Raw genomic sequence first — 55537 nt, forward strand, 5'->3', positions numbered from 1 at the left:
GCTGATCATCACGCCGCTCACGTTCCTCGGCGGCAGCTTCTATTCGGTCGACATGCTGCCGCCCGCGTGGCGCATCGTCACGCTGTTCAACCCGATCGTCTACCTGATCAGCGGCTTCCGCTGGTCGTTCTACGGGTTGGCCGACGTGCATGTGTGGATCAGCCTCGCGGCGACCATGCTGTTCCTCGCGCTCCTGCTCGCGATCGTCGCGTGGATGTTCCGCACCGGCTACAAGCTGAAAAACTGACGCGGCGCGCACCGCGCGCGGCGAGACCACTGGATTGCCCCGGTTCGCGGATCCGGGGCAGCGCTGCTAGACTGGACCGGAAGATCGACTGCCGCCGCCTGTCGCACCGCAACCCGCGGCGCGCGGGCGACGCGGCGCCCGCCCCATTCCCTGCGCGAGGATCCCCGATGAGCGCCTCCCGAATCGATGCCATCCGCGACGGCCTGTTTCGCGCCACGTCCTACGTCGACACGCTGAACCTGTGTTTCAGCCAGTTCTTCGTCCGATCGCCGCACGGCGACGTGCTGTGCGTCGAAACGGGTACGCGTTCCAATTTCACGCAACTGAGCGCGGCGCTCGACACCGTCGGCATCGCACCGTCGATGGTCAGCAACGTGATCGTTCCGCACTTCGAAGCCGACGAAATGGGCGCGCTGCCCGACTTCCTCGCGGCCAATTCCGCGCTCGTCGCGTACGGACATCCGATGTGTACGTGGGGGCTCGCCGACGTGTTCGGCGTGCGCGCGATTCCGCTGAAGGACGGCGAGCCGGTGACGTTGTCAGGCATCGACGTCGTGCCGGTCTTCACGAAACACGTACATCAATGGGACGCGCTCGTCGTGTATCTGCCGGCATACAAGGCCTTGCTGTCGTCGGACATCCTGATGCGCTTCGGCCGGGAGGATGCCGACGATCCGCTGCCCGCGATCCTGGATGCGATCACGCGCTCGGACTACCTGCCGTCGCTCGCGCACCTGGCGGGCGCGCTGCGCCGCATCCAGGCGCTCGATCTCGACATCATCCTGCCGATGCACGGCCCGGCGATCACGCACGACATTCCGCGCGTGATCGCCGGTGTCATCGCGCATTGCGAGGCGGCCGCGGCGTAGGGCCGGTTCCCGCCGGTGCGGCCGCGCAGCCGGCGATACCGGTCAGGCGCCGGCGACGACGAACTCTTCGGCCGCCTTGTTCTGGATCGCGGCCATCACCGCGAGTTCGCGCTTGCTGCGCGGCTCGCCGGATACCACGCCCGTCGCATGCTTGGCCTTCGCGCCGAGCGGAAAGAACACGAACGACGCGCCGGCCGGTGCATCCGGCTCGGCTCGCAGGCGTTTGTTCAGGATCTTCAGGTACTTTTTCTTCGAGACTTCCTTCGTTGCCATGGCGCCCTCCACATGAACGTAGTGCTGGTCAGCATACCAGCTTTGATCGGCGGCCCCGGACCGCCGCCGCGCGCTCGATCCGCACTACGGCGCCGCGGCTGCCCGGAAAACGTCGACGGTGCGGCGATGGCCCCCGGCTGCCGCCTGCCGCGCCACCGCGCATCATCATTTTTCGCGCGCGATGTCGATTCGCATGATCGTCGCGCGTCGTAGTGTCGTAACCGATCGATTTGCCGTCCGCACGGACAGCCGACAGCGGAACGCCCCTTTCCCGTTCAAGGAGTAGCGACAATGCGCGTCATGGTGATCGTCAAGGCAACCGCCTTTTCCGAGTCGGGCACGATGCCCGATACCGAACTGCTGGCCGCGATGGGCCAGTACAACGAAGCACTCGTGAAGGCCGGCGTGATGCTCGGCGGCGAAGGGCTGCATCCGAGTTCGCGCGGCAAGCGCGTGCACTTCTCAGGCAAGGACCGGACCGTCATCGACGGCCCGTTCGCCGAGACCAAGGAACTGATCGCCGGCTACTGGCTGTGGCAGGTGAATTCCATGGAAGAAGCGATCGAATGGGTCAAGCGCTGCCCGAACCCGATGCCGACCGAATCGGACATCGAGATCCGCCAGATCTTCTCGCCCGAGGACTTCGGTGAAGCGTTCACGCCGGAGCTGCAGGAGCAGGAAGCGCGGCTGCGCGCGGAGATGGACGCCAAGCGGGGCACGTGAGCCGGTCGGGGCTGGCGCCGCCACTGCATCGCTGCCGGTCACCCGCCCAATCCTCAGATCAAACGGATTGACGGCGCATCGCCGGCTAACGTCTCACCTCGATACATGAGTCGGTGACACCGTTCCGTCATGCATGCCCGTTTCGACCGCTTTCGCGCCGCAGCTCGATGCAGCCGAGCGCACAGCCGCGGCACGCTACGCCGCCGGCACCGGATGACGCATCACCGGCGCGCCCCACGATTGCAGGCGATCGCGGCTCGGCGGGCATCCGAACCGCGACTTGTACACGCGGGAAAAATGCTCGATCGATTCGAAGCCGGTCGCCGCGGCGACCTGCGACACGCTCAGCTCCGTCTGCTGCAGCAACTGGTGCGCGGTGGCAACCCGCAGGCTCAGGTAGTACTGCAGCGGCGCGGTGGCCGTATACCGCTTGAACAGCCGCTCGAGCTGGCGCTTGGACAGCCCGACCGCCTGCGCGAGCGATTCGCACGACATCGGCTCCGCCGTCGACTCGCGCATCAGCCGGATCGCCTTCGCGACCGAGGCGCTTGTCGCCTCCGGCTCCGCTGCGCGGTCCGACAACTGCACCTCGTCCGCGCCGCGCGGCCGCGCATGCAGCAGATGCCGCGCGATCTCCCGCGCAAGTTCGGCGCCGTGTTCGCGGCCGATCCAGTCGAGCATCATGTCGATGATCGCGGTGCCGCCCGCGCACGTGATCAGGCGCGGCTCGATCGTGTAGAGCCGCGTGGTCGCGCCGACCTTCGGATACGCCTCCTGAAAACCCTCGACGTTGTCCCAGTGCACGGCCGACGGCCGTCCGTGCAGCAGGCCGGCCGCCGCGAGCAGCTCGGTACCCGTTTCGACGCCGCCGATCTGCGTGCCGAACGCCATCTGGTTCTGCAGCCACGTCTTCACGCCACGGTGCTTCCCGTGCTGCTGGGCCTCGAAGCTCGCGACCACGAAGATCGTCGCGAATGCGCCGCGCTGGTCGCCGATCGGCCGGGTCGGCGTCGACATGCCGTTGGTCGCGTGCACCGGTTCGCCGTCGACCGACAGCACGGTCCACTCGTACAGCGTGCGCTGCCCGAGCCAGTTCGCGAGCGACATCGCCTCGACCAGCAGCGCGAGCCCCAGGTGGGAGAACTGCGGCATGACGAGCAATCCGACCTGGCGCGGTGTGTGCGTGGCCACCGACGTGGCCGGCAAGGGCAGTTTCCGTAAAGTCATCGCGGTTTCGATCCGGCCGGATACAGCGGCCGCTTGGCGAGAAATCGTAGGCGGCGCGTATCGGACGCGCCATCCGTTCAACCCCGACTGTGCCGCCCGCCGCCTTTCGATACTTGATGAAAAGCGACATCGCGATGTCGCTTTCCGCATGGCCGCGATGCCGGCCGCGCAGGCCCCGCGTTGTCACCGCCGTGCGTCACACGCCGTCGCAATCGATCAAGTGCGGGCCGCGCACGCCCCTTATAGTCGGCTCGCGTTCCGCCCGAATGCGGGCGATGCACGCGTATCCACTGACTTCCGGGAACCTGCTCCATGCACATCAAACAGCTCTATATCGACGGCGCGTGGCAACCCGCCGCGGCTGGCGGACAGCGTGCCATCGTCGATCCCGGCACCGGCGAAACGATTGCGCGCGTGTCGTACGGCACGACGGCCGATGCCGAACACGCGATTCGCGCGGCGCGCGCCGCATTCGACCACGGCGAGTGGCCGCATCGGTCCGCCAGCGAGCGCGCGGCCTGCGTGCGCGCGCTGGCCGAAGCCCTGCGCAACGAAGCGAGCGCGCTCGCGCGCATCGAGACCGCGAACACCGGCAAGACGCTGGCCGAATCGGCGTCCGACGTGCACGACGCCGCCGCTGCCTTCGACTATTTCGCGAGCCTCGCGGTCACCGAATCGGGCAGCGTGAATGCGACGCAACCGCACGCGCTCAGCGTCACGCTGCGCGAGCCGGTCGGCGTGTGCGGGCTGATCACGCCATGGAACTACCCGTTGCTGCAAGCCGCGTGGAAGCTCGCGCCGGCGCTCGTGGCCGGCAACACGGTCGTCATCAAGCCCGCATCGCTGACGCCGCTGTCCACGCATCGCGTGGCCGAGCTTGCGCACGTCGCGGGCCTGCCGCGCGGCGTACTCAATCTCGTGACGGGCGGCGCCGACGTGGGCGACACGCTCGCGTCGAGCGCCGATGTCGACCTGATCTCGCTGACCGGCAGCAACGCAGCCGGCGCCAGCGTGATGCGCGCGGCCACGACGAACTTCAAGCGCGTGTCGCTCGAGCTCGGCGGCAAGAATCCGAACATCGTGTTCGCCGACGCCGATTTCGACACGGCGCTCGACTACGCACTGAACGCCGCATTCTTCAACGCCGGGCAGATGTGCTCGGCCGGCTCGCGCCTGCTGGTCGAACGCGCGCTGCACGACCGCTTCGTCGATGCGCTCGCCGCGCGCATCGCGGCGATCCGGCTCGGCCACGGGGCCGACGCGGCCACGCGGATGGGCCCGGTGATTTCCGCCCAGCAGCGCGATCGCGTGCTGGCGCTGATCGCCGACGCCGCGCGCGAAGGCGCGCGCATCGTATGCGGCGGCCGCGCTCCGACGGGCGACGCGTTCGCGACCGGCTTCTGGATCGAACCGACGCTGATCGCCGACGTCCGCACGACGATGGCGATCGCGCGCGACGAGGTGTTCGGCCCGGTGCTGACCGTCGAGGCGTTCGACGGCGAGGACGCTGCGCTCGCGCTGGCCAACGACACGCCGTTCGGCCTCGCCGGCGCCGTGTGGACACGCGACTTCGCGCGCGCCAACCGCGTGATGCGCCGGTTGCGGGCGGCGACCGTGTGGGTCAACGACTACAACGTGACGCTGCCGGGTGCGCCGTGGGGCGGCTACAAGGCCAGCGGCATCGGCCGCGAGTTGTCGCGCAGCGGCCTCGACGAATACACCGAACTGAAGCACGCGTACGTCAACTTCGAAGCCAGTCCGCAACGCTGGTTCTGATCTCCACCGACACGGGAACCCGACATGCTCACTGCCACGCAACCCGACCAGACGCACCGCGCGACCCGCGCGGATCTCGCGTGCGCGTTCCGCTGGACCGCGCGCCTCGGCATGCACGAATCGATCGCCAACCACTTCAGCGCCGCCGTATCCGACGACAACCGGCAATTCCTGATCAACCCGCGCGGGCGTCATTTCTCGCGGATGCGCGCGAGTGAACTGCTGCTCGTCGATGCCGACGACGCCGACACGATCCGCCGCGACGACGCGCCCGACATCACCGCGTGGGCGCTCCATTCGGAAATCCACAAGCGTCATCGGCATGCACGCTGCGTGCTGCACGTGCATTCGAAATACGCGACGGTGCTGTCGTGCCTCGCGCAGCCCGCGCTGCCGCCGCTCGACCAGAACTGCATGCGCTTCTTCGAACGGGTCGCCGTCGATACCGGATTCGACGGAATGGGGCTCGGCGACGAAGCGTGCCGCGTCGCCGACGCGCTCGGCGACAAGCCCGTGCTGCTGATGGGCCAGCACGGCGTGATCGTCGCCGCGGCGTCGGTCGCGCAAGCGTTCGACGACCTGTACTACTTCGAGCGCGCATGCGAGACCTACGTGAGCGCGCTGCAAACCGGCCAGCCGTTGAAGATCGCGACCGAACAGGTCGCGCGCAAGACGATGATCCAGTGGCGCGACGACTATGCGGGATTCGCGGAGCAACATCTGGCGGAACTCCGCGCGATTCTCGACGACGAGTCGCCGTCGTATGCGTGGTAGCGACGGTCGGCGCGCGGGACGACATGCTCGCGCGCCCGAACGACCGCATGGACGATTCACGCGACGTGGCGCGAATCGTCCGTGGACGCACGTTACCTGGCAGTCAACCCGCCATCGACGAGAACCGACGTGCCGGTGACGAAACTGCTTTCGTCGGACGCGAGAAACAGCGCGACGTCGGCGACCTGCTCCGGCGTGCCCATCCCGAGCGGCTGAACCTGGTCGAGCAACGCATCCATCCGCTGCCGACCGCCGAGCGCGTCGATGAACGGCGTATTCATCGGCGTGTCGATCCAGCCCGGGCACACCGCATTGGCGCGGATGCGGTCCTTCGCATGCTCGATCGCCACGCAACGGGTCAGCATCAGCACGCCGCCTTTCGATGCACAGTAGGCCGCATGCAGCGGCTCACCGACGAAACTGCTCGTCGAGCCGAGATTGACGATCGAGCCGCCGCCGCTGCGGATCATCGCCGGAATCGCGTATTTGCAGCCGAGGAACACGCCCTTGAGGTTCACGTCCATCACCGCATCCCAGTCTGCCTCGGCCGTGTCGACGAGCATCGCTTCGCGGATCACGCCCGCGTTGTTGCACAGGATGTCGAGCCGGCCGAACTCCCGCTCCACGAAGTCGACCAGCTCGCCGACCTGCTCCGTCGACGTTGCATCGGCCTGCCTGCCGACGATCGCGCCGTCAGACGCCATCGCGCACGTCGCGTCGAGCTGCGCGACATTGCGGCTCGTCGTCGCGATCACGCGTGCGCCCTCGCGCGCGAATCGCAGCGCGATGCGCCTGCCGATTCCGCTCGCCGCACCCGTCACCACGGCGACCTTGCCGGCCAGACGGCCGGCCCGGTGCTCGTTCATTGTCCTTTGCTCCGATGGGTTACCGTTCGTCATCGTTGGCTCCGGCACACGCCACGACGCACCGGACGCACGTCGCATGCTCAGTGAAGATTCAGCGCGACGTCGAGCGCCGCGCGCGGATCGCGTCCGTCGGCCGTGGTGACGCCCGCCAGCCAGTCCTTCAGCACGCCCGGATGCTGCTGCAGCCATTCCTTCGCCGCGACCTCCGGCTGCTTGCCGGAGGCAATCGCCTTCATCACCTGGTTCTCCATGTCGGTGGTGAACTGCAGGTTCGCGACCAGCTTCGCCGCGTTCGGGCAGCGTGTCGCATAGTCGGGCGCCGTCATCGTATAGACCTTCGCCTCGCCGTAGTTCGGGCCGAACAGCGCGTCGCCGCCGCCGAGATAGCGCATGTTGAAGTCGAGGTTCATCGGATGCGGCTCCCAGCCGAGAAAGACAATCCACGCATGATCGCGAATCGCGCGCTTGACCTCGACCAGCATGCCGGCCTCGCTCGATTCGATCAGCTTGAACTTGCCGAGCCCGTACTGGTTGCCCTGGATCGCCTTGCGGATCAGCTCGTTGCCGTCGTTCCCCGGCTCGATCCCGTAGATGCGGCCCTGCAGCTTGTCCGCGAACTTCGCGATATCGCCGAACGAACGCAGACCGGCGTCGTACGCATACGCCGGTACTGCGAGCGTGTATTTCGCGCCGACGAGGTTCGGGCGGTCCAGCACCTTCACGGCGCCGCTCTTCACGAACGGCCCGCTCGTCGCATCCATCGACGGCCGCCAGTCGCCGAGGTACACGTCGATCTGACGCGCCTTGAGCCCCGCCAGCGCGATCGGAATCGATGCCATCGTCCTGGTCGGCTGATAGCCGAGACTCGACAGCACGGTCGACGCGAGCGCGGTCGTCGCGGCGATATCGGTCCAGCCGATCTCCGCGAACCGCACGGCGCGGCAGGTTGCCGGTTCCCGTGCGACCGCGTGACCCGCGCAGACGCCCGCCAGCGCGACACACCCGAGGTATTTCATGACGACGTTCATCGTGATTTCTCCAGACAGGTTGAAGGACAACTAAAGATCCAGCACGAGCCGTGACGACTTCGCGCGCGACACGCAGATATAGATGAGTTGGTTCGCGCGCTTCTCCTCCTCCGTCTGGAGACAGTCGCGATGGTCGGCCTCGCCGTCGAGCAGCCTGACGGCGCAGGTGCCGCAGATGCCTTCTCCGCACACCGAATCGACCGCGATCCGCTCGTCGCGCAACACGTCGAGAATCGACCGCTCCGCGGGGATCGCGAGGCGACGGCCGGTTCTGGCAAGCTCGACCTCGAACGCCCGCGCGTCATCCCGTGGCGCGCATGGCACCGCGTGAGCCGCGAAGCGCTCGAAGCGGATCGCGCCGGCCGGCCAGTCGCGCGCCGCGTCGAGCACGCTGTCGATCAGCCGCGCCGGACCGCAGACATACACCTGCGTGCCCGCGCGCGGTGTGCCCAGCAGCGCGCGCAGATCGGCCTCGCCGTCCCGCTCGCTGAAATGCAGCCGGGTTTTCAGTCGCAGCGCGCCGCCTTCGATCGTGTCGAGCAACGCCATCCGCTCGCGCGATCGCGCCAGGTAGCACAGCCTGAACGGCTTGCCGAGCGCCTCGAGCCGGCGCGCCATCGGCAGGATCGGCGTGATGCCGATGCCGCCCGCGATCAGCACGTAGTCGCTCGCCTGCTCGTCGAGCACGAAATGATTCCGCGGCGCGCTCAGGCTGACCGCGTCGCCCGGCGCCAGCCGCTCGACGACATAGGCGGACCCGCCGCGCGAGCGCGGCTCGCGCAGCACCGCGATCCGGTAGGTCGATCCGTCGGCCGCGCGTTCGACGATCGAGTACTGGCGCACGATGCCGCCCGGCAGGCGCAGCTCGACATGCGCGCCGGGCGCGGCAGGCGGCAGCGCCGTGCCGTCGGCCGACGCGAACACGACACTGCGGATCTCCGGCGTGAGCATCGTCGCATCGACGACACGCGCACCGATGTGCGAAACGGTCGGAATCGAGAGGATCGGCTCCATCGTGCTCACCGTTGACGCGTGCGCCATTCAGGCTGTGCCCAGACGGGCGCCGACGAAGGCGGCAACGGCGTGCGCCCGAGCACGAGGTCGCTGCCCTTTTCGCCGATCATCACGGTCGGCGCATTCGTGTTGCCGCTGACGATCGTCGGCATCACCGACGCGTCGATCACGCGCAACCGCTCGAGGCCATGCACGCGCAGGTCGGGGGCGACCACCGCTTCGGGATCGGACGCCGGGCCCATCTTGCAGGTGCCCGCCGCGTGGTAGCCCGTCTCGGTGATGTCGCGCGCCCACGCGTCGAGCGACGCGTCGTCGGTCTTGCCCGCGCCCGGTGAAAGCTCGTCGCCGCACAGATCGCGGAACGACGGCTGCGCGAGGATCTCCCGCACGAGACGCACGCCGGCGCGCATGTCGGCCCGGTCGCGTTCCGTCTTCAGATAATTGAACAGGATCCTCGGCGGCTGGCGCGGATCGCCGGACGTCAGCGTCACCGCGCCGAGGCTCGTCGGGCGCATCAGGTCGATATGCACCTGGAACGCATGCGCGGGCACGCTTTCCACGCTGCCCGGCTGCACCGCGAGCGGCATGAACGTCAGTTGCAGATCCGGGTGCTCGACGCCCGCGCGCGAACGGATGAACGCACCCGCCTCGAAATGGTTGGTCGCAGCCAGCCCTTCGCGCTGCGCGAACCATCTCGCGCCGGTCCACCATTTGCGCGGCGCGACCGTCCACGGATAGATTGACACGGGCTTCCTGCACAGGTACTGCACCACGGTATCCGGGTGATCGGACAGCCTGCGGCCGACGCCCGGCAGATCGTGCCGCGCACGCACGCCGGCGCGTTCCAGTTCGCCGGCCGGCCCGACGCCCGACAACATCAGCAGTTGTGGCGTATTGATCGCGCCGCCGCACAGCAGCACTTCGGCATTCGCCGTCACCGCGTGCGTGGCGCCGTCGCACGCGTACTCGATGCCGGTCGCGCGCGTGCCGTCGAACAGCACGCGCAGCACGAGCGCACCGGTCAGCACGGTGACGTTGCCGCGGTCGAGCGCATGCGCAAGATAGCCTCGCGCGGTGCTCCAGCGCGCGCCGTTCCACGTCGTGCGATCGACGCGGCCGAAGCCTTCCTGCCGATAGCCGTTCACGTCGTCGGTATGCGCGTAGCCCGCATCGACGCCCGATGCGATGAACGCACGCGTGAGCGGCGTGTCGGTGCGGCCGGCCGTCACGCGCAGATGGCCGCTGTCGCCGTGATAGGCATCGGCGCCCAGTTCATGCCGTTCCGAGCGGATGAAATACGGCAGCACCTCACGGTAGCTCCATCCGGTGCAGCCCTGCTCGGCCCAGCCGTCGTAGTCACGCGCGTGGCCGCGGATATAGACCATCCCGTTGATCGACGACGAGCCGCCGAGCACGCGCCCGCGCGGCGTCGCGATGCGGCGACGGTTCAGGAACGGTTCCGGTTCCGACCGGTACTGCCAGTTGAAGCGGTCGCCGCCCACCACGATGCCCATCGCGGACGGCATGTCGATCGACCAGTGCCGGTTCGCGGGGCCGGCCTCGAGCAACAGGACCCGCACGTTCGGGTCCTGCCCGAGCCGGTTGGCCAGCACGCAGCCGGCCGATCCCGCACCGACGATCACATAGTCGTAGTCGCGACGCACGGCGTCGATTGCCTCTGGTTTCTTCATCGCTTGCATGCAGTTGATCGTGATCATGAAGGTCGAACGGGCGGATCGACGCCGTCGACCTCGCCGGAGACGCGACAGGGAGCGGCGCTCCCCGCCGCTCACGCGCCGTGAATGCCGTCGTGCACGAGCGTGTGGAAGTGATGCACGAGGTGTTCGCTCTCGTTGCTGCGCACGGCGTCGATCACGTAGCGGCCCTGGTTGTAGCCGACCGAATGCAGCCCCTTCTGTACCGAGATGTTCAGGCGGATGTCTTCCGGGCCGAGATCGGTGTTCATCCAGTCCATGCACGCCTTCGTGACCGCCGGGATCTCGTCGTGCGTCGAGTAGTAGCCGAAGCGCAGCAGCGTCTTCTCCGGTTCGAGCGGAATGATCAGGAACGTCGCGAGGAATTCCGAGTACGGGAACGTATAGAACGTGTTGTGCGGCCAGACCCCGATGTTGAAGAAGCACTCGTCCGGGTTCTTGTCGCCGAGCGGCACGCCGTACGCGGCGGTCGCGCCGAGATTGGCCGGCGCCGTGTAGGTCCACCATTTGTCGTGCTGCGTGAGCCGGTATCCGTCGAAGTCGATCAGCCCGGCCAGCTCGACGTGATGAGGGCCGGACAGCGAGAAGTGATAGCCCTCGATCGAGTTGTCCATGATGACCTTCCAGTTCGCCGGCACGATCACGTCCTTCTCCTCCATCAGCCGGTACGCGTCCAGTTTCGGGAACACGCGCTTCATCTCCGCATCGGCGCCGGGGAACTGGTCGCGCATCGACGGCGCGTTCGGGTCGAGATTGAAGTAGTAGAACCCGCCGAGCTCCTCGACGCGCACCTTCGGAATGTTGTAGTCCGAAATATCGAATCCTTCGATTCGATCGGTTCGCGGCGCGCCGCGCAGGCTGCCGTCGGCGCCATAGCACCACGAGTGGTACGCGCAGCGGAACAGGCCCTTCTGCACGCCGCGCCGCGCTTCGACGAGGCGATTGCCGCGATGCTGGCAAACGTTGTGGAATGCGTGGACCTGGCCGTCGCGGCCGCATGCGGCGATCACGCTCTGGTCGAACACGTCGGTCATCACGAACTGCCCGGGCGTGCTCAGTTCCGACTTGTGGCCGATCACATGCCATGCCGACATGAAGATGCGGTCGCGCTCGGCCGCGAACACCGCATCGTCATAGAAATAGCGCGACGGCAACGTCAGCGCGTTTTCGGGCCGTTGCTGCATCCAGCGGTCGGCAGCGACGATGTCTTGCTTCTTCACAACGGAGATCGGTTGCATGGGCGTTTTCCTGGTTCTGTCGTTCGTCGAAACGGCGGCGGTCCGATCGATCCGGCCATCCGCCATGAAGCGAACTTTATGGGCGCCCGCCGGCCCGCACTTGATGGATCGCGACATCGCGATGTCGCCGCGCGCGACCGATGACACGCGGCGATTCGGCGGCGATTTTTCGGGGTTCGCGGTGGCGCCCCGGAACGCGCAAGCGACCGGGAGCACGATGCGCGTGCGGTGATCGCACCCGCGACGACCAACCAGCGAACCGAGCCAGAGACCGGTGCCGCCGGCCGCATCCGCCGGACAAACCGGTTGACTTATCGCGCTTTCATAATCGCCTTCCGCGAGACGCTCGTGCGCGGTCTCGGCTGACCGCGGACGGCCGTCCGGTTGCGCGCCCGCCACCTGACAACCCGTAGGTTTCGCCGAAATATGGTTGAAAGGCGCGGTTGCTAGAGTCGCCGAACAGGGTTTTCCCGATGCGAGGCTCTATGAACCTGGTACGTGCGTTCTGGCTGCTCCTGCTGCTCGCCGTCGCGGGCCCGGCCCTCGCCTTTCAGACGCGGGTCGTCGCGATTCCGAGCGCCGCGATGAGCGAAACGCTGAAGGCGACCGTCGTGCTGCCCGACGACTACGCACGCCTGCACCATGGTCCCGAACGCAGCGTCGAGCGCTTTCCGGTCGTGTACCTGCTGCACGGCTCCGGCGGCGACCACACCGACTGGACCGCGAACACGCAGATCGCCACGCTCGCCGATCGCTACGGCGTGATCCTCGTGATGCCCGACGGCGGACACGAAAGCTGGTACATCGACAGCCCGTTCGACTCCGGTAGCCGCTATGAAACCTTCGTCGGCGACGAAGTCGTGTCATACGTCGACATGCACTTCAGAACGATCGCGACCAAGGGTGCACGCGCGATCACCGGGCTCAGCATGGGCGGCTTCGGCGCACTGCGCATCGCGCTCGACCGGTCCGACACGTTCGGCGCGGTCGGCAGCATCAGCGGCGCGGTCGATCCGCGCTGTTGCGAGGACGAGCCGGGCATCGCCCACGTATTCGGCGACCCCGGCCGCCATCCGTCGTTCTGGAACCGCAACGCGATCATCGAGAGCGCGCGTGCATTCGTGCGCGCGCATCTCGACCTGACGATCGACTGCGGTCGCGACGACTCGTTCGTCGGCTCGAACCGCACGCTGCACGAGCGGCTCGTCGCGCTCGGCGTGCCGCACGACTATGCGGAGCGTCCAGGCGGCCACACGTGGGACTACTGGGCGCATGCGATCCGCTACCAGATGCAGTTCTTCGCGACGTCGTTCCAGCGCGGCGGCTATGCGTATCGCACCCCTGTCGAGAGCCGTCCGGCCGACATGACGCGGGCAGGCTGACGCGCGCGGCACGACGTCGGTCACGTTCGCGTTCGCGTGGGTGATGAAGAACCTGCTCGTCAGCTCGACGATCGCCGGGCCGCGCACCGAAGCGCACTGGGATAGCTACGTCGATGCGCTGTCGCTCGAACTCGGCCCCGACGACGAGCACTTCGTCGATTCGCTGGTGCCGCCGGGGCACGCGTCGACGCACGGCTGCCCGGCCTCATGCGGCGGGTTCGATGGCGGACAAGCGGAGGAGAACGGCTGACGTGCGGGACGCGATCGTCCTGCACGTTGGCGATTGGCGATTGGCCGGCCGAGCATCACGGCGAACAAACGAAAACGAAAAACAGCAGACGATAGCGGCGCCAGGCGGCCGCGAAAACCGCGAACTCAGTTGCCGTGCGCGACGTCGGCGCTCACCACGCGATCGAAGCATTCCTGCGCACGCGCCAGCTCGTCGAGCGCGCGATCGAGGCGCGACATCGCGTGCGCATAGTCGGCCGACGAGATGTCGTCGTCGCTTTCGCCGCGCACCGCGCGAAACGCCTGATCGACGTTGCGCGTGGCTTCGACGAAGCGTTGTGCGGCCCGGGCCTCCCGCGAACAGATGTGGGTCGACATCGACACGTCTCCTTCAGGGTTGCGGGGTGAAGCAAGCCGACGCCCAGTGTGCGTGGTGCGCATGTCGGCCGCGTGAACGACGGCGCGCAGCCGGTCGATGCACGCGCCACCGTGCGACGCGCTTCGTGGCGATTGTCGCTCCACATGCGCCACGCCGCTACGGCGAGATTGCAACAAATTCTTGCGCGTAGCGGGATGGCGACCACCGCGATATATGTGCGACACGCGCATTCCTCCGCGCTGCTTCGCATCACGCGCCGCGCATGCGCGGCGCAAACGTCATGCGCGCCCGATGCGCGGATGCGCGAGACCGCCGAACGCGACCGCTTCACCGGGCGACAGATCGAACAGATCGCCGGTGGGCTCGTGCGGATGCTCGGCCGCGGGCCGGTTGCGCAGCCGCGCGACATGCGCGGGCGCGACATAGGCGGCCGCCGTTTCGATCGGCGGCACGTCGAACAGATCGCGCGTGACACCGCGCACGGCATCCGTCGGCGACTTGCCGCGCAAGCGCGCGACCAGCTCGACGAAGCGATCGAAATCGCCGGCGCGCGTGGCCTTGTTCACCTCGGCGAGATCGCGCGCCTTCAGCACGCACGGCTGCGCCAGCCGCACGAAATACGGCGCTTCGAGTTCGACCGACAGCGCGAGCGGATAGCTCTTGCCGGTTTGTTCCTTCGCACGCCCGATGCAATCGACCACGGCCGCGCCCTGCGCGACGCCGAGCGGCTTGCCGGTGCTCACGCTGCGCAGGTGATCGGGAAACACGCGCAGTTGCGTGCCGACCGTCAGCGCGGTGGACGATGCGCAGACGAGCGCGTAGTGCTGCTCGCGACGCCGGCCCGACGGCAGCGTCGAACGGCTCGCGATGAACGTGTGCGGCGGCAGCGGCCGCACCTGGCCGCTGGCGTCGACCCACGCATTCCACAGCAATGCGTCCTCGCGCCTGCGCTCACCCGGGCGGGCGCGCGACGCGACCGGCGAAAACAGCGCGAGCAGCGAGCCCGTGCGATGCGCGGCGACTTGCGCGCTGCTGCCGAGCGGCTGGTTGATGCCCCACAGAAAACGCCCGCCCCCGAGCCGGCGCTCCCATTCCTTGCGGAGCACGACGGTCGGCAGTTCCTCGCCGGACTCGGTACCGATCTTCGTCCAGCAGAACGTGGGAGGGAGGTGTTTCAGTGTCATCAACTTTCTCGGGATACAGCCTCGCTGGTGACAGCAAGCCCATTCAACAACCGTAACTGTATAGGTATAATGTATCGCATGGAAGCCCCGGAACACGATTTTCCTGTACAAGACCTGTTGCGCCGTCTGATGGCGGACACGCGCTCGTCCAGCGAAATCGCGCGACTTTCCGGGGTCAGCCAGCCGACCGTGTCGCGCCTTCGGCTGTCGAACGGGCATCGGCTCAGGCGCAGCGCGCCATTCAACAAGCTATGCAGTTTCTACGGCGTCGATACCGGCACGGCACGCCGCCGCTACAACGATCTGCTGCGCGACGCGATCGTCGACGCGTGGGACGGCTCCGACGAGCACGGGCGCGCGCTGCTGGTCGTGATTCAGGGGCTGAAGGATCTGCAGGCGAAGGCGGATGACGGGTGACGGCACGAAATGACCGTGCCGATGCCCGTCACCGGGGCTATGATGGTTCGGTCAGCAGCCCCGGGGCGAACCGTGGATCGAGACGAAGACTTCATCGTGCGCACCATGTCGGCGGACGACGTCGCCATGTCGGTCGCATGGGCGGCGGCGGAAGGGTGGAACCCCGGCCTGCATGACCCGCCCTGTTTCAGGGAAGCGGATCCGGCCGGCTTCTTCGTCGGCGTCTGGCGCGGCGAGCCGGTCGCGTGCATCGCCACCGTCGCGTACGACGAACACTTTGGCTTCCTCGGTCTTTACATCATCAAACCCGGGTATCGCGGCAAAGGCTTGGGCATGCGAATCTGGCAGCACGGCATGCGCTACCTTGGAGACCGCAACATCGGGCTCGACGGCGTCGTTGCCCAGCAGGCGAACTACAGGAAGTCCGGTTTCCGGCTCGCGTACCGCAACATTCGCTATCAGGGGCACGTAAGCGGCATTGGATGCGCACAGGTGGCGGCAGCGGCCGACGTGCCGCTCGAGCAATTGCTTGCGTACGATCGCCAGTGTTTCCCCGCCGCGCGCAAGCGCTTCGTCTCCGCCTGGATCGCACAGCCCGACGCCGTCGCGCTCGCGGCGGTCGACGCCGGCCGCGTCACCGGGTACGGTGTCGTGCGCCGCTGCAACACGGGCTGCAAGATCGGCCCGCTCTTCGCCGACGATGCAGACGTCGCGATCGGGCTGTTTCGTGCACTGGCGGCGCGCATGCCCGGCGAGGTCATCGTGCTCGACGTACCGGAAACGAACCCCGCGGCCATCGCGCTGGCGGAACGGCACGGCATGACGAGCGTGTTCGAAACCGCGCGGATGTACACGCAACAGGCGCCCGCGATTGCGATCGAGCGCGTGTTCGGCGTGACGTCGTTCGAGTTGGGATGACGGCGCGGACGAGCCGACCCGATCGTCCGCAAACGGCATCCAGCCCGTGCTGCCGGGGATGCCGCATGACCTGAAGCTGACGTTCATGCCGCGCGACTACACGCTGGATTTTCTCGTCTTGCCGGTGCCAGTTGCGGATAAACGCGTGCCGGTTCAGCCGGGTGCCGCGGCTTTCATACCTTGCGCCGCGTCACACCGTCGTCCGTCAAACCGGCGTCAGCACCGGCTCCCCCGCAAAATGCCGCGCGGCATTGTCGAGAAACTGCTGCACCGAGCGATCGAGCGCCTCCGGCGACCAGCCGCCCATGTGCGGCGTGAGCACGATGTTGTCGAGGTCCGTCAACGCGCGCGGCGGTTCCGGCTCGCCTTCGTACACATCGAGCCCCGCGCCCGCGATGCGCCGTTCGCGCAGCGCGTCCGCCAACGCAGCGGTATCGACAACGCTGCCGCGCGACACGTTGACGAGAAACCCGCCGGCGCCGAGCGCATCGAGCACCGTGCGATCGATCAGGTGGCGCGTGCCCGCGCCGCCCGGCGTCGCGACGAGCAGGAAATCGGCCCAGTGCGCGAGCGCATCGACGCGCGCGAAATAGCGATACGGAACATCCTTCGCGGAACGGTTGTGATAACCGATCTCGATGTCGAAGCCGGCCGCGCGACGCGCGCATTTCTCGCCGATCTTGCCGAGCCCGACGATGCCGAGCTTCTTGCCCGACACGTTCGGCGGCATCGGCAGCGTGTCGCGCCACACGCCGCCGCGCGTCGCCGCATCGAGCCGCACCACGCCGCGCACCGCGGCGAGCAGCAGCGCGAATGCGTGGTCGGCGACGCAATCGTCGTTGGTGCCGGCGCCCGTGACCACGGTGATGCCGCGCGCCTTCGCCTGCACGACGTCGATATGCTCGTAGCCCGCGCCGAGTGCGCTGACGAACGTGAGCTGCGGCAGGCGCTCGATCTCGGCGGCGGTGAGGCCCGTGCTGCCATTGGTCAGCACCGCGCGAATCGTGCGGCCGTGCGCCGCAATCGCGCGCTCGCGTTCGTCGGCGGTCGGTGCGTAATGCACGTCGTACGACGCGGCAATCTGGCGGTGCGCGTCGCCGCGCAGCGCGATGAGGACCAGCAGCTCGGGCTTCATGTCGGCAAATGTCCGCAGGCGGGAATGCGTTCCAGTGTAACAACGGCATGCGACCGGCGCGGCTTACCCCCACGCGGGCTGTGGACGTGCCGCCGCACGCGGTTTGCCAAAGCCCCCTCAGTCAAGTAACTTTCGGCGTACGTCCCCGTTCTGGAGATTGGCCCCGATGAAGCTCGCCCTGCCCGCCCGAATCCTGGGCCTCGCGCTCGCCGCCGCTGCCGTCGCACCCGGCGCGCATGCCGACACCCCCGTGGTCGTGTCGTCGAAGATCGACACCGAAGGCAACCTGCTCGGCAACGTCATCGCGCAGGTGCTGAAGGCCCACGGCATCCCCGTCACCGAAAAGATCGCGCTCGGCGCGACGCCGATCGTGCGCAAAGCGCTCACGAGCGGCGAGATCGACATCTACCCCGAATACACGGGCAACGCCGCGTTCTTCTTCAACAAGGCTGACGACCCCGTGTGGAAGAACGCGGGCCAGGGCTACGACACCGCGAAGCAGCTCGACTACGCGGCGAACCATCTCGTCTGGCTCGCGCCGGCGCCCGCGAACAACACGTGGGGCGTCGCCGTGCTCGCGCCCGTCGCGCAATCGCAGCACCTGAAGACCTTCTCCGATTTCGGCAAATGGATCGCGGGCGGCGGCAAGGTGAAGCTCGCGGCGTCGGCCGAATTCGTGAACAGCGCGTCGGCGCTGCCGTCGTTCGAGAAGGCGTACGGCTTCAAGCTGAAACCCGACCAGCTCGTCGTGCTGTCGGGCGGCGACACGGCCGCGACGATCAAGGCCGCCGCGAACCAGACCGACGGCGTGAACGCGGCGATGGTGTACGGGACCGATGGCGGGATTTCATCGAGCGGCCTCGTCGTGCTCGACGACGACAAGCACGTGCAGCCCGTCTATGCGCCGACGCCGGTGATTCGCGAAGCCGTGCTGAAAGCGCATCCGCAAATCGCCGACTACCTGAAGCCCGTGTTCGCGAGCCTCGATCTCAAGACGCTGCAGGCGCTGAACGCGCGCATCCAGATCAATGGCGAACCGGCGGCCGGTGTCGCCAAGAGCTATCTGAAATCGAAGGGCTTCGTCAAGTGACAGGTCGCGCGGTGGCGTCCGCGCGGCGCATCGCGCTGGATAAGGTCGGCATCCTGATCGGTGTCCTGACGATCGTGGCGGTATTCGGCACGCCGTTCATGGTGCTGCGGCCGAACCGCATCGCGGCCGGCACCGGGCTGTCGGTGTTCGCCGCGCTGCCCGCCGTGCAAGGCGCCGCGCTCGCCGTGCTGTGGAGCGCCGGCGCGCTGTGGGCGATGACGGCCAGCCGTCCCGCATGGCGGCTCGCGGCGGGCTGCACGTGGCTCGCGACGCTGGCCTATGCGGTCGGTGCGGCCGCGGCGCATGTCGTCGCGCCCGACGACATGCTCGCGCGCGTGTCCCCCGCGGCAGGTGTCTGGCTGCTGCTGTTCGCGTGGGCCGTGCTCGTCGCGGACGCGCTCGCTCGGCTCGCATTCGGCCCGTGGCGGCGTCTCGTCGCGCTCGTCGTCGCGATAGCAGCGATTTCGCTGCCGCTCGCGAGCGGCTGGTGGGACGGCCTGTCCGTGATGCGCGAATACGCGGTGCGCAGCGACGATTTCTGGCGCGAGGCAATCCGGCATGTAGCGCTCGCGGGCGGCTCGGTCGCGGCCGCGCTCGTCGCCGGCCTGCCGCTCGGCATCGCATGCGCGCGGGTTGCACCGGTGCGCACCGTCGTGATGCCGGTGCTCAATATCGTGCAGACCATCCCCAGCATCGCGATGTACGGGCTGATGATGGCGCCGCTCGGCCTGCTCGCCGCACACGTCCCGCTGGCGGCCGCGCTCGGCATCCGCGGGGTCGGCGTCGCGCCGGCCGTGCTCGCGCTGTTTCTCTACTCGCTGCTGCCGATTGCGTCGAGCGTCGTGGTCGGGCTCGAGCAAGTGCCGCCGCACGTGACCGAAGCGGCCCGCGCGATGGGCATGACCCGCGCGCAGCGGCTGCTGCGCGTCGATCTCGTGCTCGCGCTGCCGGTGATCCTGAGCGGCGTGCGTATCGTGCTCGTGCAGAACATCGGCCTGACCGCGGTCGCCGCACTGATCGGCGGCGGCGGGTTCGGCACCTTCATCTTCCAGGGGATCGGGCAATCGGCCGCCGATCTCGTGCTGCTCGGCGCGATCCCGACCATCGCGCTCGCGCTGGCGGCCGCCGTCGTGTTCGAAGCCGCGACCACGCTCGCGAAGGGACGTACCGCATGATCGAGATCGACCGCCTCGGCAAGCGCTTCGGCGACATCGCCGCCGTCGACGACGTGTCGCTGACGATGAAGCAAGGCACGATCACCGCGCTGGTCGGCGCGTCGGGCAGCGGCAAGTCGACGCTGCTGCGGATGATCAACCGGTTGATCGCGCCGACCAGCGGCACGGTCCGCATCGACGGCGTCGACACCGCGAGCGTGCCGCCCGAGCAGCTGCGCCGACGCATCGGCTACGTGATCCAGGGGCACGGCCTGTTTCCGCACTGGAGCGTCGCCCGCAATATCGCGACCGTGCCGCGCCTGCTCGGCTGGCCGGCCGCACGCATCGACGCGCGCGTGCGCGAACTGCTCGACCTGTTTCACCTTGCGCCGTCCGAGTTCGCGGACAAGCTGCCGCACGAGCTGTCGGGCGGCCAGCAGCAGCGGGTCGGCGTCGCGCGCGCGCTCGCGGCCGAGCCCGCGATGCTGTTGATGGACGAGCCGTTCGGCGCGCTCGATCCGATCATCCGCAACAAGGCGCAGGACGACCTGTACGCGTTGCAGCGCCGCCTCGGCATCACGGTCGTGATCGTCACGCACGATATCGAGGAAGCGCTGAAGCTCGGCGACACGATCGCGGTGATGGACGGCGGCCGGCTGCTGCAGGTGGCACCGCCGGCCGAGATTCTCGGCAAGCCGGCAGCGGGCGTCGTCGAACAGCTCGTCGCCGGTGTCGACCGGCCGCTGCGCCTGCTCGCGCTGACGCCGATCGATGCGGTGGCCGAACCCGGCCATGCCGACGGCGAACCGATCGCCGCGACGCGCACGCTGCGCGATGCGGTGTCCGAGCTGCTGTGGCGCGGCGTCGATGCGTTGCCGGTCGACGACGGCAACGGGCACGCCGCACGCCGCATCACGCTCGACGCGATCCGCGCGCACGCGCGGCAACCTGCATGACGACGCGGCCCGCGGTTTCGCCCCTGCCGCGGCGGTTGCCTGCCTATCTCGCGCGTGCGGCCGCGCTCGTGCTGCTGCTCGTACTGCTGCTGCGCCCCGCGTGGCTGCAGGGCGTGTTCGCGCCGTTCGCGGACAACGGCGCGCCGGTCATCTACGATCGCGCGAGCCTGCTCGACCTCACGCTCGCGCACCTCGGCACCGTCGCGCTGTCGAGCCTGATCGGCACGCTGGTCGCGGTCGCGGCCGGCATCGCGGTCACGCGGCCGGCCGGCGCGGATTTCCTGCCGGTCGCGCGCAGCGTCGTCGACATCGGCCAGACCTTTCCCCCGGTGGCCGTGCTCGCGCTCGCGGTGCCCGCCGTCGGCTTCGGCCTGAAACCCGTGCTGATCGCGCTCGTGTTGTACGGGCTCCTGCCGATTTTCGAGAGCACGATCGCGGGGCTCGAGGACGTGCCGCGCGACGTCGTCGACGCCGCGCGCGGGATGGGGATGAGCGGCTGGCAGCAACTGGTGTCGGTCGAGCTGCCGCTCGCGTTTCCGGTGATCGTGAACGGCATCCGGCTCGCGGTCGTGATCAATCTCGGCACCGCGACGATCGGCTCGACGGTCGCCGCGCGCGGGCTCGGCGACGTGATCATCGCGGGGCTGCAGACGTCGAATACCGCGTACGTGCTGCAAGGCGGCGTGATCGTGGGGCTGCTCGCGGTACTGGTCAGCGATGCGATCGGGGCGATCGCGCGGGTGGCGAACGCGCGGCGGGGGTAACGCGCCCCTTTCTCTGCTCAGCGCGCGAAAGGGGCGTCAGACAACATCGGGCCGAGCTTGATCCGGACTCCGATGCGTGTTCGTACAACGATCCCGCCTGCGCACGGCGCGCATCGATACAAGCCTACATCGCGCTTTCATTCGAGCCTGCGTTCGAACATGCAAGACAATTGGCCGATATACTATGCGCCTTCCATTTCCCCGCACTCCACCATGCGACGACGGTTTTTCTGGCTGATCGTGCTTTCGCTCGGCATTGCGCAACAGGCATCGGCGCAGCAGGCGCCCGCACTGCCTGCCTCTGCGCCCGAAGCGGCCGCATCCGCGCCGGCCGAGGCGTCCGCGCCGTTCGCGAACGATCAGCCTAACGAAGCAAACCGTCGCATCACGTCGTACCTGACCAAGAAATTCGGTGTCGCGAAAGAGCGCGCCGCGAAGCTCGCCGATATCGTGAGCGTTACTGCGACGAAATATTCACTGCCTCCGGCACTCGTTTACGCCATTATCTCGATCGAATCGCGCTTTCAGGAAAAGGCCCGCGGCCAGCATGGCGCGACCGGGCTGATGCAGGTCGTACCGGCAGCACACCGCGGCATGCTGCGCAACGTGAAGGACCTGACCGAGCCGAACGCGAACGTCGAGGCCGGCTCGAGGATCCTGTCGGGCTACGTGAAGGCAGCCGGCGGCAATGTGCAGGCCGGGCTGAGGAGCTATGGCGGATCGAATGCGTATGCGGCGAAGGTGATGCAGCGGGTCGACGCGTTCCGCTTCGTGCTCGAACCCGAAGACGGCACGACTGCCGCGAGCGACGGGAAGGCGCGCATGGTGCCGGTCAGCGATCCGTCGGCCGCGGCGCCGGCAGTGAGCCGCGGCGCGAAGTAAGCGCACGGTGCATGCCACGCGTGCGTGCCTCACCTAAGGCAGCAAGCCCCACGACGGCGCACGCCGTCCATCACTCCCGCGCGAAATGCGCGCGCAGAAACTCGATGAAAACCTGCGTTTTCGCGGGCAGCAGTCGCGTTTCCGTCATCGCATAGACGGGCACCGGCGTGCCCTCCCATTCGGGCAGCACGCGGCGCAACCGGCCGGCGGCCACGTCGTCGGCCACCACCTCCTCCGGCAACTGGATGATCCCCGCGTCGTGCACGGCGAGCTGCCTGTTCATGCCGACACTGTTCACGACGAACCGGCCGCCCACCTGCACCTCGACCGCGCGCTCGCCGCGATGCAGCGTCCACGCGGAAACGCGTTGCACGCTGAGGCACTCGTGCCGCGTCAGGTCGGTCGGTTCGAGCGGCTCGCCCGCGCGTTCCAGATAACGTGGCGACGCATACAGGTGGTTGCGGAATGTCGCGAGCCGACGCGCGACGAGCTGCGAGTCAGCGGATTCGCCGATGCGGATCGCGACGTCGAACGGCTCGCTGACCAGGTCGACGCGCCGTGACGTCAGCTCGAAATCAAACGTCAGCTTCGGATACCGTTCCGCGAATTCGACGATCAGCGGCGTCAGGTAGATGACCGCGAAATCGACCGGAAACGACGCGCGGAGCACGCCGGACGGTTCGGCCAGCAGCTCGCCGAGCTGCTCGTGCGCGAGCCGCGCCTCGTCGACGATGCGCTTGCAGCGCTCGAAGTACAGCTGGCCGGCCTCCGTGAGTTCGATCCGGCGCGTCGTGCGATGCAGCAAGCGCAGGCCGATCGCCTTTTCCAGCGCAGCGATCCGCCGCGACAGCGTCGAATTCGGCATGCCCAGCGTCTGGGCGGCACTGCGAAAGCCGCGCGCCTTCACGACCTCCACGAACAGCGCCATGTCGTTCAGCAGCTCCAAGTTGACTGCTCCATCAACGGATCAATGCTCTCCACGATACCCGGTTTATCTCGAAAAGGAAGCAATGGATGATGCAGGCGTGGAGCGAGGCCGGCGCACCGTGCGCCGCCGCCGCCCGATGCGGCATCGCCCCGGTGGCGCATCCTGAACTTCGATGAGGAAAACGCGATGAAACAACTGTTTGTTCCGGCCCGTGCCGACCAGGACACACCGCAACTGTTCGCCCCGGTCCGCGTCGGCCGGTACACGCTCGACAACCGCCTCGTGATGGCGCCGATGACGCGCAGCCGCGCCGCATTCGACGGCACACCCGGTGCACGGGCCGCCGAGTACTACGCGCAGCGCGCGGGCCTCGGGCTGATTGTCACCGAAGGCACGCAGCCGTCGGACGACGGCCAGGGCTACCTGACGACGCCGGGCATTTATACCGACGCGCACGTCGCCGGCTGGCAGAGGATCAGCGACGACGTGCATGCGCGCGGCGGCCGGCTGTTCATTCAGTTGATGCACGTGGGCCGCATGTCGCACCCCGACAACACGCCGCACCATCGGCAGGCCGTCGCACCGTCGGCGGTCGCGCCGGGCGTGCCGATGTTCACCGCGACGGGCATGCAAGAGATTCCGGCGCCGCGCGCGCTGACGACGGCCGAGGTGCGCGACACCGTGAACGACTTCCGCTTCGCCGCGCGACGCGCGATCGAGGCCGGCGCCGACGGCGTCGAGATCCACGGCGCGAACGGGTATCTGGTCCAGCAGTTCTTCGCACCGAACGCCAATACGCGTACCGACGAATACGGCGGGTCGATCGAGAATCGCGTGCGGTTCGCGATCGAAGTCGCTGCCGCGATCGCCGACGAGATCGGCGCGGATCGTACGGCGATCCGCCTGTCGCCCGGCACGACGCTGTGGGGCATCGACGAAGGCCAGGAAAGCGGCGACCTGTACCGCTACCTCGCAACGCAGCTCGACGCGCTCGGCCTCGCGTATCTGCACGTGATGCACCAGGGCGACGAGTCGCTGCTCGCGGACCTGCGTGCACGCTGGCGCGGCACGCTGATCCTGAACCGCCCGGGCCGCATGCGCGACGCGATCGGTGCCGATGTGGCATCGGGTCTCGCCGATCTCGAAGCGTACGGACAGATGGTGCTCGCGAATCCGGATTTCGTGACGCGGGTGAAGACGGGCGCGCCGCTGAACGACGCGCAGCGCGACACGTTCTTCGGCGGCGATGCGCGCGGGTATGTCGACTATCCGGTGTTGAGCGGCGCGGCGGCGGTGTAGTGTAGTCGCGCACGGCAATCGCAGCGACATGCCGGATCGGTGTCGCGGCGTTTGCCGGCGAGCCGCGCGGGATCAGAGCAACTCGACGTTAACCTTCGGCACCATGGGTGCCATGCGAAGCACGCGGTCGGCCTGATCTAGCACGTACTCCGAAATACGGCGCACCCACACACGCTCGTCGCCCATATATACGTCCGATTGCGCCAGCTCGGGAGCCAGCTTCGCGGCCAGCGTCGCCATCCGCGTCATTTCGCGCGCAACGAGTGCCGGCCGGATCCGCGCACGATGTGCGAAGTCCGCGAGCGCGAAAGCGGTCAGTTCCTCGATACGAAACACATCCCCGTACGCCATTGCCATGTCCTGCACATAGGCGTCGCCGTACACGTTCACGCACACCAGATCGTATAGCGGCGCCGGTTCGAGCCCGCCGCTGCTGACGAAAAACGAAATGTTCTTGCCATGCGCGTCGCTGTTGCCGATCAGCAGTTGCAACAATGCCCAGCGCAGCATGGCCGAACGTGCGGCGGCCGGTGTCTCGAGAGACGGTGTCAACGAGAACAGTCTCTCGAAGCTCACGCCTTCTCGGATATTGCGCACGTCCTCGTTGTTGCCGAGATTGCGCTCGTACTTGAGCGTCGCCGGCAAATCGAGGGCCTGGCATCCATCGATGATATGAAGTCGCCGCACCGTGCTCACGCGATGCGGATCGTCCGGGTCGGTCGTCACGATCCGGTCGAATCGCTCGATCAGCAGAATCGGTTCCGGGATGCGCCGAATCTCGACATGCGCAACCGGCAGGCCCATGCGGGCCGCCAGCGTCATGCAGAAATGCGCGTTGGCGACCATGAACGGCGTATTCGGGCTACGCGACTCAGGTTTCAGGATATGCGAGCTGCTGAGCGCTCCATCGACAAGCGCGAACTGCTCACCCTCGACGAGTACTGTGTCAGTCGCCGAATGGCCAGTTATTCTGTTATTTCAGGAACAATGTCGGCAGCAGCGACCTATCGCTCACTGTTCCTGTATTTCAGGAATTAAAACAAGCGCGGCGACGCTTCCGCGTCGCCGCCCAAATTGGCTGGATCGTCTCCCGACCCCGCCCCACTCGCTCACAGCTGCCCCGCCGCCCCCGTCCACCGCAGGTAATCCCCGCGCGTCCAGTCGAGCGACACGCCAACGCGCCGCGTCCCCGGCCGGATCTTCGGCTTGTACATCGACAGCGTCAGCGACTCCAGCGCGGGCCATTCGCGGAACGACAGCACCGCCAGATCGGCGACGAGCGTCTCCAGCAGCCGCGTATGCGGCTTGTGCGACAGGAACGACGCGACGCGCGCGCAATACCCGTCGTAGTCGATCCACTCGCCCTGCTCGCTCGGCTCGCACCGATACCCGAGCCGCGCATCGATCACGATCGGCTGCGGCGCCTCGTGCTCGTGCGCGTGGATGCCGATCCGCGCGGGCACCTTCAGTTCATCGACGAACACGCTCCAGCCACGCCCGCGCAGGCGCGGCGCGTCGATCGCCACGAACGGTTCGTCGAACGGCTTCATGATGCAAGCGGCGCCGCGGCGTCGAGCATGATGCGCACGAAATAGTCGGCGAAACTGCGCCGCAGGACGATCTCGTACGTATCGTCGCCGGTCGGGATCAGCGTGATCGGCGACTTGAAGTAGTGCGACTGCGCGCACTGGCCCGGCTTGAACACGCGCGGATGCAGATCCAGCGGGCAGCCGCGCGCGATCACGTCGCGCACGCGTTCGCCGCTGATCTCGACGACCGTGTAGCCGCTGCCGACATCGACCGCCGCCGCATACGAACCCTGCACGGCCTCCGCGAGCTGCGCCTCGAGCACGCCCGCCTGCACGGGGCCGTTCGAGCGGACGAACCACTCGTCGGGACCGAGCCACAGCACGTCGTACTCGGCGCCGCGCGCAACGGTGTTCGGCACCGACGGCGGCCGGCAGCCGACCACGCGCTCGAACGCGCTGACGAATGCCGGGTCGCTCAGCTCGCCGCGCACGTTCACGAGATCGAGGAACGGCCGCTCGCGCAGCATGAACTTCTTCGATGCGCGCGCCTGGTGCGGCTTCAGCACATCGGCCGCGCCGACGAACGGCGATTCAAGCGTCACGCCCGCGCCCGCCACCGGCGTCTGGTTTCTCGTTTCATTCCACATGCTGGCGCACCCCTTCGGTATCGTAGAAAACCGGGCTCGAGATCTTCGCGGTGATGCGCTTGCCGTTGGCCAGCGGAATCACGACGCTCTCGCCCATCTTGCTCAGGCCGCCCTTCACCACTGCCAGCGCAATCGAGCGCTTCAGGATCGGGCTGTAATAACTCGACGTCACGTGGCCGATCATCGGCGTCGGATCCACCGCCGACACCTGCGTGTCCTTCGCGATGATCTGCGCGCCTTCCGGCAGCACGAACTGTTCGTCTTCGGTCAGCAGGCCGACGAACTGCTTGCGGCCTTCCTTCGACGTGTCCGAACGCGACAGCGACCGCTTGCCGAGGAAGTCCTTCGACTTCGCGACGACCCCGCCCATCCCGAGGTCGAACGGCGTGATCGAACCATCCGTATCCTGACCGACGATGATGTAGCCCTTCTCGGCACGCAGCACGTGCATCGTTTCCGTACCGTACGGCGTGATGTCGAACTCGGCACCGGCCGCCATCAGCGCTTCCCACACCGCGCGCCCCGCGTTGGCCGGCACGTTCACTTCATAGGCGAGTTCGCCCGAGAAGCTGATCCGCATCACGCGCGCCTTCGCGCCCGCAACCGTACCGTTCCGGTAGCTCATGAACGGGAACGCTTCGTTGCCGAAGTCGATGTCCTGGCACACCTTCTGCACGACCTTGCGGCTCTTCGGGCCGACCACCGCGAACGTCGCCCAGTGATCGGTGACGGACGCGAGCCGCACCTTCATGTCGGGCCATTCGGTCTGCAGCCAGCGCTCGAGCCACGTGAGCACGCGCGCCGCGCCGCCGGTGGTGGTCGTCATCATGAAATGCTGGTCGGCGAGGCGCACCGTCACGCCGTCGTCGAACACCATGCCGTTTTCGTCGAGCATCAACCCGTAGCGGCACTTGCCGACTTCGAGCTTGTTCCACGGGTTCGTGTACACCCAGTTCAGCAGCTTCACCGCGTCCGGGCCCTGAATGTCGATCTTGCCGAGCGTCGACGCGTCGAGAATGCCGACGCTGTTGCGCACCGCGAGGCATTCGCGCTTCACGGCCGCGTGGAGATCCTCGCCGTTCTTCGGGAAGTACCAGGGCCGCTTCCAGTTGCCGACGTCCTCGAACATCGCACCGTGCTCGACGTGCCATTCGTGCACGGCCGTCTTGCGGATCGGGTCGAGGAAGTCGCCGGTCTCGCGGCCCGCGAACGTCCCGAACGACACGGGCGTGTAGTTCGGCCGGAACGTCGTCGTGCCCGTTTCCGGAATCGTCTTGCCGAGCGCCTGCGCGAGGATCGCCATCCCGTTGATGTTGCCGAGCTTGCCCTGGTCGGTGCCGAAGCCCATCGCCGTGTAGCGCTTCACGTGCTCGACCGACTCGAAGCCTTCGCGTGCGGCCAGCAGGATGTCGGCGGCCGCCACGTCGTTCTGGAAGTCGACGAACTGCTTCGGCCCGCGCGGCGCGGCCTCGCGGCTGCCGACCAGCCACAACGGCTGCAGCGCGCCTTCGACGGTTTCCGCGACCTGCGGCGCGACGGGACGCTGCGCCGCCGTGAAGCCCGCGGCTTTCGCCGCTTCGGCGCCTGCGTCGACCGCGAGGCGCAGTGCACGGGCGAGGCCGAACTCGCCCGCGGCCGCACCGACGCTCGCCTCCGCCTGCACGGGCTTGCCCGGCAGGAAGCACGCCTTCTCGTCGTTCCAGCAGGCCTTGCCGCCCGACTGCGCGAACAGGTGCAGCACCGGGCTGAAGCCGCCCGACATCGCGACGAGGTCGCACGGCAGCGACTGCATCTTGCCGCCCGTCTTGCCGTTCGAGTAGGACGCGACGTCGACCGACGATACGCGCCACTTGCCCGAAGCGGCCGTCACGACCGCACCGCTCATCACCGTCACGCCCTGCCGCTTCGCAGCGGCGGGCAGTGCGCCGTTGGACGACGCACGCGAATCGACGACCGTCACCTTCGCCCCGCACGCCTTCAGGTCGAGCGCGGTCTGGTACGCACGGTCGTTGTTCGTGAACACGACCACGTTGCGGCCCGGCAGCACGCCGAAGCGATGGATGTAGGTGGACACCGCGCCCGCGAGCATCACGCCCGGCAGGTCGTTGTTGCCGAACACGATCGGACGCTCGTGCGCGCCGGTCGCGAGGATCACGCGCTTCGCGCGGACCTTCCACAGCAGTTCGCGCGTGCCCTTGCGCATCGACACCGGCTGGTGATCGGTCAGGCGTTGCGTGACCGTCACGAGGTTGTGGTCCTGATAGCCGAACGCGGTGCTGCGCGACAGGATCGTCACGTCGGGCAGCTTGCGCAGTTCGGCCTCGATCTTCTCGACCCACTGCAGCGCCGGCTTCGCGTCGATTTCCGCACGGCACGACAGCAGGCTGCCGCCGAGCTCGCGCTGGTCGTCGACGAGGATCACGCGTGCGCCGGACGTCGCGGCCGCATGCGCGGCGGCGAGGCCCGACGGGCCACCGCCGACCACGAGCACGTCGCAGTGCGCATAGCACTTGTCGTAGCGATCGGCGTCGAGCACTTCGGGTGCCTTGCCGAGGCCGGCGGCCTCGCGGATCTTCTCTTCATACTTCGGCCACATGTTGCGCGGCCACATGAAGGTCTTGTAGTAGAAGCCGGCCGGCATGAAGCGCGACAGCTTCTGGTTGATCGCGTACTTGTCGTTCTCGAGCGACGGTTCCGCGTTCACGCTCGTCGCGACGAGGCCCTGGTACAACTCGATTTCGGTCGCGCGCGCGTTCGGCACCGTGTACGGGCCGGTTTCGAGCTGCACGACGGCATTCGGTTCCGCGACGTCCGCCGTCACGATCCCGCGCGGACGGTGGTACTTGAAGCTGCGCGCGACGAAGTGCACGCCGTTCGCGAGCAGCGCGGACGCGAGCGTGTCGCCCTGGAAGCCCTGATACGTGCGGCCGTTGAACGTGAACGTCAACGGAATCGCGCGATTGACGCGGCCACCGGTGCCGAGGCGGTCTTTCTGGCTCATTTGCTCGTGCCCTCTTCGTGTGCGTTGCCGGCAGCTGCGCCACCGAACTTTTCGTAGCCCTTGATATCGTAGGTGACCGTGTCGCGCGTCACCTTGAACCAGCGGCGGCAGCCCTGCGTGTGCAGCCATTGCTCCTTGTGCAGCCCGCGCTTGTTCTCGCGCATGAACACGTATTCGCCCCATTCGCGGTCGGTCATGGTCTCGTTCGCCACCGGGCGCACGATGTCGGCTTCACCGCCGCACGTGAACTCGGATTCGGCGCGCGGCCCGCACCACGGACATTCGATCAGCAACATGTTTCTTTCTCCAATGGTGACTGGGTTCAGTGCGCGACGGCGGCAGCGCCGTGCTCGTCGATCAGGTGGCCCGTGTAGAAGCGGTCGAGCGCGAACGGCGCGTTCAGCGGATGCGGTTCGTCGCGCGCGATCGTGTGCGCGAACACCCAGCCCGAGCCCGGCGTCGCCTTGAAGCCGCCGGTGCCCCAGCCGCAGTTGAAATAGAGGCCCTTCACGTCGGTCTTGGTGATGATCGGGCAGGCGTCCGGCGATACGTCGACGATGCCGCCCCACTGGCGGTTCATCCGCACGCGCGAGAACACCGGGAACATCTCGACGATCGCCTGCAGCGTGCTTTCGATGATGTGGAAGCTGCCGCGCTGGCCGAAGCCCGTGTACTGGTCGATACCCGCGCCGATCACGAGGTCGCCCTTGTCGGACTGGCTGATGTACGCGTGCACCGCGTTCGACATGATCACCGAGTTCACCACCGGCTTGATCGGCTCGGACACCAGCGCCTGCAGCGGGTGGCTTTCGATCGGCAGGCGCACGCCGGCCATGTCGGCGAGCGTCGTCGTGTTGCCTGCCGCCACCACCGCGACCTTCTTCGCCTTGATGAAACCCTTCACCGTATCGACGCCGACCACCGCGCCGCCTTCGCGGCGAATGCCCGTCACCTGGCAGTTCTGGATGATGTCGACGCCGGCGCGATCGGCGCCGCGCGCGAAGCCCCAGGCAACCGCGTCGTGACGCGCGACACCCGCACGGCGCTGGATCGATGCGCCGAGCACCGGGTAGCGGCTGTTCAGGTTGATGGTCGGCTCGATTTCCTTGATCTGCGCGGGCGTCAGGAATTCGGCGTCGACGCCGTTCAGGCGGTTCGCGTTCACGCGACGCTCGGTGTCACGCACGTCCTGCAGCGTGTGCGCGAGGTTCATCACGCCGCGCTGGCTGAACATCACGTTGTAGTTCAGGTCCTGCGACAGACCTTCCCACAGCTTCATCGCCTTCTCGTACAGCGCGGCCGATTCATCCCACAGATAGTTCGAGCGCACGATCGTCGTGTTGCGCGCGGTGTTGCCGCCGCCAATCCAGCCCTTCTCGAGGATCGCGACGTTCGTGATGCCGTGCTCCTTCGCGAGGTAGTAGGCGGTCGCGAGGCCGTGGCCGCCGCCGCCGACGATCACAACGTCGTATTCCTTCTTCGGTTCCGGGCTCTTCCACTGCTTTTCCCAGTTCTCGTGATACGAGAGGCCGTTGCGGAACAGGCTGAATATCGAGTAGCGGCTCATGTTTCGATCCTTCGTTAGCATTCGATGACGTTCACGGCAAGACCGCCGCGCGACGTTTCCTTGTATTTCGTCTTCATGTCGGCCCCCGTCTCGCGCATCGTCTTGATCACCGAATCAAGCGATACGTAGTGCTGGCCGTTACCCTTGAGCGCCATCCGCGACGCGTTCAGCGCCTTGATCGCGCCCATCGCGTTGCGTTCGATGCACGGAATCTGCACGAGCCCGCCAACCGGGTCGCAGGTCATGCCGAGGTTGTGCTCCATGCCGATCTCGGCCGCGTTCTCGACCTGGTCGGGCGTGCCGCCCATCACCGCGGCGAGTGCGGCCGCGGCCATCGAACACGCGACGCCCACTTCGCCCTGGCAACCGACTTCCGCGCCGGAGATCGATGCCGTTTCCTTGTAGATGATCCCGATCGCCGCGGCCGTCAGCAGGAATTCGACGATGCCGGCTTCGTTCGAGCCCGGCACGAATTTCACGTAGTAGTGCAGCACCGCGGGAATCACGCCGGCCGCGCCGTTGGTGGGCGCGGTGACGACCCGGCCGCCCGCCGCGTTCTCTTCGTTGACGGCCATCGCATACAGGTTGACCCAGTCGAGCATCGACAGCGGATCGCGCAACGACTCTTCCGAACGCGCGCGCAGCTGGCCGTTCATCTCGGCCGCGCGGCGCTTCACGCGCATCGGGCCCGGCAGGTCGCCCTCGACCTTGCAGCCGCGCTCGACGCAGGCGGCCATCGTGCGCCAGATCGCGAGCAGCCCGGCGCGCACCTCGTCTTCCGGACGCAGCGCGCATTCGTTGCGCAGCATCACGTCGGCGATCGACAGGCCGTGCTCGCGGCACTGGCGCATCAGGTCGTCGCCGGTGCGGAACGGATACGGCACGTCGACCGCCGCGCGCACGCCGTTCACGCGGTCGCCGTCGCGGTTCACGACGAAGCCGCCGCCGACCGAGTAATACTCTTTCTCGACGAGCAGTTGGCCGTGCTCGTCGAACGCCTGGAAGCGCATCCCGTTCGGGTGCACGATGCTCGTGCCGCTCATCAGCTTGCGATAGAAGCCGATGTTCTCCTTCTCGTCGAAGCGCACCGTCTGCTTGCCGAGCAGCGACAGCGACTTCTCCGCGCGGATCGCGGCGAGCCGCGGCTCGATCAGGTCCGGATCGATCGTGTCCGGCAGATGGCCTTCGAGACCGAGCAGCACCGCCTTGTCGGTGCCGTGGCCCTTGCCCGTTGCACCGAGCGAGCCGTATAGTTCGACCCGCACGCGGCGCACGAAGCCGAGCAGGTTCGCGTCCTCGATGTGCGACGCGAAACGGCACGCGGCGATCATCGGGCCGACCGTGTGCGAACTGGACGGGCCGATGCCGATCTTGAACAGGTCGAACGCGCTGACGTTCATCTGGCTTCCTCTGGGTGGGCGTACGTGAAATGTCGTTGGCATCAGTACATCAAAGCGTAAAATTGGCCGATAGAACAAAAACGGCATCGGCGTGGGATACCGCCGCCAAGCCCCGCGCAGGACGGTCGGAAAGTGCGTTTTGACGATGATCGGCGACGAAAAACCACAAGTCGGCCGGTGTCCGCGCCCCGTCGGCTGCCGTGCCCGCAACCAGAGTGAAACGAGTGAGACCCGCCTTCCCGGCGTGAGAGATTGACCGCGATGACACCCGACGTACCCGCTTCCCCCCTCGCCGAACCGGCGCCGCAGCGCATCCGCTTCGGCATCGTGCTGCTGCCGAACTTCACGCTCACGGCCTTCTCGGGTTTCGTCGACATGCTGCGGCTGTCGGCCGACGACGGCGACTACAGCAAGCCCGTGCGCTGCGCGTGGAGCGTGATCGGCGAGACGCTGGCGCCCGTGCGCGCGAGCTGCGGGATCCAGATCACGCCGTGGGAAACCTTCGAGCGCGCCGAGCCGTTCGATTACGTGGTCGTGGTCGGCGGGCTGCTGCATTCGGGGCCGCAGGCCGGCCCCGAGACGCTCGAGTTCATCCGCCGCGCGGCCGCAGGCGGCGCGACCGTCGTCGGAATCTGCACGGGGGTGTTTACGCTGATGCGCGCGAACGTGCTCGACGGCTACCGCACCTGCGTGAGCTGGTTCCACTACTGGGATTTCATCGAACGCTTCCCGCACGCCGATCCCGACCTGCTGATCGCCGACCGCCTGTTCGTGATCGACCGGCGCCGGATCACCTGCTCGGGCGGCCGCGCGTCGATCGACGTCGCCGCCGCGATCCTGCTGCGCCATTTCGACCATGCGACCGTGCAGAAGGCGTTGCGGATCCTGCTCGTCGGCGAGATGCAGAAAGGCAATGCGCCGCAACCGCATCCGCCCGGCCTGGAGCCGGCCACGCATCCGAAGGTCAAGCGGGCGATTCTCCTGATGGAACAGCATGTCGGGCGCGCGCTGCCGCTCGAGGAACTCGCGTGCAAGCTCGACATGTCGACGCGCCAGCTCGAGCGGCTGTTCAAGGCCGAGACGGGCAAGAGCCCGCAGGCGTTCGCGAAGCAGGTGCGGCTGCGCACGGCCGCGTGGCTGCTCACCAGCTCCGATCGCACCGTCGCCGATATCGCGTCGAGTTGCGGGTTCGCCGACGCGTCGCACCTCGGCCGCGAGTTCCGCAAGCAGTTCGGCGTGCCGCCGGCGACCTATCGCGAACGCGGCGGGGACGTCGCGGAAGCCGAGGTGCCGGCCCTGGCCGATCCCGACCCGGTCGAAGACCTCGCCGACTGACGATCGCGCGCCGCCCGCCGGCGCGCGCCCTCTCGCCTTCCTCCGCGCGTCGCCCCCCGCATGATCGACGCATATCCGCGCAAATTGAAACCGATCCCAATCAACTTGACCGACGTTACCCGCCGTTAGCCGAGGGTTATCCCGGATGCCGACGCTCCGTCAAATTTGTATGATGACCACATCACCTTACAAACCCAGGCGTCATGTTCGAGAAAATTCCCGCCCGCGCGATGAGCGACCATGTCGCGCAGCAACTGCTGAAGCAGATCGAAGCCGGCAGTTTCTCCGCCACCGGCAAGCTCCCGACGGAAGCCGTGCTTGCGCAGGAATTCGGCGTGAGCCGCACCGTGATCCGCGAGGCCATCTCGCGGCTGAAGAACGAAGGCGTGGTCGAGCCGCGCCAGGGCAGCGGCGTGTACGTGAACCAGCACGGCGCGATCCGGCCGCTGCGGATCGACTACGCGGAAGCCGTCGAGGCGAGCTCGCTGCCGCATCTGCTGGCCGTGCGCCGCGCGATCGAGGCTGAGGTCGCGGCCGAAGCCGCGCTGCACCACACGGCCGACGACATGGCCGACATCGACGACGCGCTGCGCAAGATCGACGACGCGGTGGCCGAAGGGCGCGACGGCGTCGCGGAAGACGTCGCGTTCCACCGCACGATCGCGGCCGTCACCGGCAACCCGTATTTCCTGAAGACGCTGCAGTTCCTGAACCAGTACCTCGAGGCCGGCGTGAAGGTCACGCGTCGCAACGAAGCGACGCGCGAGGATTTCTCGCGGCAGGTGCGCGAGGAACACGCGGCGATCGCCGACGCGATCCGCGCGCGCGACCCGATGGCGGCGCGCAATGCGGCGCGCACGCACATGTACAACGCCGCCCGCCGTCTCGCGGAAGCGGGCATCTGCTGAAGCCGGCGGCGCACGCGCGCCGTCGTTGTCCCGAACCTCTCCCGAATCGATCAAGGTTGACCATGTCACGAAATGTTGGAGTCATCGGCCTCGGCGCGATGGGCCTCGGCGTCGCCCGCTCGCTGCTGCGCGCGGGGTTCCGCGTGCACGCCTGCGACGTGCGCGACACCGTGCTGCGGGCATTCGCGGCCGAAGGCGGCGTGGCCTGCGCGAGCCCGGCCGAACTCGGCGCGCAGTGCGACGTCGTCGTCACGCTCGTCGTCAATGCCGCGCAAACCGAAACGGTGCTGTTCGGCGAGCACGGCGCGGTCGCGGCGATGCAGCCCGGCGGCGTCGTGATCGCCAGCGCGACCGTCGCGCCCGAGTTCGCGGTCGCGCTCGGCGCGCGCATCGAGGCCGCGGGCCTGCAGATGCTCGACGCGCCGGTGTCCGGCGGCGCCGCGCGCGCCGCGTCGGGCGAGATGACGATGATGACGTCGGGCCCGGCCGCCGCGTATGCGGCCTGCGACGACGTGCTCGCCGCGATCGCCGGCAAGGTCTATCGCCTCGGCGATACGCACGGCATCGGCTCGAAGGTGAAGATCATCAACCAGTTGCTGGCCGGCGTGCATATCGCGGCCGCGGCCGAAGCGATGGCGCTCGGCCTGCGCGAAGGCGTCGATGCCGACGCGCTGTACGACGTGATCACGCACAGCGCGGGCAATTCGTGGATGTTCGAGAACCGCGTGCCGCACATCCTGAACGGCGACTACACGCCACTGTCGGCCGTCGACATCTTCGTGAAGGATCTCGGCCTCGTGCTCGATACCGCGCGCCGCAGCAAGTTCCCGCTGCCGCTGTCGGCTACCGCGCACCAGATGTTCATGAGCGCCTCGAGTGCCGGCCACGGCGGCGAGGACGATTCCGCCGTGATCAAGACTTTCCCCGGCATCACGCTGCCGCCCGCCCGCTGATTCGAACGACGCATTTGCCATGACCGCTTCCGCTTCCCGTCCCCTGCTCGGCTGCATCGCCGACGATTTCACCGGCGCGACCGATCTCGCGAACATGCTCGTCAAGAGCGGCATGCGCACTGTTCAGACGATCGGCGTACCCGCCAACGGCCTCGCAGCCGATCCGGCAATCGACGCCGACGCGATCGTCGTCGCGCTGAAGTCGCGCACGATTCCCGCAGCCGACGCCGTCGCGCAATCGCTTGCCGCATATGAATGGCTGCGTGCGCAGGGTTGCCGGCAATTCTTCTTCAAGTACTGCTCGACGTTCGACTCGACCGACGCGGGCAACATCGGGCCCGTCGCCGACGCGCTGCTCGATGCGGCCGGCGGCGGCTTCACGATCGCGTGCCCGGCATTCCCCGAGAACGGCCGCACGATCTTCCGCGGTCACCTGTTCGTCGGCGACGTGCTGCTGAACGAATCGGGAATGGAACATCACCCGCTCACGCCGATGCAGGACGCGAACCTCGTGCGCGTACTGCAACGGCAGACGAAGTCGCAGGTCGGCCTGATCCGCTACGACACGATCGCGCAAGGCGCGGCCGCCGTGCGTGCGCGCATCGACGCACTCCGTGCGGACGGCGCGCGCCTCGCGATCGCCGATGCGCTGTCGGACCACGATCTCCACGTCCTCGGCGAAGCGTGCGCGACCCTGCCGCTCGTGACGGGCGGCTCGGGCATCGCGCTCGGCCTGCCCGAGAATTTCCGTCGCGCCGGGTTGCTGCCCCAACGCGACAACGCAGCGTCGCTGCCGCGCATCGACGGGTTGTCGGCGGTGCTCGCCGGCAGCGCGTCGAAGGCGACCAACGCACAAGTCGCCGCATGGCGCGAAAGCCGTCCGAGTTTCCGGATCGATCCGCTCGCGGCCGCACGCGGCGAACCCGTCGTCGACGAGGCGCTCGCCTTCGCGCGCTCGCACCTGCCGCAGCCGGTGCTGATCTATGCAACGGCCACGCCCGACGAAGTAAAGGCCGTGCAGCAGGCACTCGGCGTCGAAGCGGCCGGCCATCTCGTCGAAAGCACGCTCGCGGCGATTGCGAAGGGGCTGCGCGCGCTGGGCGTGCGCAAGTTCGTCGTCGCCGGCGGGGAGACGTCCGGCGCGGTCGTGCAGGCACTCGACGTGAAATCGCTGCAGATCGGCGCGCAGATCGATCCGGGCGTGCCGGCCACCGCCACCATCGACGCTCAGCCGGTCGGCCTCGCGCTGAAGTCCGGCAACTTCGGCACGGTGGACTTTTTCGACAAGGCGCTGCGTGCGCTCGACGGAGCCGCATGATGAGCCACGAAGCGAAACTGCGTGAAGAAATCTGCATCGTCGGCGCGAGCCTGTATGCGCGCGGCCATGCGGTCGGCAGCGCCGGCAACATCAGCGCGCGTCTGGACGACGGCTGGCTGATCACGCCGACCGACGCGTGCCTCGGCCGCCTCGACCCGAACGACATCGCGAAGGTCGGCCTCGACGGCCAGCCGGTATCGGGCGGCAAGCCGTCGAAGACGCTCGCGCTGCATCGGGGCATCTACGCACGCAATGCGGACGCACACGGCGTCGTCCATACGCATTCGACGCACCTCGTTGCACTGACGCTCGCCGGCGTGTGGCGCGACACCGACGTGCTGCCGCCGATCACGCCGTACTACGTGATGAAGGTCGGCCATGTTCCGCTGATCCGCTATCGCCGCCCCGGCGACCCGGCCGTCGCGGCCGAAGTCGCCGCGCTCGCCGACCAGGTGCGCGGCGTGCTGCTCGACCGCCTCGGCCCGGTGATGTGGGGCCCGTCGGTGTCGCACGCGTCGTATGCGCTCGAGGAGCTCGAGGAAACGGCCAGACTGTGGCTGATGACGCACCCGAAGCCCGAGCCGCTGTCCGACGCCGCGCTCGACGAACTGCGCCAGACCTTCGGCGCGCGCTGGTAACGCAACGCATCGCGCCCGGATCGCGCACACATCACGCAGTACTCCATATCGATTTTCCATGCCCGCCGTGTGCGCGGGCCTTTCCGTCAGCACACACACGACCGGCGGCGTACGCGCCGCCGGCACACGACATCCCTGGAGACGACGATGAATGCTCTCGACGCGGCCGCAAGCCGCTCGCCCGCCGCGCCCGCCCAATCGGCCGAGCTCGACCGCACCTACAAGAAAGTGTTCTGGCGCATCGTGCCGTTCCTGATGCTCTGCTACGTGGTCGCGTATCTCGACCGCGTGAACGTCGGCTTCGCGAAGCTGCAGATGTCGCAGGATCTGGCGTTCAGCGAAACCGTGTTCGGCCTCGGCGCCGGCATCTTCTTCCTCGGCTACTTCCTGTTCGAGCTGCCGAGCAACCTGCTGATGCACCGCATCGGCGCGCGCATCTGGATCGCGCGGATCATGATCACGTGGGGCCTGCTGTCGGCGGTGTTCGCGTTCGTGAAGACGCCGACGCAGTTCTACGTGCTGCGCTTCCTGCTCGGTCTCGCGGAAGCCGGCTTCTATCCGGGCGTGATCCTGTATCTCACGTACTGGTTCCCGTCGCATCGCCGCGCGAAGATCATCGCGGTGTTCATGTCGGCGATTCCGGTGTCGGGGATCTTCGGCAATCCGCTGTCGGGCTGGATCATGGAGCGCTTTCACGGCGGCTCCGGCTTTCATGGCTGGCAATGGATGTTCATGATCGAAGCCGTGCCGGCCGTGCTCGTCGGCATCGCGACGATCCTGTATCTCGACAACAGCATCCGCGGCGCGAAATGGCTCGACGAGCGCGAGAAGCAGCTGCTCGAGGATGAAATCGCCGCGCAGCCGCAGGAACAGCAGCAGCACGGCCATTCGCTGAAGGCCGTGTTCGCCGACCCGCGCATGTGGTGGATGTCGCTGATCTACTTCGCGTTCGTCACCGGCCAGTACGGCCTCACGTTCTGGATGCCGACGCTCGTCAAATCCACCGGGATCACCGATACGTTCCAGATCGGCCTGCTGTCCGCGATTCCGTTCCTCGTCGCGATCTTCGTGATGAACCTGTTCGGCCACAGCGCGGACAAGCGCCGCGAACGCCGCTGGCACCTGATCGTGCCGGCGCTGATGGGTGCGGTGGGGTTTGCGGTCGCGGCGTCGTACTCGCACAATACGGTGGTGTCGATCGTGTTCCTGTCGCTCGCGGCAGGCGGCGTGCTGACCTGCGCCCCGCTGTTCTGGTCGCTGCCGACCGCGTTCCTCGCCGGCTCCGCCGCGGCGGCCGGGATCGCGATCATCAACTCGGTCGGCAACCTCGCCGGGTTCGCGAGCCCCTACGTGATCGGCTACCTGAAGGACGTCACGCACAGCACGTCGTCCGGCATGTACGTGCTGGCCGCGATGCTCGTGATCGGCGCGATCGCCGTGTGGCTCACGCCCGCGAAACTCGTGAACCGCTGAGCCCTCATCCGACGCGGGGCGCCGTGCGCCCCGCCCCATTCATTCACAGGACCCGCTGCCATGCCCCGCTTCGCCGCCAACCTCTCGATGATGTACACCGAGCACGCGTTCCTCGAACGCTTCGCCGCTGCCTCGCATGACGGCTTCAAGGCCGTCGAGTACCTGTTCCCGTACGACTTCGCCGCCGAGGACATCCGTGCGCGCCTCGACGCGCACCACCTCGAACAGGCGCTGTTCAACGCGCCGCCCGGCGACTGGACCGCCGGCGAGCGCGGAACCGCATCGCTGCCCGGCCGCGAGGACGAGTTCCGGCGCGGCATCGACCAGGCGCTCGACTATGCGCGCGTACTCGGCAACCAGAAGCTGCACGTGATGGCCGGGATGGTCGCGCCGGGCGCCGACCGCGCACGCCATCGCGACACCTACGTCGCGAACCTGCGGCATGCGACGCAGGCCGCCGCCGCGCACGGCGTCACGATCCTGATCGAGCCGATCAACCAGCGCGACATGCCCGGCTATTTCCTGAGCCGCCAGGACGACGCGCACGATATCCGCGCGGAAGTCGGCGCGCCGAACCTGAAAGTGCAGTTCGACTGCTATCACTGCCAGATCGTCGAGGGCGACCTCGCGATGAAGCTCAAGCGCGATTTCGCGGGCATCGGCCACATCCAGATCGCCGGCGTGCCGGAGCGTCACGAGCCGGACATCGGCGAGCTCAACTACCCGTACCTGTTCGCGCTGATCGACGCGCTCGGCTACGACGGCTGGATCGGCTGCGAGTATCGCCCGAAGGCCGGCACGTCCGAAGGCCTCGGCTGGCTCAAGCCGTACCTGTAATTCAAGCGTTCCTCAGAGGGCATGAACATGAAAGTACTGATCACCGGCGGCGCCGGTTTTCTCGGCCAGCGCCTCGCGCGCAAGCTGCTCGAGCGCGGCGAGCTGACCGGCCCCGACGGCCGGACCGGCAGGATCGACGAGCTGGTGCTGCTCGACGTCGTCAAGGGCAGCGACTTCGGCGATGCACGCGTGACGTCGATCGTCGGCGACATCGCCGATCGCGCGGTGCTCGAAAGCGCGATCGATACGCAGACGGGCGCGATCTTCCACCTCGCGGCGATCGTCAGCGGGCAGGCCGAAGCCGATTTCGATCTCGGCATGCGGATCAACCTCGACGCGTCGCGCACGCTGCTCGAGGTGTGCCGCGCGCGCGGCCACCGGCCGCGGGTGGTGTTCACGAGCTCGGTGGCCGTGTACGGCGGGGTGCTGCCCGACGTCGTGCAGGACGACACCGCGCTGAATCCGCAATCGTCGTACGGCGCGGAGAAGGCCATCGCCGAGCTGCTGCTGTGCGACTACGCGCGGCGCGGCTTCGTCGACGGCCGCGTGCTGCGGCTGCCGACCATCAGCGTGCGGCCGGGCCGCCCGAACGCGGCCGCGTCGTCGTTCGCGAGCGGCATCATCCGCGAGCCGCTGAACGGCGAGGAAACCGTCTGCCCGGTGCCGGGTTCGACGCGGCTGTGGCTGCTGTCGCCGCGCGGCGCGATCGAAGCGCTCGTGGCAGGTTGCGAGCTCGACGGCGAGAAGCTCGGCAACAAGCGCGTGATCAACCTGCCGGGCCTGTCGGTTTCCGTCGACGAAATGATCGACGCGCTGCGCGAAGTCGCGGGCAACGACGCCGTGACGATGATCCGCCATGTGCCGGACGAACGCGTCGAGAGGATCGTCGGCAGCTGGCCGGGCCGCTGGGACACGACGCGCGCGGAAGCGCTCGGGCTGAAGGGCGACACGTCGTTCGCGGACGTGATCCGCAGCTATATCGCCGACGAACGGCGGTGATGGGCAATAGCGGGCATTGACGCCGTCGGCGACCGCGGCCTCGTCTTCTTGATCGCACTGCCGAGGCCGGCCGCCGGGCCGGCTCGGATCGACGACGCCCGGCTTTGGGTATGACGAAACCGGTGCGCGGCGGCGTACACCGTCGCGTGTTTAATGTTTCGTTAACGATCCGGCCGTAGAATTCGCCGGCAAGTACGTCCCCATCGCTCGCCCGGAGTTTCATGTCTATGCCCGCCCGATATGACGCAGTCGCACGCCTTCTCCACTGGCTGATCGTGACGCTTGTCGTCGCGCAGTACCTGATCGGCTGGACCATGCCCGACGTACATCGCGATACGCAACCGGTCGGCCTGATCGCCGCACACCTGATCGTGGGCACCGCGCTGCTCGCCGCGATGGCCTGCCGCGTGCTCTGGCGTGCGACGCATCGTCCGCCCGCCGACGAACTGTCGCCCGCGATGCGCACCGTGTCCGGCGCAACGCACGTCGCGCTCTATGCACTGCTGATCGCGGTGCCGTTGCTCGGCTGGATCAATGCGTCGTCGCGCGCCTGGGCCGTGACGCTGTTCGGTGCCGTCCCGTTACCGGCGCTGTCGGCAGCCGGATCGGGATTCGGGCACGCGATGGGCGACGTGCACGGGATCCTCGCGTGGGTCCTGTTCGCCGGGATTTGCCTCCACGTCGCCGCCGCGATCATGCATCGTTTCGTGCTGCGCGATCGGGTCATGCAACGGATGATGCCCTGGTAATCGCATCGCCCGCATCCTTGCGCGCCATCGCCGGCAAAAGTCCGGCAATGGCGGATCGCGCTCTCGCCTGCATCGCGACTCACCCCGCGATCGCCCTGCCCGCCCATCGGAATCGGGCAACGAGATGATCGCGGCGCCGCGCGAAGCGGCGCGCGATCGACAGCCCGGTCGTCCGCGCAGTTCGAGCCGGTCGCGCGCCGCGGATGGCATGCGGTTTGCCGTCCCGCGAACACGACGGCCCGAAGACACACACGATCATGTCGGCACCTCGTTGCTGGTCTGCGCCGGCATGGCGGGAGCCGGCGCATGCGCGGCGGCCGCTGCCGCCATCCTCGCCCGGTCCTGCTCGGCGAGCTTCGCCTGCGCGGCCTGGATGTCCGCCGGATATTCGCCGTCATCGCCCTTCGACGGGTCGTACCCGACCGCTTCCAGACGCATCAACTCTTCGCGAACCTGCGCACGCGTGAGCGGCGCCGTCGTTTGCGCGAACGCGGACTGACCGGCTATCGCACCGATCATCATCAGTAGTGCGATGCAAGTTTTCATCATGATCTCCTTCACTGTTTCGTGTCGATCAACCTTCGTGACTGTCGAATCCGACGCAGCGGTCTGCTACGTCAGCTTCCGAAATACGGCATGCAGAAGCTCTCTGGACCCACGCATGCGGCGGAGCGCGGTCGGGTCGGCTGCGGCGCGCGCGCGACAATGCCGGCGCCTGCGCCGACACGGACGTCGCGACACTCGCGACGGACATCGCCGCCGCCGTGGCGGCCACCAGCCAATGCGTGCTCATGCTTCGCTCCTTCGGAAGTCGACGAGACGACGTGCTACATCCCGTATGACGACGCGCGGTGGCGGTTTATTCCCGGAATCGCGGAGCCGTTCGCGCCGGCGGATCACTGAACTGTCATTCTTTCGTCAGCCGGCGTAACCTGACGTAACGCAGGCCCCACCGCGCGTGGGGCAGACTGACGACACCTCGTGGATCGTTCATCGCATTCGATCATGTCCGTCGCTTACGACTATGCAACCGGCCTGCTTCGCACGCTGTACGACCGCCATATCGACAGCGGCGCGGTGCTCGACACGGCCGCGTTTCCCGACGCCGAGCGCTTCGTGCGGGCGTGGCCCGCGATCCGCGCGGAAGCCCTCGCCGTCGCGCGCGACCTGCCGCGCATCCCGCGCTTTCACGAAATCATGCGCGAGCAGCACGACATCTCGGCCAACGATGCGCGCGACTGGCGGATGTTCATCATGCAGGCCTACGGGCAGCCGTTTCCGCGCAACCTGTCGCGCTGTCCAAGCGTCGAATCGATCGTCGCGGCGTCGCCGGACGTGTTGTCCGCGTCGCTGTCGTTCCTCGCGCCGGGCAAGCACATCCCGCCGCATCGCGGGCCGTTCCGCGGCATCCTGCGCGGCTATCTCGTGCTGTCGATGCCGAAGCGCGCGGACGGCACGCCGGCCGCGGTGCTGAAGGTCGACGGCCGCGAATACCGGCTCGACGAAGGCCGCTTCCTGCTGTGGGACGACACGTTCGTGCACGAGGTCTGGAACGACAGCGACGAAGTGCGGATCGTGCTGCTGCTCGATATCCGCCGGCGCGGGATGCCGCGCTTGCTGACGTGGCTGTCGAACGTGGTGATCGGCATCGTGCGCCTCGGCATCCGGGTGCGGGGGCGGTCGATTCCGGTTTGACCCGCCGCGCGGCGCACGGCGACGGCCATGGCGAATTTCAATCCTCGCGCGCGAGCCGCGTCAGCACCGCCGCGAGCGCCTGCATCGCGGGTTGCGCGGCACGTTGCACCGGATAGACGAGGTAGTAGCCCAGACCGTTGCCCACCACCTCCGGAAACAGCGTGACCAGCGTTCCGGCCGCCAGCCGATCCGCCGCCATGCGCGGATCGCCGATCGCAACACCGTGCCCCTGGGCCGCGGCCGTCAGCGTCAGTTCGAGCGTATCGAATACGAGACCGGTTCCCGCGTCGATCCGCGTGGCGCCGACCGCATCCAGCCAGCACCGCCATTCGTCGCGACTGCTTGCGGGATGCAACAGCGTCGCCCGCGCGAGATCGGCGATCGACTTCAACGACGCGCCGGCCTCGCGCGTACACATCGGCGTGAGACGCTCTTCGAACAGCGGAACCGCGACCATTCCCGCCCAGCGTCCGGTGCCGCGCACGACGATCGCATCGAAGCCGGCGTCGGTGAAATCCGGCGTGTCGTCCGCCGACGTGTGGATGCGCAATTCGGTCCGCGGCAACGCGTGATTGAGCGCCGGCAGCCGCGGCAGCAGCCAGCGAATCGCGAACGTGGAAGGCAAGCGCAACGTAAGGATCGACGCGGCCTGCGCATGGGCATGCGCGTGGTGCGCCAGTCGCGCGAGGACGTCGACGGCCACCGTCAGCAATGCGCCGCCTTCCGTCGTCAGCGTCAATCCCGACGGATGACGGACGAACAACGCGCATCGGTAATGCGCTTCCAGTTGCTGCACCTGACGGCTCACCGCGCCCTGGGTGCGGCACAAATGCTCGGCGGCCCGGTTGAAGCTGCCGAGTTCGGCGGCGGCGACAAAGGCCTGGAACGCCGTCAGCGGCGGCAGCGCGCGCGTGAGATCCGCCAGCGGATATGCGCGGGCGGCATACCCGGGTTGCGGATTATTCGTTTGTTCGGTCATCGCTGCATCGCTATCGTGGTTGAACCGGAGCGCGACGGATGTCGCGGCTGGCTCGTCAACAATCAGCGGAGAAATAGCATGGTCTCGTCGTCCGACGCACTATACACGCGGCAGGTCGATACCTACCTGAAAGCGCTCGAGCGCGGCGACGTCGCCGCGATCTGTGCACTGTTCACGCCGGATGCGCGGATCTTCTCGCCGTTTCTCGGCTGGATGGCGCCGCTCCCCTTCTTCGAAAAAGTCGCGGCGGCATCCGGACGAAGCCGCATCACGCCGATCGACATCTGCGTGAGCGCGACCGGCGCACGTCGGGCCACCGGCTATTTCGTCTACGACTGGGTACTGAAGGACGGCTCGGCAGTGCAGTTCGAGTGCGTCGACGTATTCGAATTCGACGACGATGCGCGCATCGAGCGCATGATCATCGTGTATGACACGCATCCCGTGCGAAGCACGGTCGGCGACAAGTACGCCTAGGCCCGCCATTGCGCGGCGCAGCATCCGCGCCGCGCCGCCAACCGTGACGGCAACGTGGCCGTTGGCCCGAGCGATCGCCTACACTACAGACCGATCCCCTCGCGCGGCTCCTGCCAGCCACTGCCATGGCCCACCTCTTCTTCGCGGCGTCGATCCAGCGGCATGTCGACACGCCCGAGCGCGACGTCGATGCCCGCACGCTCGGCGAAGCGTTCGACACCGTCTTCGGCGAACAGCCGCGGCTGCGCGGCTACATCGTCGACGACCAGGGCGCGCTGAGAAAGCATCTGTCGGTATTCATCGACGGCCAGCCGGTACGTGACCGGCAACACCTGTCGGATACGCTCGGCGACGCAAGCCGCGTGTATGTCGTGCAGGCATTGTCCGGCGGATAAGGGGACGCATCCGCATCCCCGCACACGCCGGATCGAGCCCACAGGAGCGCCAACATGAACGATCGACTGCTCGTCGCGACCCGCAAGGGCCTGTTCGTGCTGCCTGCCGACGGTAGCGGCGGCTGGTCGCTCGGCGAGCCGCACTTCATCGGCGAACCCGTCAGCATGGCGCTGGCCGACCCGCGCGACGGCACGTTGTATGCTGCGCTCAATCTCGGCCATTTCGGCGTCAAGCTGCATCGCAGGCGTGCCGATGCCGCCGAATGGGAAGAATGCGCGGTGCCCGTCTATCCGCCTCAGCCTGCCGACGCACCGCGTGCCGAGGTCGGCGCACACGCCGGCGCCGGCGGCACGGGCAACGAAGCGCCCGCCCCGCCGCGCCCGCCGTGGTCCCTTCAGCAGATCTGGTCGCTCGAAGCCGGTGGCGCCGACGAACCGGGCGTCCTGTGGGCCGGCACGATCCCGGGTGGATTGTTCCGCTCCGACGACGGCGGCGATTCGTGGGCGCTCAACCGTGCGCTATGGGATCGCCCGGAGCGGCCCGAGTGGTTCGGCGGCGGCTACGATGCGCCGGGCATCCATTCGGTGATGGTCGATCCGCGCGACAGTCGGCACGTGACGATCGGCATTTCGTGCGGCGGTGTGTGGCAGACCTTCGACGGCGGCGCGACCTGGCGTGTCGACGCCGACGGCATGGAAGCCGACTACATGCCGCCCGAGCGGCGCGGCGAGCCCAACGTGCAGGACCCGCATCGCGTCGTCCAGTGCGCGGCCAACCCCGACGTGCTGTGGACCCAGCATCACTGCGCGATCTTCCGCTCGACCGACGGCGCCGCACACTGGCAGCGTATCGAAGCGCAGCCGTCGAGCTTCGGCTTCGCGGTCGCCGTGCATCCGAAAGACCCGGACACCGCGTGGTTCGTCCCGGCCGTGAAGGATGCATGCCGGATTCCGGTAAACGGCCGGTTCGTCGTCACGCGCACGCGCGACGGCGGCCGCAGTTTCGAGAGCCTGTCGAACGGCTTGCCGCCCGCGCCGGCCTACGATCTCGTGTATCGGCACGGGCTCGCGGTGGACGACTCCGGCACGCGTCTCGCGATGGCGTCGACGACGGGCGGGTTATGGACGTCGGGCGACGGCGGCGAACACTGGCGGCAAATATCCGCGCATTTGCCGCCGGTGTATTGCGTGCGTTTCGGGTAACGAAGTTCCAGTGGGCGTTCGATCGCGTATTCGACGTGCAGGCGGCGACGAAGGAGGCCTGAGTGACGCGGTCGTCATTGAAATGACGACGCGGAGATACGCCCCGTCTCACGTCGCGACGTGCATTACTTATCGATGCAACAGTTGTCGGGGCAGCCAGGGAGCAAGGTTATCTCGGCGCGCTTTACATTCTCATCGTCCTGAATGCTCATGCGTTTATAAACATAACCATGAACAGCGTAGCGCTCCCGTTTCAGCCCGAAACGCACCAACAACCGCCGGGCGGATTCGGCACGCCGGGCAGACAGTCCGCCTGGATCGATTTCCGCAGGCTCGGCCACGCCGCTCACGGCTACGCCTTCGCGAATCGGAAACTGCGACAACATTTTCGATACCCAGACCCTCAGCTTCTTCGCTTGCGCGTCGCTCACCATCGCAGAATTCCGCTCGAACATAAGATCAAAATTTTGCCCCGGCAAATTCTCGGACCCATCGCAAGCATACGAATTTCCCGCTCCAAACAACAGGAACGCACCGCTAATCAAGCCAGATAACATATGCCGAAATACTGTCTGCATTTTTAATGGCCATCTGAGGATTATTTTGCCCCCATTCGGGAAGAAATCGCGTGATTCCATACTTTGGATCGCCCGCCCCGAACGTATCCTTGAAGTGAGTACATTCGTGGATAATTGTTGACAACTTCGATGTTGCCGCCCGACTTCGATCGCGAATCGTACAAAATTCTTCGTGAATGCTTATTGTATGCGTTTCAGTGTCCGGACCACATACATGCGCAACGGTTCCGACGTTCTTGTTGGTAGGCAAGCACCCAAGTGCTCTATCCAGGTCGTGACGAGCCCTCAAGAAATTCCCAGGGCCGAGTGACCGCATGACAGAGAGGGTCGACGTCAGTCCAGTGGCGAGGCGATGACGAATCTCGTGGTCATTTGCGCCAAACCACGTCCAGACACGTCTACGCTCCTCAGGTGCCCACTCGGCCAGTCTTTTGAGCCGCTCCTCGACCAGATCGGCCCCTTCATCGCGAAGCTGCATCATCAGTTTTCTGAATTCTGCGTCAGTCATGGTCGGGCAGATTGGCGGCCCGTTGAGCGTCAGGAAAACCTTAACCTTGGAGCCCGGCACGGTATTCGTCTCGGCAGACTCGTGGACGCAAACGTATTCGTTACACGACATCGCTGTTCTCCTCCACGACCTCGAGCCTGAGTTTCTCCGAGTGACGCGTTGTTACACGCTGGGTGTTTCCCTCGAAATCAGTGACACCACTGAAGACCTGACCTGATGCTGTGCATATTCGGTACCGAACACGTGCAAGCGGCTGACCGCTCCGCTCATCGCACAAGACATACTGCTCGTCGTGCTCATCGCTGGCTGTCGATGCAGAATCCGTGTGATTTCGAATCTGCCCAGTCAACGCCGCTGCTTGCTCAGCCGTAAATAACATCCTCATGCCGCGCTCGGCATAGAAGATCGGCGGCGGATTGCAACCACAGACGTTAATGTCGCCGCTCAACGCCCAAGGTTTGCCGTTCGGCCCGGTTCCAGACCACCGCGGCCCCTTTGGACCAATAAATCCCTCCTGCCCGCAAGCCGTGCAGTAGGTTTTCATATCGAGTGTCGCGATATGCACGCGCGGAGGCGGATTGGAACAGGTAACGGTCGGCAGCCCTTCCGTAATTGTCGCGCTGCCGCCTCGATCACCTTGGGCAAGAAAATAGCGGATCATGTGCCATCCCCGCGCTCGCCGCCTGACATAGCAAGCCTCAAGACCATCAGCTCTCTGTTGGTAGCGTCCTCATGCCCGCTGCGATCGGCATGCGAGTCGACAACGGAAAGCAAATACTCGGGTAATTTCTGCTTATGCGGCATCCTGACCCCCTTCGTGAAATTGGCGTGATTCGCCAACACAAAGATGCTCGCTCTCGAAATGGTTTTCAATCATACGAGTTCGAAATTCGTATAACTAATTTTTCTTATATTTCTATCATTAAATTTCCGAATCGATTGACCAGGACGCTGAACAAGCATGCAAAAAGCCCCCGAACCCAGATAACAACTCTGTCGTTCGGGGGCGCATGAACACCAGCAAACCTCAGGCCCAAGCGAAAAAAGACCCAACCACCTCGCTCAATGCACGCCGAGATACGCCTTCACCGCCGGCAGGCCCGGCTTGCCGTCGATCGTCGTCACGCCGGCCAGCCACTTGTCGAGCGATTGCGGGTTCGCCTTCAGCCACTCGGTGGCGGCCTTGTTCGGGTCTTCCTTGTTCATGATCGGCACCATCACGTGGTTCTCGATCGACGTCGTGAACTGCAGGTTCGACACGAACTTCGCGACGTTCGGGCAGCGCTGCGCGTAGTCGGGCGGCGTGGCCGTCAGCACCTTCGCTTCGCCGTAGTTCGGGCCGAACACGTCGTCGCCGCCGCTCAGGTAATCGATCTTCATCTGCACGTTCATCGGATGCGGTTCCCAGCCGAGGAACACGATCCACTGCTTGTCGCGAATCGCGCGATTCACCTCGACCAGCATCCCCGCCTCGCTCGACTCGACCAGCTTGAACTTGCCAAGGCCGAACTGGTTGCTGTCGATCATCTTCTTGATCAGCGCATTGCCGTCGTTGCCCGGCTCGATCCCGTAGACCTTGCCGTTGAGCTTGTCCGCATACTTCTGGATGTCGGCGAACGACTTCAGGCCGCCCTGGTACACGTAGTCGGGCACCGCGAGTGTGTATTTCGCGCCGGTCAGGTTCGGCGTGGCGAGCACCTTGATCGTGCCGGCCTTCGTGAACGGCTGGATGATCGGGTCCATCGTCGGCGACCAGTAGCCGAGGAACACGTCGATCTGCTTGCTCTTGATGCCGGCGAACGTGATCGGCACCGACGCGATCGTCTTGGTCGGCGCGTAGCCGAGCCCCTGCAGCATCGTGGTCGCGAGGCCGGTGGTGGCCGCGATGTCGGTCCAGCCGACGTCCGCGAAGCGCACGTTCTTGCACACGGGCGGGTCGGCCGCATAAACCGCCGACATCGGCGCGGCGATCCCGATCCCGCATACCGCTGCGATCATTAGGCGCTTCATCTGTCTTCTCCTCAAGGTGACGTCGTTATTCATGGTTTCGGGATCGAGTGTTGAAGCCGCGCGCCGCGATCCCGGCAGCGTCGCGGACCGTATGGTTCGAGGTCGGTCGCGTCAGCGTCCCGGCAGCCTGCGCTCGTAGCTCGGCGCATGACCGAACTGCGCGCGGTACGCCTTGCTGAAATGGCACGGCGAATGGAATCCGCACGTCGTCGTCACGCGCGCGATCGACGCATCGGTCGTGCGCAGCAGGTCGCGCGCGCGTTTCAGCCGCAGCGTCAGGTAATAGTGGGTCGGCGATACGTTCAGGTACACCTTGAACATGCGCTGAAGGTGCCGCTGCGATAGCCGCACGAGCCGCGCGAGCTCCTCGAGCGACAGCGGCTCCTCGATGTTCGCCTCCATCAGCCGCACGACCTCGATCAGCTCCGCGCGCGAGAAGCCGACGCGCGCATCGACCGGAATCGGCTGCGTGTCGGTCGAGCTGCGAATGCGCTCGAGGATGAACTGCTCGGACACCTGCGCGGCGAGCTGCTGGCCGAAGCGCATGCCGACGAGGTTCAGCATCAGGTCGAGCGGCGCGGTGCCGCCGGTGCAGGTGAGCCGGTCGCGATCGACGACGAACAGCTCGTCGGCGAATCCCACCTGCGGAAACTCGGCATGCAGCGCGGACAAATTCTCCCAATGCACGGTGCAGCGATAGCCGTCGAGCAGCCCGCCGGACATCAACGCATACGCGCCGGTGCAGATGCCGCCCAGCGGCAGCCCGCGTTCGGCGAGCGCCGCGAGCGTGTCGCGCGCGCCGTCGTCGACCACGTCGCGGATGCGAATCCCGCCGCAGACGATCATCACGTCCGGCAGGTTCGTGTAATCGAGCGCCTGGGTCGGCCGCACCGCGATGCCGTTGCTGGCATGCACGGGGGCGCCATCGAGCGAGTAGATCGACCACTGGTAGTGGTCGGCGCGCCCGACGTAGTTCGCCATCCGAAGCACTTCGACCGCGCTCGAGAACGCGATCATCGAGAAATTCGGCAGCGTGAGGAAGCCGAAATGAGCAAGGGACGAAACCGGTGAAACGCAGGCGGCGGGCACGGCGGCGGCAGCGGCGGACGTCACATCGGGCTCCTGGCGAACGGTTGAGCAGGGTGCAGGACGCCAGCCCCGCGGCGCACGCCGAGGAAGCCGGTGTCGAATCGGGGAAGGCGGCCGGCAGACGAGCCGGCCGCCGGCGGATCAGGCCTGGACGGGCGCGGCCTTCGCGCGGAACAGTTGCTTCAGGCCCGAGAACAGCGGTGCTTTCACGGTGCCCGGCGCGCGGCCGAAGCTCTCGGTGATGCGGTCGAGAATGATCGCGAGCAGCACGACCGACAAACCGCTTTCGAAGCCGAGGCCGATGTCGAGACGCTGGATACTGGCGAGCACGTCGTTGCCGAGGCCGCCCGCGCCGACCATCGACGCGATGATCACCATCGACAGCGCCATCATGATCGTCTGGTTCACGCCCTGCATGATCGACGGCAGCGCGTTCGGAAACTGCACCTTGTAGAGGAGCTGCCACGGCGTGCAACCGAATGCCTGGCCGGCTTCGACGATCTCGCGGTTCACGTGACGGATGCCGAGGCTCGTCAGGCGCACGGCCGGCGGCATCGCGAAGATCACCGTCGACAGGATCCCCGGAACGCGGCCGAGGCCGAACAGCATCGCGGCCGGAATCAGGTAGACGAACGCGGGCATCGTCTGCATCAGGTCGAGGATCGGACGCACGATCGCGGCCACCCACTTGCTCTTCGCGGCCCAGATGCCGAGCGGAATGCCGAGCACGAGGCTGATGATCGTCGACGACAGCGTGAGGCCGAGCGTGATGACGGTCTGATCCCAGAAGCCCGTCGCGAAGATCAGCAGCAGCGACAGCGTGGTGAACAGCGCGAAGCGCCAGCCCACGCGCCACAGCCCCACACCGATGAAGATCGCCATCATCAGCCACATCGGGATCGCCTGCAGGCTGTGCTCGACGAAGGCGGCGAGCCCCTCGATCGCGCGGCCGATCGCATCGAACGTCGCCGCGTCATGGTCGAGGAGGTAGTGAACGGACTGGTCGACCCAGGTACCGAGCGGAATCATTTCAGACATGGGAGCCTCGCGAACGCGTGATGGCCTTCAGGATAAGTGCGCGGTCGACCGAGCCGCAGTAGCAGCCGTCGTCGTCGACGACGGGCAGTGCATTCGGGCTCGCGACCACACGTGCGACGACGTGTTCGAGCGACGCATCGCGCCGGATGCTTTCGATCGGCCGCACGGACGGCGCGGCCTGACCGATCGCGTCGCGCGTGACGAAGCCGCGCAGCTTGCGTGCGGCGTCGAGCACGAACGCGTATTCGGCGCTGCCGTTCAGTGTCGCCGCGACGTTCGCGGCGTCGCACTTCGACACGATCGGCACGGCACCCGTCTGCATCAGGTCGCCGGCCGTCAGGTAGCGGCTGGTGTCGACCCCGTCGAAGAACGCGCGCACGTAGTCGTCGGCCGGGTTCGTGATGATGTCCTGCGGCGTGCCGACCTGCACGAGGCGGCCGCCTTCCATGATCGCGATGCGGTTGCCGATGCGCAGCGCCTCTTCCAGATCGTGCGACACGAACATGATCGTGCGGCGCTGTTCCTTCTGCAGTTGCAGCAGCACGTCCTGCATTTCGCGGCGCTTGAGCGGATCGAGCGCGGAAAACGCCTCGTCCATGATCATCAGCGACGGGTTCACGGCCAGCGCGCGGGCAAGGCCGACGCGCTGCTGCATCCCGCCCGACAGCTCGGACGGCAGCTTGTGCGAGAACGGGGCGAGACCGACCTGCTCGAGCACTTCCATCGCACGGCGCTCGCGTTCCTTCTTGCCGACGCCCGCGACCTCGAGGCCGAACGCGGCGTTCGACACCACGGTGCGATGCGGCATCAGCGCGAACGACTGGAACACCATGCTCATGTCCTTGCGGCGCAGCGCGGTCAGCGCCGAGCGGCGTGCCGACGCGACGTCGAGCCCGTCGATCATCACCTTGCCGGCGCTTGGATCGACCAGCCGATTCACGAGGCGGATCAGCGTGGATTTGCCGGAGCCGGACAGGCCCATCAGCACGAATATTTCGCCTTCCTGCACGTCGAACGATACGTTGTGCACGCCGACGACCTGACCGGTACGCTTGAGCACATCGTCTTTCGTCGCGCCGGCGGCGAGCATGTCGAGCGCCTGCTGCGGGTTGCTTCCAAACACCTTGCACAGACCTTCGACCACGACCTTGGGGGCATCCATCGAAACCTTCTCCTCGTGTAGCGGGGACTCACGCGTGTTCATAGCGTGCCTACATAGTTGCCAGAAAAAACCCCGACCTGCCGACGAATTACGACAAACGCTTGCGCAAATACGACACGCCCGTCGGCCCCGCCACGCGGGGCACGGCGCGCGGCGGCCCCCGATTGCGGCGACGCAATACGCGCACGGCCAGTAACGACGGGCATCGCGCCCAGGACTTGTGCGCAGCAGCGAGACACGAATGCCGTGGCGTTTTGCGCCAATCCGCCTCCACCGCACGTCGCTTTGCGACAATTTCACGTCCGATCGGACCGTGGCGGTTGCGTGCCGCGGCCCCAACGAATGGTCGTACGAAAAAACCGCATCGCGACCGCTCGACAGCCACGTTTCGCGCCCCGCCCGCAACCCAGAAAATCCCGCATGGCCATTGTGATACATTCCCGGCAACCACACCGATCGGAACGTCGCCGCGCGCATTGCGCGCCGCGCGGCGCCGGCGGTGCGCGGATGCCGGTTCGCCTGCCGGCCATGCCGAAACAGCCTCGATCGCGCGGCGCGCCGATCGAAGGACGATAACGAAATTGAGAGGGAGCTAGGCGATGAATTGGGCTTTTGCCGCAATCGGTTTCATCGTGGGCGGTATCGCCGCATTGTTCGGGGATTTCTCGGCCGCCAACGGCACGCTGCTCGGTGCGGCGGTCGGGTTCTGCATCGGCCACGCGCTGCAGCAGCGCAAGCGCAAGCACGGCGGCGCGACACCCGATGCGTACGCGCTGTCCACGGCGCCGACAACACCACACCATCCGCCCGTGCCGCTCGCCGAGCGCGTCGCGCGACTCGAAGCGACGGTCGACACGCTCACGCGCGAACTCGACGTGCTGCGCGGCCAGCTCGCCGGCGCGAAGGCCGGCGCCGCCGCGACCGGCAGCGCCGCGCAAGCCGCATCGCCAACACCCGCCTCCGTCACGCCGCCCCCCGCCGCGATACCGCCGCGATCGTCGCTCCAGCCTGCCGTCGCGGCTGCCGGCACGCCATCGTCGACGTCCGCGCCGGCCCCCGCACCCGCCGTCGCCGCCGCTCGAGCGAGCGACGCGCCGGCTGCCGTCGGCGCACCGATGCATGCGCCCGCAACGACCGCCCGCCCTGCCCCGCCCGCCCCGCCGACGCCCCGCGAACCCGGCATCGCCGAACGCGCGTTCCGGGCCGCGCGCGACTGGCTGCTCGGCGGCAACACGGTCGTGCGCGTCGGCATCATCGTGCTGTTCTTCGGCGTCGCATTCCTGCTCAAGTACGCGGCCGACAACAACATGCTGCCGATCGAGTTCCGCCTGGCCGGCACCGCCCTCGCCGCGGCCGCGCTGCTCGCGATCGGCTGGCGCGTGCGCGCACGCCGCGCGGCGTACGGCCTCGTGCTGCAGGGCGGCGGCATCGGCATCCTGTACCTGACGATCTTCGCCGCGACCAAGCTCTACGCGCTGCTGCCGGTTGGCGCGGCGTTCCCGCTGATGGTCGCGGTGTGCGCGCTGAGCGCATTCCTCGCGGTGAAGCAGAATGCGCTGCCGCTGGCGTTCATGGGCAGCGCGGGCGGCTTTCTCGCGCCGGTGCTGCTGTCGACCGGCCATGGCAGCCACGTCGCGCTGTTCAGCTACTACGCATTGCTGAACGCCGGCATCTTCGCGATCGCGTGGTTCAAGGCCTGGCGTCCGCTGAACCTGCTCGGCTTCGTGTTCACGTTCACGATCGGCTCCGCGTGGGGCGTGACCGCATACCGCCCGGCGCTGTTCGCGACCACCGAGCCGTTCCTGATCCTGTTCTTCCTGATGTATGTCGGCATCGCGCTGCTGTATGCGGTGAAACGCGAGCTGGCGCTGCGCCACTATGTGGACGGCACGCTCGTGTTCGGCACGCCGATCGTCGCGACCGCGCTGCAGGCGTCGCTCGTGAAGGACATGCCGTTCGGGCTCGCATGGAGCGCGGTCGCGTTATCGGCGTTCTACGTCGCGGTCGCCGCCTGGCTCGCACGGCGCCGCGAGCGCCTCGCGCTGCTGTTCGAGGCGATGCTCGCGCTCGCGGTGATCTTCGCGACGCTCGCGGTGCCGCTCGCGTTCTCGGGCCCGACGACGAGCGCCGCGTGGGCGATCGAAGGCGCGGCCATCGTGTGGGTCGGCGTGCGCGAGAAACGCCTCGTGCCGTTCGGCTTCGGCCTGCTGATGCAGGTCGCCGCGGCCGGCGCGTTCTTCACAAGCCTGCTCGGGCCGGCCGACACGAACGCGCTGCCGGTGCTCAACAGCCCCTATATCGCGATGCTGCTGATCGCGCTCGCCGGGCTGTTCACCGGCTGGTGGCTGCACGGGCGCGACGAAGCGCGCGCGTGGCACGCGTGGATGCCGGACCTCGGCGCGGCCGCCGCGGCGTGGGGATTGCTGTGGTGGCTGAGCGCCGGGCTGCACGAGATCCTCGTCTATGCGAGCCGTCACGTCGATCTGCACGCGGACCGCTTCGTCGTCGACGCGACCGCGCTGTTCGCCGCCGGCACCGCGTGGCTTGCCCACGTCGCGCGCCGCAAGCTCGCCTGGCCGATCG

At 67.1% G+C, this 55537-nt stretch carries 54 protein-coding genes and 3 pseudogenes (2 of these 57 only partly in view); 30 read left to right on the top strand and 27 right to left on the bottom strand.

Annotation, left to right across the window (positions count from 1 at the left end; translation table 11 throughout):
• Positions 1-247 carry the end of an ABC transporter permease gene (locus tag ACTJKF_RS19015; RefSeq protein WP_440625120.1) on the top strand. It extends 524 nt beyond the left edge of the window, so 247 of the gene's 771 nt are visible here — the last part of the coding sequence; the start codon falls outside the window, past its left edge; the stop codon is at positions 245-247.
• A 167-nt stretch (positions 248-414) separates the two neighbouring features.
• Positions 415-1116 carry an MBL fold metallo-hydrolase gene (locus tag ACTJKF_RS19020; RefSeq protein ID WP_440625122.1) on the top strand — a complete coding sequence of 234 codons (702 nt, stop codon included), beginning with the start codon at positions 415-417 and terminating at the stop codon, positions 1114-1116.
• Positions 1117-1158: 42 nt separating this feature from the next.
• On the opposite strand, the gene ACTJKF_RS19025 is transcribed toward ACTJKF_RS19020, so the two are convergent.
• Entirely contained in the window at positions 1159-1389 is a 231-nt protein-coding gene (locus ACTJKF_RS19025) for a hypothetical protein (protein ID WP_440625123.1), read from the bottom strand.
• A gap of 291 nt (positions 1390-1680) precedes the next feature.
• Here ACTJKF_RS19025 and ACTJKF_RS19030 point away from each other — a divergent pair, with 291 nt between their 5' ends.
• Complete coding sequence (locus tag ACTJKF_RS19030) at positions 1681-2112, top strand: YciI family protein (RefSeq protein ID WP_440625124.1); 432 nt, start codon at positions 1681-1683, stop codon at positions 2110-2112.
• Positions 2113-2307: 195 nt separating this feature from the next.
• On the opposite strand, the gene ACTJKF_RS19035 is transcribed toward ACTJKF_RS19030, so the two are convergent.
• Entirely contained in the window at positions 2308-3339 is a 1032-nt protein-coding gene (locus tag ACTJKF_RS19035; RefSeq protein ID WP_440625126.1) for a GlxA family transcriptional regulator, read from the bottom strand.
• A gap of 312 nt (positions 3340-3651) precedes the next feature.
• Between ACTJKF_RS19035 and ACTJKF_RS19040 the strand changes: the two genes are divergently transcribed.
• Both ACTJKF_RS19040 and ACTJKF_RS19045 read left to right on the top strand, forming a co-directional pair.
• Entirely contained in the window at positions 3652-5115 is a 1464-nt protein-coding gene (locus ACTJKF_RS19040) for an aldehyde dehydrogenase family protein (protein WP_440625128.1), read from the top strand.
• Positions 5116-5139: 24 nt separating this feature from the next.
• Entirely contained in the window at positions 5140-5889 is a 750-nt protein-coding gene (locus tag ACTJKF_RS19045) for a class II aldolase and adducin N-terminal domain-containing protein (RefSeq protein ID WP_440625130.1), read from the top strand.
• A 92-nt stretch (positions 5890-5981) separates the two neighbouring features.
• Here the strand turns inward: ACTJKF_RS19045 and ACTJKF_RS19050 are convergent, their stop codons facing one another.
• The 5 genes from ACTJKF_RS19050 to ACTJKF_RS19070 form a co-directional block, all read right to left on the bottom strand.
• The gene (locus ACTJKF_RS19050; RefSeq protein ID WP_440625132.1) at positions 5982-6755 is read right to left on the bottom strand and encodes an SDR family oxidoreductase; all 774 of its coding nucleotides are present in this window, start codon (positions 6753-6755) and stop codon (positions 5982-5984) included.
• Positions 6756-6835: 80 nt separating this feature from the next.
• Positions 6836-7783: a choline ABC transporter substrate-binding protein gene (locus ACTJKF_RS19055; protein ID WP_440625133.1), complete on the bottom strand. Its 948-nt coding sequence runs from the start codon at positions 7781-7783 to the stop codon at positions 6836-6838.
• Between the two features lie 30 nt (positions 7784-7813).
• Complete coding sequence (locus ACTJKF_RS19060; protein WP_440625135.1) at positions 7814-8797, bottom strand: PDR/VanB family oxidoreductase; 984 nt, start codon at positions 8795-8797, stop codon at positions 7814-7816.
• A gap of 5 nt (positions 8798-8802) precedes the next feature.
• A complete protein-coding gene (locus tag ACTJKF_RS19065; RefSeq protein WP_440625137.1) occupies positions 8803-10488 on the bottom strand; it encodes a choline dehydrogenase in 1686 nt (561 codons plus the stop codon).
• Between the two features lie 98 nt (positions 10489-10586).
• Entirely contained in the window at positions 10587-11750 is a 1164-nt protein-coding gene (locus tag ACTJKF_RS19070; RefSeq protein WP_440625139.1) for an aromatic ring-hydroxylating oxygenase subunit alpha, read from the bottom strand.
• Between ACTJKF_RS19070 and ACTJKF_RS19075 the strand changes: the two genes are divergently transcribed.
• The 3 genes and pseudogenes from ACTJKF_RS19075 to ACTJKF_RS19085 form a co-directional block, all read left to right on the top strand.
• Complete coding sequence (locus ACTJKF_RS19075) at positions 11749-11982, top strand: hypothetical protein (protein WP_440625141.1); 234 nt, start codon at positions 11749-11751, stop codon at positions 11980-11982. The two genes, ACTJKF_RS19070 and ACTJKF_RS19075, sit on opposite strands and share 2 nt — an antisense overlap.
• A gap of 253 nt (positions 11983-12235) precedes the next feature.
• On the top strand, positions 12236-13132 hold the full coding sequence (locus ACTJKF_RS19080; RefSeq protein ID WP_440625143.1) for an alpha/beta hydrolase: 897 nt from the start codon (positions 12236-12238) through the stop codon (positions 13130-13132).
• Positions 13128-13382: pseudogene (locus ACTJKF_RS19085) on the top strand (hypothetical protein); the annotation flags it as partial. The gene ACTJKF_RS19080 and the pseudogene ACTJKF_RS19085, both read left to right, overlap by 5 nt.
• A gap of 125 nt (positions 13383-13507) precedes the next feature.
• On the opposite strand, the gene ACTJKF_RS19090 reads toward ACTJKF_RS19085, so the two are convergent.
• Entirely contained in the window at positions 13508-13738 is a 231-nt protein-coding gene (locus ACTJKF_RS19090; RefSeq protein ID WP_440625145.1) for a hypothetical protein, read from the bottom strand.
• Between the two features lie 279 nt (positions 13739-14017).
• A complete protein-coding gene (locus tag ACTJKF_RS19095) occupies positions 14018-14923 on the bottom strand; it encodes a hypothetical protein (protein ID WP_440625147.1) in 906 nt (301 codons plus the stop codon).
• Between the two features lie 78 nt (positions 14924-15001).
• Between ACTJKF_RS19095 and ACTJKF_RS19100 the strand changes: the two genes are divergently transcribed.
• Together ACTJKF_RS19100 and ACTJKF_RS19105 are read left to right on the top strand one after the other, a co-directional pair.
• Entirely contained in the window at positions 15002-15340 is a 339-nt protein-coding gene (locus tag ACTJKF_RS19100; protein ID WP_440625148.1) for a helix-turn-helix domain-containing protein, read from the top strand.
• Positions 15341-15466: 126 nt separating this feature from the next.
• Positions 15467-16258 (top strand): GNAT family N-acetyltransferase, encoded by a 792-nt coding sequence (locus ACTJKF_RS19105; RefSeq protein ID WP_440625228.1) that lies wholly within the window; start codon positions 15467-15469, stop codon positions 16256-16258.
• A gap of 205 nt (positions 16259-16463) precedes the next feature.
• Here ACTJKF_RS19105 and ACTJKF_RS19110 read toward each other — a convergent pair whose 3' ends face one another.
• Entirely contained in the window at positions 16464-17393 is a 930-nt protein-coding gene (locus ACTJKF_RS19110) for a 2-hydroxyacid dehydrogenase (RefSeq protein ID WP_440625150.1), read from the bottom strand.
• Positions 17394-17559: 166 nt separating this feature from the next.
• Here ACTJKF_RS19110 and osmF point away from each other — a divergent pair, with 166 nt between their 5' ends.
• The 5 genes from osmF (at position 17560) to ACTJKF_RS19135 (ending at position 22239) form a co-directional block, all read left to right on the top strand.
• Positions 17560-18483: a glycine betaine ABC transporter substrate-binding protein OsmF gene (gene osmF, locus ACTJKF_RS19115; protein WP_440625152.1), complete on the top strand. Its 924-nt coding sequence runs from the start codon at positions 17560-17562 to the stop codon at positions 18481-18483.
• Positions 18480-19658 (top strand): ABC transporter permease, encoded by a 1179-nt coding sequence (locus ACTJKF_RS19120; RefSeq protein WP_440625154.1) that lies wholly within the window; start codon positions 18480-18482, stop codon positions 19656-19658. The genes osmF and ACTJKF_RS19120 overlap by 4 nt, the downstream gene beginning before the upstream one ends.
• Positions 19655-20593, top strand: coding sequence for an ABC transporter ATP-binding protein (locus ACTJKF_RS19125; protein WP_440625156.1), 939 nt, complete (start codon positions 19655-19657; stop codon positions 20591-20593). Before ACTJKF_RS19120 ends, ACTJKF_RS19125 begins: the two co-directional genes overlap by 4 nt.
• Positions 20590-21357 (top strand): ABC transporter permease, encoded by a 768-nt coding sequence (locus ACTJKF_RS19130; protein WP_440625158.1) that lies wholly within the window; start codon positions 20590-20592, stop codon positions 21355-21357. The genes ACTJKF_RS19125 and ACTJKF_RS19130 overlap by 4 nt, the downstream gene beginning before the upstream one ends.
• Before the next feature lie 213 nt (positions 21358-21570).
• On the top strand, positions 21571-22239 hold the full coding sequence (locus ACTJKF_RS19135) for a transglycosylase SLT domain-containing protein (RefSeq protein ID WP_440625160.1): 669 nt from the start codon (positions 21571-21573) through the stop codon (positions 22237-22239).
• A 70-nt stretch (positions 22240-22309) separates the two neighbouring features.
• Here the strand turns inward: ACTJKF_RS19135 and ACTJKF_RS19140 are convergent, their stop codons facing one another.
• Entirely contained in the window at positions 22310-23185 is an 876-nt protein-coding gene (locus ACTJKF_RS19140; RefSeq protein WP_440625162.1) for a LysR family transcriptional regulator, read from the bottom strand.
• A 168-nt stretch (positions 23186-23353) separates the two neighbouring features.
• On the opposite strand from ACTJKF_RS19140, the gene ACTJKF_RS19145 reads away from it, so the two are divergent.
• On the top strand, positions 23354-24466 hold the full coding sequence (locus ACTJKF_RS19145) for an alkene reductase (RefSeq protein ID WP_440625164.1): 1113 nt from the start codon (positions 23354-23356) through the stop codon (positions 24464-24466).
• Between the two features lie 72 nt (positions 24467-24538).
• Here the strand turns inward: ACTJKF_RS19145 and ACTJKF_RS19150 are convergent.
• The 7 genes and pseudogenes from ACTJKF_RS19150 to ACTJKF_RS19180 all read right to left on the bottom strand — a co-directional run.
• Positions 24539-25411: pseudogene (locus tag ACTJKF_RS19150) on the bottom strand (HipA domain-containing protein); the annotation flags it as partial.
• A 164-nt stretch (positions 25412-25575) separates the two neighbouring features.
• The gene (locus tag ACTJKF_RS19155; protein WP_257774649.1) at positions 25576-26016 is read right to left on the bottom strand and encodes a dihydroneopterin aldolase; all 441 of its coding nucleotides are present in this window, start codon (positions 26014-26016) and stop codon (positions 25576-25578) included.
• Positions 26013-26642 carry a sarcosine oxidase subunit gamma gene (locus ACTJKF_RS19160; RefSeq protein WP_440625166.1) on the bottom strand — a complete coding sequence of 210 codons (630 nt, stop codon included), beginning with the start codon at positions 26640-26642 and terminating at the stop codon, positions 26013-26015. Before ACTJKF_RS19160 ends, ACTJKF_RS19155 begins: the two co-directional genes overlap by 4 nt.
• A complete protein-coding gene (locus tag ACTJKF_RS19165) occupies positions 26632-29643 on the bottom strand; it encodes a sarcosine oxidase subunit alpha family protein (protein ID WP_440625168.1) in 3012 nt (1003 codons plus the stop codon). The genes ACTJKF_RS19160 and ACTJKF_RS19165 overlap by 11 nt, the downstream gene beginning before the upstream one ends.
• Positions 29640-29939, bottom strand: coding sequence for a sarcosine oxidase subunit delta (locus tag ACTJKF_RS19170; protein ID WP_124485108.1), 300 nt, complete (start codon positions 29937-29939; stop codon positions 29640-29642). Before ACTJKF_RS19170 ends, ACTJKF_RS19165 begins: the two co-directional genes overlap by 4 nt.
• Positions 29940-29965: 26 nt before the next feature.
• Positions 29966-31210: a sarcosine oxidase subunit beta family protein gene (locus tag ACTJKF_RS19175; RefSeq protein ID WP_006480591.1), complete on the bottom strand. Its 1245-nt coding sequence runs from the start codon at positions 31208-31210 to the stop codon at positions 29966-29968.
• Between the two features lie 14 nt (positions 31211-31224).
• The gene (locus tag ACTJKF_RS19180; RefSeq protein ID WP_440625170.1) at positions 31225-32610 is read right to left on the bottom strand and encodes an L-serine ammonia-lyase; all 1386 of its coding nucleotides are present in this window, start codon (positions 32608-32610) and stop codon (positions 31225-31227) included.
• Between the two features lie 261 nt (positions 32611-32871).
• Here ACTJKF_RS19180 and ACTJKF_RS19185 point away from each other — a divergent pair, with 261 nt between their 5' ends.
• From ACTJKF_RS19185 to ACTJKF_RS19225, 9 genes are all read left to right on the top strand, one after another.
• Positions 32872-33945 (top strand): GlxA family transcriptional regulator, encoded by a 1074-nt coding sequence (locus tag ACTJKF_RS19185; RefSeq protein ID WP_440625172.1) that lies wholly within the window; start codon positions 32872-32874, stop codon positions 33943-33945.
• Between the two features lie 203 nt (positions 33946-34148).
• Positions 34149-34853 carry a FadR/GntR family transcriptional regulator gene (locus ACTJKF_RS19190; protein ID WP_124604614.1) on the top strand — a complete coding sequence of 235 codons (705 nt, stop codon included), beginning with the start codon at positions 34149-34151 and terminating at the stop codon, positions 34851-34853.
• 62 nt (positions 34854-34915) lie between these two features.
• Positions 34916-35806 (top strand): L-threonate dehydrogenase, encoded by an 891-nt coding sequence (gene ltnD, locus ACTJKF_RS19195; protein WP_440625175.1) that lies wholly within the window; start codon positions 34916-34918, stop codon positions 35804-35806.
• Positions 35807-35825: 19 nt separating this feature from the next.
• Positions 35826-37124, top strand: a complete 1299-nt coding sequence (gene otnK, locus ACTJKF_RS19200; protein ID WP_440625177.1) for a 3-oxo-tetronate kinase — start codon at positions 35826-35828, stop codon at positions 37122-37124.
• Complete coding sequence (gene otnC, locus ACTJKF_RS19205) at positions 37121-37762, top strand: 3-oxo-tetronate 4-phosphate decarboxylase (RefSeq protein ID WP_440625179.1); 642 nt, start codon at positions 37121-37123, stop codon at positions 37760-37762. The genes otnK and otnC overlap by 4 nt, the downstream gene beginning before the upstream one ends.
• 147 nt (positions 37763-37909) lie before the next feature.
• Positions 37910-39235 carry an MFS transporter gene (locus ACTJKF_RS19210; RefSeq protein WP_440625181.1) on the top strand — a complete coding sequence of 442 codons (1326 nt, stop codon included), beginning with the start codon at positions 37910-37912 and terminating at the stop codon, positions 39233-39235.
• A gap of 60 nt (positions 39236-39295) precedes the next feature.
• Entirely contained in the window at positions 39296-40072 is a 777-nt protein-coding gene (gene otnI / locus ACTJKF_RS19215) for a 2-oxo-tetronate isomerase (protein ID WP_440625182.1), read from the top strand.
• Positions 40073-40099: 27 nt separating this feature from the next.
• On the top strand, positions 40100-41071 hold the full coding sequence (gene denD, locus ACTJKF_RS19220) for a D-erythronate dehydrogenase (protein WP_440625183.1): 972 nt from the start codon (positions 40100-40102) through the stop codon (positions 41069-41071).
• Between the two features lie 221 nt (positions 41072-41292).
• Positions 41293-41820, top strand: coding sequence for a cytochrome b (locus ACTJKF_RS19225; protein ID WP_440625185.1), 528 nt, complete (start codon positions 41293-41295; stop codon positions 41818-41820).
• 255 nt (positions 41821-42075) lie between these two features.
• On the opposite strand, the gene ACTJKF_RS19230 is transcribed toward ACTJKF_RS19225, so the two are convergent.
• Complete coding sequence (locus tag ACTJKF_RS19230) at positions 42076-42366, bottom strand: DUF4148 domain-containing protein (protein ID WP_440625186.1); 291 nt, start codon at positions 42364-42366, stop codon at positions 42076-42078.
• 459 nt (positions 42367-42825) lie between these two features.
• Between ACTJKF_RS19230 and ACTJKF_RS19235 the strand changes: the two genes are divergently transcribed.
• Positions 42826-43515 (top strand): aspartyl/asparaginyl beta-hydroxylase domain-containing protein, encoded by a 690-nt coding sequence (locus ACTJKF_RS19235; RefSeq protein WP_440625187.1) that lies wholly within the window; start codon positions 42826-42828, stop codon positions 43513-43515.
• Positions 43516-43552: 37 nt separating this feature from the next.
• On the opposite strand, the gene ACTJKF_RS19240 is transcribed toward ACTJKF_RS19235, so the two are convergent.
• Positions 43553-44494 (bottom strand): LysR substrate-binding domain-containing protein, encoded by a 942-nt coding sequence (locus ACTJKF_RS19240; protein WP_440625189.1) that lies wholly within the window; start codon positions 44492-44494, stop codon positions 43553-43555.
• Positions 44495-44572: 78 nt separating this feature from the next.
• Here ACTJKF_RS19240 and ACTJKF_RS19245 point away from each other — a divergent pair, with 78 nt between their 5' ends.
• The 3 genes from ACTJKF_RS19245 (at position 44573) to ACTJKF_RS19255 (ending at position 46569) form a co-directional block, all read left to right on the top strand.
• Entirely contained in the window at positions 44573-44971 is a 399-nt protein-coding gene (locus ACTJKF_RS19245) for a nuclear transport factor 2 family protein (RefSeq protein ID WP_440625191.1), read from the top strand.
• Positions 44972-45096: 125 nt separating this feature from the next.
• On the top strand, positions 45097-45366 hold the full coding sequence (locus ACTJKF_RS19250; RefSeq protein ID WP_440625193.1) for a MoaD/ThiS family protein: 270 nt from the start codon (positions 45097-45099) through the stop codon (positions 45364-45366).
• Positions 45367-45420: 54 nt separating this feature from the next.
• Positions 45421-46569, top strand: coding sequence for a WD40/YVTN/BNR-like repeat-containing protein (locus ACTJKF_RS19255; RefSeq protein WP_440625195.1), 1149 nt, complete (start codon positions 45421-45423; stop codon positions 46567-46569).
• Between the two features lie 125 nt (positions 46570-46694).
• On the opposite strand, the gene ACTJKF_RS19260 is transcribed toward ACTJKF_RS19255, so the two are convergent.
• The 7 genes and pseudogenes from ACTJKF_RS19260 to ACTJKF_RS19290 form a co-directional block, all read right to left on the bottom strand.
• On the bottom strand, positions 46695-47003 hold the full coding sequence (locus tag ACTJKF_RS19260) for a hypothetical protein (RefSeq protein WP_440625197.1): 309 nt from the start codon (positions 47001-47003) through the stop codon (positions 46695-46697).
• A 103-nt stretch (positions 47004-47106) separates the two neighbouring features.
• The gene (locus ACTJKF_RS19265) at positions 47107-47766 is read right to left on the bottom strand and encodes a M35 family metallo-endopeptidase (protein ID WP_440625199.1); all 660 of its coding nucleotides are present in this window, start codon (positions 47764-47766) and stop codon (positions 47107-47109) included.
• Positions 47756-48316: a hypothetical protein gene (locus ACTJKF_RS19270; protein ID WP_440625201.1), complete on the bottom strand. Its 561-nt coding sequence runs from the start codon at positions 48314-48316 to the stop codon at positions 47756-47758. The genes ACTJKF_RS19265 and ACTJKF_RS19270 overlap by 11 nt, the downstream gene beginning before the upstream one ends.
• Before the next feature lie 401 nt (positions 48317-48717).
• A complete protein-coding gene (locus ACTJKF_RS19275) occupies positions 48718-49665 on the bottom strand; it encodes a choline ABC transporter substrate-binding protein (RefSeq protein WP_440625203.1) in 948 nt (315 codons plus the stop codon).
• 111 nt (positions 49666-49776) lie between these two features.
• Positions 49777-50778 (bottom strand): GlxA family transcriptional regulator, encoded by a 1002-nt coding sequence (locus ACTJKF_RS19280; protein ID WP_440625205.1) that lies wholly within the window; start codon positions 50776-50778, stop codon positions 49777-49779.
• Positions 50779-50895: 117 nt separating this feature from the next.
• Complete coding sequence (gene choW, locus ACTJKF_RS19285; protein WP_440625207.1) at positions 50896-51792, bottom strand: choline ABC transporter permease subunit; 897 nt, start codon at positions 51790-51792, stop codon at positions 50896-50898.
• Positions 51785-53077, bottom strand: a pseudogene (locus ACTJKF_RS19290) (quaternary amine ABC transporter ATP-binding protein); the annotation flags it as partial. The pseudogene ACTJKF_RS19290 and the gene choW, both read right to left, overlap by 8 nt.
• Before the next feature lie 476 nt (positions 53078-53553).
• Here ACTJKF_RS19290 and ACTJKF_RS19295 point away from each other — a divergent pair.
• Positions 53554-55537, top strand: partial view of a DUF2339 domain-containing protein gene (locus ACTJKF_RS19295; RefSeq protein WP_440625208.1) — the 5' portion only. Its footprint extends 1427 nt past the window's final position; the window shows 1984 of its 3411 coding nt (coding positions 1-1984); it begins with the start codon at positions 53554-53556; its stop codon lies beyond the right edge, outside the window.

This window comes from Burkholderia sp. 22313 (assembly GCF_052045245.1).
Classification (GTDB): Bacteria; Pseudomonadota; Gammaproteobacteria; order Burkholderiales; family Burkholderiaceae; genus Burkholderia.

What these genes read in the sequence shown, in the direction of transcription:
- ACTJKF_RS19235 (WP_440625187.1), top strand. Translation starts at nt 42,826, where the DNA reads ATGTCCGTCGCTTACGACTATGCAACCGGCCTGCTTCGCACGCTGTAC.
- ACTJKF_RS19020 (WP_440625122.1), top strand. Translation starts at nt 415, where the DNA reads ATGAGCGCCTCCCGAATCGATGCCATCCGCGACGGCCTGTTTCGCGCC.
- ACTJKF_RS19270 (WP_440625201.1), bottom strand. Translation starts at nt 48,316, where the DNA reads ATGATCCGCTATTTTCTTGCCCAAGGTGATCGAGGCGGCAGCGCGACA.
- ACTJKF_RS19180 (WP_440625170.1), bottom strand. Translation starts at nt 32,610, where the DNA reads ATGAACGTCAGCGCGTTCGACCTGTTCAAGATCGGCATCGGCCCGTCC.
- ACTJKF_RS19175 (WP_006480591.1), bottom strand. Translation starts at nt 31,210, where the DNA reads ATGAGCCGCTACTCGATATTCAGCCTGTTCCGCAACGGCCTCTCGTAT.
- ACTJKF_RS19025 (WP_440625123.1), bottom strand. Translation starts at nt 1,389, where the DNA reads ATGGCAACGAAGGAAGTCTCGAAGAAAAAGTACCTGAAGATCCTGAAC.
- ACTJKF_RS19155 (WP_257774649.1), bottom strand. Translation starts at nt 26,016, where the DNA reads ATGAAGCCGTTCGACGAACCGTTCGTGGCGATCGACGCGCCGCGCCTG.
- ACTJKF_RS19045 (WP_440625130.1), top strand. Translation starts at nt 5,140, where the DNA reads ATGCTCACTGCCACGCAACCCGACCAGACGCACCGCGCGACCCGCGCG.
- ACTJKF_RS19165 (WP_440625168.1), bottom strand. Translation starts at nt 29,643, where the DNA reads ATGAGCCAGAAAGACCGCCTCGGCACCGGTGGCCGCGTCAATCGCGCG.
- denD (WP_440625183.1), top strand. Translation starts at nt 40,100, where the DNA reads ATGAAAGTACTGATCACCGGCGGCGCCGGTTTTCTCGGCCAGCGCCTC.
- ltnD (WP_440625175.1), top strand. Translation starts at nt 34,916, where the DNA reads ATGTCACGAAATGTTGGAGTCATCGGCCTCGGCGCGATGGGCCTCGGC.
- ACTJKF_RS19090 (WP_440625145.1), bottom strand. Translation starts at nt 13,738, where the DNA reads ATGTCGACCCACATCTGTTCGCGGGAGGCCCGGGCCGCACAACGCTTC.
- ACTJKF_RS19095 (WP_440625147.1), bottom strand. Translation starts at nt 14,923, where the DNA reads ATGACACTGAAACACCTCCCTCCCACGTTCTGCTGGACGAAGATCGGT.
- otnC (WP_440625179.1), top strand. Translation starts at nt 37,121, where the DNA reads ATGATGAGCCACGAAGCGAAACTGCGTGAAGAAATCTGCATCGTCGGC.
- otnK (WP_440625177.1), top strand. Translation starts at nt 35,826, where the DNA reads ATGACCGCTTCCGCTTCCCGTCCCCTGCTCGGCTGCATCGCCGACGAT.
- ACTJKF_RS19170 (WP_124485108.1), bottom strand. Translation starts at nt 29,939, where the DNA reads ATGTTGCTGATCGAATGTCCGTGGTGCGGGCCGCGCGCCGAATCCGAG.
- ACTJKF_RS19065 (WP_440625137.1), bottom strand. Translation starts at nt 10,488, where the DNA reads ATGAAGAAACCAGAGGCAATCGACGCCGTGCGTCGCGACTACGACTAT.
- ACTJKF_RS19260 (WP_440625197.1), bottom strand. Translation starts at nt 47,003, where the DNA reads ATGGTGAGCGACGCGCAAGCGAAGAAGCTGAGGGTCTGGGTATCGAAA.
- ACTJKF_RS19050 (WP_440625132.1), bottom strand. Translation starts at nt 6,755, where the DNA reads ATGAACGAGCACCGGGCCGGCCGTCTGGCCGGCAAGGTCGCCGTGGTG.
- ACTJKF_RS19105 (WP_440625228.1), top strand. Translation starts at nt 15,467, where the DNA reads ATGTCGGTCGCATGGGCGGCGGCGGAAGGGTGGAACCCCGGCCTGCAT.
- ACTJKF_RS19245 (WP_440625191.1), top strand. Translation starts at nt 44,573, where the DNA reads ATGGTCTCGTCGTCCGACGCACTATACACGCGGCAGGTCGATACCTAC.
- ACTJKF_RS19055 (WP_440625133.1), bottom strand. Translation starts at nt 7,783, where the DNA reads ATGAACGTCGTCATGAAATACCTCGGGTGTGTCGCGCTGGCGGGCGTC.
- ACTJKF_RS19275 (WP_440625203.1), bottom strand. Translation starts at nt 49,665, where the DNA reads ATGAAGCGCCTAATGATCGCAGCGGTATGCGGGATCGGGATCGCCGCG.
- ACTJKF_RS19100 (WP_440625148.1), top strand. Translation starts at nt 15,002, where the DNA reads ATGGAAGCCCCGGAACACGATTTTCCTGTACAAGACCTGTTGCGCCGT.
- ACTJKF_RS19125 (WP_440625156.1), top strand. Translation starts at nt 19,655, where the DNA reads ATGATCGAGATCGACCGCCTCGGCAAGCGCTTCGGCGACATCGCCGCC.
- ACTJKF_RS19135 (WP_440625160.1), top strand. Translation starts at nt 21,571, where the DNA reads ATGCGACGACGGTTTTTCTGGCTGATCGTGCTTTCGCTCGGCATTGCG.
- ACTJKF_RS19030 (WP_440625124.1), top strand. Translation starts at nt 1,681, where the DNA reads ATGCGCGTCATGGTGATCGTCAAGGCAACCGCCTTTTCCGAGTCGGGC.
- ACTJKF_RS19040 (WP_440625128.1), top strand. Translation starts at nt 3,652, where the DNA reads ATGCACATCAAACAGCTCTATATCGACGGCGCGTGGCAACCCGCCGCG.
- ACTJKF_RS19145 (WP_440625164.1), top strand. Translation starts at nt 23,354, where the DNA reads ATGAAACAACTGTTTGTTCCGGCCCGTGCCGACCAGGACACACCGCAA.
- ACTJKF_RS19160 (WP_440625166.1), bottom strand. Translation starts at nt 26,642, where the DNA reads ATGTGGAATGAAACGAGAAACCAGACGCCGGTGGCGGGCGCGGGCGTG.
- osmF (WP_440625152.1), top strand. Translation starts at nt 17,560, where the DNA reads ATGAAGCTCGCCCTGCCCGCCCGAATCCTGGGCCTCGCGCTCGCCGCC.
- ACTJKF_RS19035 (WP_440625126.1), bottom strand. Translation starts at nt 3,339, where the DNA reads ATGACTTTACGGAAACTGCCCTTGCCGGCCACGTCGGTGGCCACGCAC.
- ACTJKF_RS19185 (WP_440625172.1), top strand. Translation starts at nt 32,872, where the DNA reads ATGACACCCGACGTACCCGCTTCCCCCCTCGCCGAACCGGCGCCGCAG.
- ACTJKF_RS19060 (WP_440625135.1), bottom strand. Translation starts at nt 8,797, where the DNA reads ATGGAGCCGATCCTCTCGATTCCGACCGTTTCGCACATCGGTGCGCGT.
- ACTJKF_RS19075 (WP_440625141.1), top strand. Translation starts at nt 11,749, where the DNA reads ATGGGCGTTTTCCTGGTTCTGTCGTTCGTCGAAACGGCGGCGGTCCGA.
- ACTJKF_RS19070 (WP_440625139.1), bottom strand. Translation starts at nt 11,750, where the DNA reads ATGCAACCGATCTCCGTTGTGAAGAAGCAAGACATCGTCGCTGCCGAC.
- ACTJKF_RS19255 (WP_440625195.1), top strand. Translation starts at nt 45,421, where the DNA reads ATGAACGATCGACTGCTCGTCGCGACCCGCAAGGGCCTGTTCGTGCTG.
- ACTJKF_RS19230 (WP_440625186.1), bottom strand. Translation starts at nt 42,366, where the DNA reads ATGAAAACTTGCATCGCACTACTGATGATGATCGGTGCGATAGCCGGT.
- ACTJKF_RS19190 (WP_124604614.1), top strand. Translation starts at nt 34,149, where the DNA reads ATGTTCGAGAAAATTCCCGCCCGCGCGATGAGCGACCATGTCGCGCAG.
- ACTJKF_RS19110 (WP_440625150.1), bottom strand. Translation starts at nt 17,393, where the DNA reads ATGAAGCCCGAGCTGCTGGTCCTCATCGCGCTGCGCGGCGACGCGCAC.
- ACTJKF_RS19240 (WP_440625189.1), bottom strand. Translation starts at nt 44,494, where the DNA reads ATGACCGAACAAACGAATAATCCGCAACCCGGGTATGCCGCCCGCGCA.
- ACTJKF_RS19080 (WP_440625143.1), top strand. Translation starts at nt 12,236, where the DNA reads ATGAACCTGGTACGTGCGTTCTGGCTGCTCCTGCTGCTCGCCGTCGCG.
- ACTJKF_RS19130 (WP_440625158.1), top strand. Translation starts at nt 20,590, where the DNA reads ATGACGACGCGGCCCGCGGTTTCGCCCCTGCCGCGGCGGTTGCCTGCC.
- ACTJKF_RS19225 (WP_440625185.1), top strand. Translation starts at nt 41,293, where the DNA reads ATGTCTATGCCCGCCCGATATGACGCAGTCGCACGCCTTCTCCACTGG.
- otnI (WP_440625182.1), top strand. Translation starts at nt 39,296, where the DNA reads ATGCCCCGCTTCGCCGCCAACCTCTCGATGATGTACACCGAGCACGCG.
- ACTJKF_RS19210 (WP_440625181.1), top strand. Translation starts at nt 37,910, where the DNA reads ATGAATGCTCTCGACGCGGCCGCAAGCCGCTCGCCCGCCGCGCCCGCC.
- ACTJKF_RS19265 (WP_440625199.1), bottom strand. Translation starts at nt 47,766, where the DNA reads ATGTCGTGTAACGAATACGTTTGCGTCCACGAGTCTGCCGAGACGAAT.
- ACTJKF_RS19250 (WP_440625193.1), top strand. Translation starts at nt 45,097, where the DNA reads ATGGCCCACCTCTTCTTCGCGGCGTCGATCCAGCGGCATGTCGACACG.
- choW (WP_440625207.1), bottom strand. Translation starts at nt 51,792, where the DNA reads ATGTCTGAAATGATTCCGCTCGGTACCTGGGTCGACCAGTCCGTTCAC.